The organism is Burkholderia sp. FL-7-2-10-S1-D7, from assembly GCF_001524185.1.
Taxonomy (GTDB): Bacteria; Pseudomonadota; Gammaproteobacteria; order Burkholderiales; family Burkholderiaceae; genus Burkholderia; species Burkholderia diffusa.
In genome coordinates, this window is record NZ_LOWY01000092.1 from 1 (window position 1) to 54416 (window position 54416).

49 protein-coding genes and 3 pseudogenes are annotated in these 54416 nt (G+C 68.4%); 31 read left to right on the top strand and 21 right to left on the bottom strand.

Going from position 1 to position 54416, the window contains the following annotated elements; translation table 11 throughout:
• Positions 1–135: 135 nt before the first annotated feature.
• Positions 136–861 (bottom strand): copper homeostasis protein CutC, encoded by a 726-nt coding sequence (locus WS75_RS27450; RefSeq protein WP_059685258.1) that lies wholly within the window; start codon positions 859–861, stop codon positions 136–138.
• 76 nt (positions 862–937) lie between these two features.
• Positions 938–2224, bottom strand: coding sequence for a sensor domain-containing phosphodiesterase (locus WS75_RS27455; RefSeq protein WP_059685259.1), 1287 nt, complete (start codon positions 2222–2224; stop codon positions 938–940).
• Between the two features lie 292 nt (positions 2225–2516).
• Here WS75_RS27455 and WS75_RS27460 point away from each other — a divergent pair, with 292 nt between their 5' ends.
• Positions 2517–4184, top strand: a complete 1668-nt coding sequence (locus WS75_RS27460; RefSeq protein ID WP_059685261.1) for a Na+/H+ antiporter — start codon at positions 2517–2519, stop codon at positions 4182–4184.
• A gap of 90 nt (positions 4185–4274) precedes the next feature.
• Here WS75_RS27460 and WS75_RS27465 read toward each other — a convergent pair whose 3' ends face one another.
• A complete protein-coding gene (locus tag WS75_RS27465) occupies positions 4275–7847 on the bottom strand; it encodes an indolepyruvate ferredoxin oxidoreductase family protein (protein WP_059685263.1) in 3573 nt (1190 codons plus the stop codon).
• Positions 7848–9809: 1962 nt separating this feature from the next.
• On the bottom strand, positions 9810–10367 hold the full coding sequence (locus WS75_RS27470) for a sugar O-acetyltransferase (protein ID WP_059685265.1): 558 nt from the start codon (positions 10365–10367) through the stop codon (positions 9810–9812).
• A 409-nt stretch (positions 10368–10776) separates the two neighbouring features.
• Here WS75_RS27470 and WS75_RS27475 point away from each other — a divergent pair, with 409 nt between their 5' ends.
• A complete protein-coding gene (locus WS75_RS27475; RefSeq protein ID WP_059685267.1) occupies positions 10777–11391 on the top strand; it encodes a glutathione S-transferase family protein in 615 nt (204 codons plus the stop codon).
• A 77-nt stretch (positions 11392–11468) separates the two neighbouring features.
• Here the strand turns inward: WS75_RS27475 and WS75_RS27480 are convergent, their stop codons facing one another.
• Together WS75_RS27480 and WS75_RS27485 are read right to left on the bottom strand one after the other, a co-directional pair.
• The gene (locus WS75_RS27480) at positions 11469–12437 is read right to left on the bottom strand and encodes an ion channel (RefSeq protein WP_059685269.1); all 969 of its coding nucleotides are present in this window, start codon (positions 12435–12437) and stop codon (positions 11469–11471) included.
• Positions 12438–12592: 155 nt separating this feature from the next.
• A complete protein-coding gene (locus WS75_RS27485) occupies positions 12593–13612 on the bottom strand; it encodes a sulfate ABC transporter substrate-binding protein (RefSeq protein WP_059685271.1) in 1020 nt (339 codons plus the stop codon).
• A 452-nt stretch (positions 13613–14064) separates the two neighbouring features.
• On the opposite strand from WS75_RS27485, the gene dapA reads away from it, so the two are divergent.
• Positions 14065–14958, top strand: a complete 894-nt coding sequence (dapA, locus tag WS75_RS27490; protein ID WP_059685273.1) for a 4-hydroxy-tetrahydrodipicolinate synthase — start codon at positions 14065–14067, stop codon at positions 14956–14958.
• Positions 14959–15021: 63 nt separating this feature from the next.
• Here the strand turns inward: dapA and WS75_RS35000 are convergent.
• Both WS75_RS35000 and WS75_RS27495 read right to left on the bottom strand, forming a co-directional pair.
• A pseudogene (locus WS75_RS35000) lies at positions 15022–15207 on the bottom strand (PIN domain nuclease); the annotation flags it as partial.
• Between the two features lie 3 nt (positions 15208–15210).
• A complete protein-coding gene (locus WS75_RS27495) occupies positions 15211–16257 on the bottom strand; it encodes a LysR substrate-binding domain-containing protein (protein WP_059685275.1) in 1047 nt (348 codons plus the stop codon).
• 108 nt (positions 16258–16365) lie between these two features.
• Here WS75_RS27495 and WS75_RS27500 point away from each other — a divergent pair, with 108 nt between their 5' ends.
• Positions 16366–17622, top strand: a complete 1257-nt coding sequence (locus WS75_RS27500; RefSeq protein ID WP_059685278.1) for an MFS transporter — start codon at positions 16366–16368, stop codon at positions 17620–17622.
• Between the two features lie 190 nt (positions 17623–17812).
• On the opposite strand, the pseudogene WS75_RS34795 reads toward WS75_RS27500, so the two are convergent.
• A pseudogene (locus WS75_RS34795) lies at positions 17813–18124 on the bottom strand ((2Fe-2S)-binding protein); the annotation flags it as partial.
• A 221-nt stretch (positions 18125–18345) separates the two neighbouring features.
• Between WS75_RS34795 and WS75_RS27510 the strand changes: the two are divergent.
• Positions 18346–18630 carry a hypothetical protein gene (locus WS75_RS27510; RefSeq protein WP_059685279.1) on the top strand — a complete coding sequence of 95 codons (285 nt, stop codon included), beginning with the start codon at positions 18346–18348 and terminating at the stop codon, positions 18628–18630.
• 57 nt (positions 18631–18687) lie between these two features.
• Entirely contained in the window at positions 18688–20808 is a 2121-nt protein-coding gene (locus tag WS75_RS27515) for a phosphocholine-specific phospholipase C (RefSeq protein WP_059685282.1), read from the top strand.
• Positions 20809–20876: 68 nt separating this feature from the next.
• On the opposite strand, the gene WS75_RS27520 is transcribed toward WS75_RS27515, so the two are convergent.
• Positions 20877–21500, bottom strand: coding sequence for an RBBP9/YdeN family alpha/beta hydrolase (locus WS75_RS27520; protein WP_059685284.1), 624 nt, complete (start codon positions 21498–21500; stop codon positions 20877–20879).
• 246 nt (positions 21501–21746) lie between these two features.
• On the opposite strand from WS75_RS27520, the gene WS75_RS27525 reads away from it, so the two are divergent.
• Genes WS75_RS27525 through WS75_RS27545 form a run of 5 tightly spaced genes read left to right on the top strand, consistent with a single transcriptional unit; the run spans position 21747 to position 24824 of the window.
• Entirely contained in the window at positions 21747–22184 is a 438-nt protein-coding gene (locus WS75_RS27525; RefSeq protein WP_059685286.1) for a VOC family protein, read from the top strand.
• 4 nt (positions 22185–22188) lie between these two features.
• A complete protein-coding gene (locus WS75_RS27530; protein WP_059685287.1) occupies positions 22189–23130 on the top strand; it encodes a 2-hydroxyacid dehydrogenase in 942 nt (313 codons plus the stop codon).
• Between the two features lie 29 nt (positions 23131–23159).
• Positions 23160–24092, top strand: a complete 933-nt coding sequence (locus WS75_RS27535) for a hydroxymethylglutaryl-CoA lyase (RefSeq protein ID WP_059685289.1) — start codon at positions 23160–23162, stop codon at positions 24090–24092.
• 22 nt (positions 24093–24114) lie between these two features.
• Entirely contained in the window at positions 24115–24621 is a 507-nt protein-coding gene (locus tag WS75_RS27540; protein WP_059685291.1) for a YbaK/EbsC family protein, read from the top strand.
• Positions 24618–24824: a DUF1289 domain-containing protein gene (locus tag WS75_RS27545; RefSeq protein WP_059685293.1), complete on the top strand. Its 207-nt coding sequence runs from the start codon at positions 24618–24620 to the stop codon at positions 24822–24824. The genes WS75_RS27540 and WS75_RS27545 overlap by 4 nt, the downstream gene beginning before the upstream one ends.
• A 220-nt stretch (positions 24825–25044) precedes the next feature.
• Here the strand turns inward: WS75_RS27545 and WS75_RS27550 are convergent, their stop codons facing one another.
• The gene (locus WS75_RS27550; RefSeq protein WP_059685295.1) at positions 25045–25947 is read right to left on the bottom strand and encodes a DMT family transporter; all 903 of its coding nucleotides are present in this window, start codon (positions 25945–25947) and stop codon (positions 25045–25047) included.
• A 113-nt stretch (positions 25948–26060) separates the two neighbouring features.
• Here WS75_RS27550 and WS75_RS27555 point away from each other — a divergent pair, with 113 nt between their 5' ends.
• Entirely contained in the window at positions 26061–26555 is a 495-nt protein-coding gene (locus WS75_RS27555; protein ID WP_059685296.1) for an Lrp/AsnC family transcriptional regulator, read from the top strand.
• A gap of 48 nt (positions 26556–26603) precedes the next feature.
• Here the strand turns inward: WS75_RS27555 and WS75_RS27560 are convergent, their stop codons facing one another.
• Entirely contained in the window at positions 26604–27500 is an 897-nt protein-coding gene (locus WS75_RS27560) for an alpha/beta fold hydrolase (RefSeq protein ID WP_059685299.1), read from the bottom strand.
• A gap of 280 nt (positions 27501–27780) precedes the next feature.
• Between WS75_RS27560 and WS75_RS27565 the strand changes: the two genes are divergently transcribed.
• Positions 27781–28740, top strand: coding sequence for an NAD(P)H-dependent flavin oxidoreductase (locus tag WS75_RS27565; RefSeq protein WP_059685301.1), 960 nt, complete (start codon positions 27781–27783; stop codon positions 28738–28740).
• A gap of 111 nt (positions 28741–28851) precedes the next feature.
• Here the strand turns inward: WS75_RS27565 and WS75_RS27570 are convergent, their stop codons facing one another.
• The 3 genes from WS75_RS27570 to WS75_RS27580 form a co-directional block, all read right to left on the bottom strand.
• Positions 28852–29814: a LysR family transcriptional regulator gene (locus WS75_RS27570; protein WP_059685303.1), complete on the bottom strand. Its 963-nt coding sequence runs from the start codon at positions 29812–29814 to the stop codon at positions 28852–28854.
• Between the two features lie 193 nt (positions 29815–30007).
• On the bottom strand, positions 30008–31084 hold the full coding sequence (locus tag WS75_RS27575; protein WP_059685305.1) for a porin: 1077 nt from the start codon (positions 31082–31084) through the stop codon (positions 30008–30010).
• Between the two features lie 342 nt (positions 31085–31426).
• Positions 31427–31924, bottom strand: a complete 498-nt coding sequence (locus WS75_RS27580; RefSeq protein WP_059685340.1) for a hypothetical protein — start codon at positions 31922–31924, stop codon at positions 31427–31429.
• A gap of 344 nt (positions 31925–32268) precedes the next feature.
• Between WS75_RS27580 and WS75_RS27585 the strand changes: the two genes are divergently transcribed.
• The 6 genes from WS75_RS27585 to WS75_RS27610 all read left to right on the top strand — a co-directional run bounded on the left by WS75_RS27585 (position 32269) and on the right by WS75_RS27610 (position 39263).
• Positions 32269–33306: a bile acid:sodium symporter family protein gene (locus WS75_RS27585; protein ID WP_059685306.1), complete on the top strand. Its 1038-nt coding sequence runs from the start codon at positions 32269–32271 to the stop codon at positions 33304–33306.
• Positions 33307–33553: 247 nt separating this feature from the next.
• Complete coding sequence (locus WS75_RS27590; RefSeq protein ID WP_059685309.1) at positions 33554–35392, top strand: EAL domain-containing protein; 1839 nt, start codon at positions 33554–33556, stop codon at positions 35390–35392.
• A 349-nt stretch (positions 35393–35741) separates the two neighbouring features.
• On the top strand, positions 35742–36761 hold the full coding sequence (locus WS75_RS27595) for a LacI family DNA-binding transcriptional regulator (protein WP_059685312.1): 1020 nt from the start codon (positions 35742–35744) through the stop codon (positions 36759–36761).
• Complete coding sequence (locus WS75_RS27600) at positions 36758–38038, top strand: AGE family epimerase/isomerase (RefSeq protein WP_059685315.1); 1281 nt, start codon at positions 36758–36760, stop codon at positions 38036–38038. Before WS75_RS27595 ends, WS75_RS27600 begins: the two co-directional genes overlap by 4 nt.
• A complete protein-coding gene (locus tag WS75_RS27605) occupies positions 38035–38943 on the top strand; it encodes a carbohydrate kinase family protein (RefSeq protein ID WP_059685317.1) in 909 nt (302 codons plus the stop codon). Before WS75_RS27600 ends, WS75_RS27605 begins: the two co-directional genes overlap by 4 nt.
• A 98-nt stretch (positions 38944–39041) precedes the next feature.
• Complete coding sequence (locus WS75_RS27610) at positions 39042–39263, top strand: hypothetical protein (RefSeq protein WP_059450680.1); 222 nt, start codon at positions 39042–39044, stop codon at positions 39261–39263.
• A 91-nt stretch (positions 39264–39354) separates the two neighbouring features.
• Here WS75_RS27610 and WS75_RS27615 read toward each other — a convergent pair whose 3' ends face one another.
• Both WS75_RS27615 and WS75_RS27620 read right to left on the bottom strand, forming a co-directional pair.
• Positions 39355–39549 carry a DUF2905 domain-containing protein gene (locus WS75_RS27615; protein WP_057928625.1) on the bottom strand — a complete coding sequence of 65 codons (195 nt, stop codon included), beginning with the start codon at positions 39547–39549 and terminating at the stop codon, positions 39355–39357.
• A gap of 13 nt (positions 39550–39562) precedes the next feature.
• Entirely contained in the window at positions 39563–40753 is a 1191-nt protein-coding gene (locus WS75_RS27620) for a class I SAM-dependent methyltransferase (RefSeq protein ID WP_059685319.1), read from the bottom strand.
• Positions 40754–40766: 13 nt separating this feature from the next.
• Here WS75_RS27620 and WS75_RS27625 point away from each other — a divergent pair, with 13 nt between their 5' ends.
• The 7 genes from WS75_RS27625 to WS75_RS27655 all read left to right on the top strand — a co-directional run bounded on the left by WS75_RS27625 (position 40767) and on the right by WS75_RS27655 (position 47092).
• A complete protein-coding gene (locus tag WS75_RS27625; RefSeq protein WP_059685321.1) occupies positions 40767–41510 on the top strand; it encodes an SDR family oxidoreductase in 744 nt (247 codons plus the stop codon).
• Between the two features lie 78 nt (positions 41511–41588).
• Positions 41589–41993, top strand: coding sequence for a dihydroneopterin aldolase (locus tag WS75_RS27630; protein ID WP_059450683.1), 405 nt, complete (start codon positions 41589–41591; stop codon positions 41991–41993).
• Positions 41990–42985 carry a tRNA 2-thiocytidine(32) synthetase TtcA gene (gene ttcA / locus WS75_RS27635; protein ID WP_059685324.1) on the top strand — a complete coding sequence of 332 codons (996 nt, stop codon included), beginning with the start codon at positions 41990–41992 and terminating at the stop codon, positions 42983–42985. Before WS75_RS27630 ends, ttcA begins: the two co-directional genes overlap by 4 nt.
• A 134-nt stretch (positions 42986–43119) precedes the next feature.
• Complete coding sequence (gene glmU / locus WS75_RS27640) at positions 43120–44481, top strand: bifunctional UDP-N-acetylglucosamine diphosphorylase/glucosamine-1-phosphate N-acetyltransferase GlmU (protein ID WP_059685326.1); 1362 nt, start codon at positions 43120–43122, stop codon at positions 44479–44481.
• Between the two features lie 54 nt (positions 44482–44535).
• Positions 44536–46353: a glutamine--fructose-6-phosphate transaminase (isomerizing) gene (gene glmS / locus WS75_RS27645; RefSeq protein ID WP_059685329.1), complete on the top strand. Its 1818-nt coding sequence runs from the start codon at positions 44536–44538 to the stop codon at positions 46351–46353.
• A 50-nt stretch (positions 46354–46403) separates the two neighbouring features.
• A complete protein-coding gene (locus tag WS75_RS27650) occupies positions 46404–46874 on the top strand; it encodes a hypothetical protein (RefSeq protein WP_059685331.1) in 471 nt (156 codons plus the stop codon).
• Positions 46874–47092 carry a hypothetical protein gene (locus WS75_RS27655; RefSeq protein ID WP_059450688.1) on the top strand — a complete coding sequence of 73 codons (219 nt, stop codon included), beginning with the start codon at positions 46874–46876 and terminating at the stop codon, positions 47090–47092. The genes WS75_RS27650 and WS75_RS27655 overlap by 1 nt, the downstream gene beginning before the upstream one ends.
• Before the next feature lie 86 nt (positions 47093–47178).
• Here the strand turns inward: WS75_RS27655 and WS75_RS27660 are convergent, their stop codons facing one another.
• Positions 47179–48015, bottom strand: a complete 837-nt coding sequence (locus tag WS75_RS27660; protein WP_059685332.1) for an FTR1 family iron permease — start codon at positions 48013–48015, stop codon at positions 47179–47181.
• A gap of 12 nt (positions 48016–48027) precedes the next feature.
• Positions 48028–48360: a cupredoxin domain-containing protein gene (locus WS75_RS27665; protein WP_059605730.1), complete on the bottom strand. Its 333-nt coding sequence runs from the start codon at positions 48358–48360 to the stop codon at positions 48028–48030.
• A gap of 332 nt (positions 48361–48692) precedes the next feature.
• On the opposite strand from WS75_RS27665, the gene WS75_RS27670 reads away from it, so the two are divergent.
• Positions 48693–48893: a heavy-metal-associated domain-containing protein gene (locus WS75_RS27670; protein ID WP_006754615.1), complete on the top strand. Its 201-nt coding sequence runs from the start codon at positions 48693–48695 to the stop codon at positions 48891–48893.
• A gap of 49 nt (positions 48894–48942) precedes the next feature.
• Here WS75_RS27670 and WS75_RS27675 read toward each other — a convergent pair whose 3' ends face one another.
• Both WS75_RS27675 and WS75_RS27680 read right to left on the bottom strand, forming a co-directional pair.
• Complete coding sequence (locus tag WS75_RS27675; RefSeq protein WP_059685334.1) at positions 48943–50433, bottom strand: aldehyde dehydrogenase; 1491 nt, start codon at positions 50431–50433, stop codon at positions 48943–48945.
• An 85-nt stretch (positions 50434–50518) separates the two neighbouring features.
• Positions 50519–51070, bottom strand: a complete 552-nt coding sequence (locus WS75_RS27680) for a cupin domain-containing protein (RefSeq protein ID WP_014895828.1) — start codon at positions 51068–51070, stop codon at positions 50519–50521.
• A 468-nt stretch (positions 51071–51538) separates the two neighbouring features.
• Here WS75_RS27680 and WS75_RS34800 point away from each other — a divergent pair, with 468 nt between their 5' ends.
• The 4 genes and pseudogenes from WS75_RS34800 to WS75_RS27695 all read left to right on the top strand — a co-directional run.
• Entirely contained in the window at positions 51539–51721 is a 183-nt protein-coding gene (locus WS75_RS34800; RefSeq protein ID WP_006402789.1) for a hypothetical protein, read from the top strand.
• Positions 51722–52006: 285 nt separating this feature from the next.
• The gene (locus WS75_RS27685) at positions 52007–52792 is read left to right on the top strand and encodes a gamma-glutamyl-gamma-aminobutyrate hydrolase family protein (protein ID WP_059685336.1); all 786 of its coding nucleotides are present in this window, start codon (positions 52007–52009) and stop codon (positions 52790–52792) included.
• Between the two features lie 28 nt (positions 52793–52820).
• Positions 52821–54158 (top strand): glutamine synthetase family protein, encoded by a 1338-nt coding sequence (locus tag WS75_RS27690; protein ID WP_059685338.1) that lies wholly within the window; start codon positions 52821–52823, stop codon positions 54156–54158.
• Between the two features lie 37 nt (positions 54159–54195).
• Positions 54196–54416: pseudogene (locus tag WS75_RS27695) on the top strand (aspartate aminotransferase family protein); the annotation flags it as partial.

The window sequence follows — 54416 nt, forward strand, 5'->3', positions numbered from 1 at the left end:
CGATCGGGCCGTCAAGTCCCGTCCCGCTCGTTACGCTGTCCGGTTCCTCAGAAAGAACCTTAACTGAACGGCATTAGGGGCATGCCCCGGCTTTTTTTCACCCGATCGTCAGCGCGCGGCGTTCAGCACCGCCCGTCACACATGCGCCGCCGCGCCGTCGAGCGCTGCGCGCACGCGCTCGACGCGCTGTTCGTCGACGGGCGCCAGCACCTCGCCGCGCGGCCGCACGCCCGAGCCGAAATGCACCGCGCGCACGCCGGTGGCGCGGACGAAATCACCCACCGCGTCGATCGTGAGCCCCGAGCCGGCCAGCACCGTGCAGGTCGAACCCGCCGCCTGCCGCACCAGCCGCGTGATCGTCGCGACCGCGTCCAGCACCGACGGATGGCCGCCCGAGGTCAGCACCGACGTGACGGCCGGCACGCGCAGCAGCGCGTCGAACGCGGCATTGAGGTCGCGCGACACGTCGAATGCACGATGAAACGTCAGGTCGCGTCCGTCCGCGGCTGCCGCGACGCGCGCGAGCGCATCGAGATCGACGTCGCCGCGCGCATCGAGCGCGCCGAACACGACGCCGTTCGCACCGGCCGCGACAGCCGCGCGCACGTCGCGCTCGATCGCGCGCAGGTCGTCGGTGTCGTAGACGAACGATCGGCTGTGCGGCCGCACGATCACGTTCACCGGAATCGCCACGGCGGCCACGACGGCCTCGATCAGGCCGATGCTCGGCGTCAGCCCGCCTTCGCTGATGGCGGTCACGAGTTCGAGGCGGTCGGCGCCCGCGCGGGCGGCGGCCTTCGCGTCACCGACGGTGGTGGCGATCACTTCGAGGAGGACGGAGGAAGCGGCGGTTCGGCTCATCGGCGGCTCGCGAATCGTCAGGACAATTCGCGCATCCTAGCCGAGCGGCGCGAACCGCGCCAGCGCGACGCCGTGGCTATGCGCCGTCCGCTTCCTCGTCGATCCAGTCGATATCGCCGCACAGCACGTGCTGCGCGTCGCCGATGCGCACGGCCACCGACAGCGTCACGCATGGCTGCGCCTCGTTGATCGACAGGTACGGGCGCGTGACCTGCACACGTCCGGGCTCGGCGATCGCCGTGCGGAAATACGGCCTGCGCAGCCAGTTCGCACCCTGCGCGTCGGACAGCGGCGAGAAGCGCGCCTCGGCGAGCGCGCGGTCCGCGCGCAGCACGACGTTGCGGCCCGCCTGGCGGCCCCGCGCGTCGAGCAGGAAGCAGCGCGCGGCGGCGTCGAGGGCGAGGAAGTTCCAGCACACCTCGTCGAGCGGCTCGCCGGCCGCCACCCGCTCGGCCGCACGCTCGAACGCACGCAGGTACGGCGCGAGCCGCTGCGCATCGCGCCGCTCGCGCGCTTCGGTTTGTTGCCGAAAGCGCTCGGTCAGCTCGCCGATGCAGCCGGTCGCCGTCGCGCTGTCGGGCAGCCCGGGCGCCGGGCGGCCGAAGTAATAGCCCTGCACGAAATCCGCCTCGCACGACAGCGCGATCTGTGCGTCGTGCTCGGTCTCGATCCCCTCGACGAGCACGAGCTTGCCGGCCTCGTGCAGCAGCGTGATGAGCCCGTGCAGGATCGCGGTGAGCCCCGTGCGGTGCGCGGCGTGCGACAGCATGATCCGGTCGAGTTTCACGATGTCCGGGTTCAACTGCCAGATCCGCTCGAGGTTCGAGTGGCCGGCGCCGAAATCGTCGAGCGCGATCAGGAAGCCCTGCGCGCGGAATTCGCGCACGGCTTCGGCGAGCCGCTCGATGTCGTCCGCGCGCTGCTCGAGCACTTCGAGCACGACGCGGCGCGGCGGCATGCCGATCCGCTTCAGGTTCGCGAGCAGCGCCGCGGCCTGGAACGGGTCGGTGAGCACGCCGGGATGCACGTTGAGGAACAGCCATTCGCGCTCGGCGCCGAGCAGCGCGAAGTTCTCGAGATGCAGCGCCTGCGCGAGCCGGTCGAGCTGCAGCAGTTCGCCCTGGCGCGCGGCCTCGCCGAACACGTCGAGCGGCGACACCGCGCGGTCGAGCGCGTCATGGGCGCGCAATAGCGCCTCGTAGCCCACGGCACGCTGGTGCGACAGGCTGAAGATCGGCTGAAACACGGTCGTGAGCGTCAAGTCGCGATGCTGCGTCGCAAGGCGTTCGAGGCCGGAGCTCATCTCCCGCTCGAAACGATACGGCGAAGCGGTGGCCGGACGCTCCTGTTGCACGATCGTCATGGCGCCCTCCTGGTGATGCAGCCGAACGCGGCGGGTGCTTGAAACGGCGCACGCAATGTCATGGTGGAATCCTCGGTTGTCCGGCCGGTGCCGGACGGTACACAAGCATCAAGCAAGCTCCGTGCAAGCCCTTGAACCACGCGCCACGCATACGTGCGGCGCCGCTGCACCAGCGTGGCGCCGGTGCGGATGCACCGTTTTCGTGCATGCGCACCGGGGCGCTCGAGCGCACCCGTCAGGCCATCACGCTAAACTTCGTACGGTCGTTTCATTCTCCACAACTGCCGTATCGATGGAAATCGTTTTCACAGTCCTGATCCTGCTGCTGACCGTGGCGCTGTCCGGCGCGGTCACGCGCATCCTGCCGCTGCGATTGCCGCTGCCGCTGATGCAGATCGCGTTCGGCGCGATGCTCGCGTGGCCGAAGCTGAACCTGCACGTCACGTTCGATCCCGAAATCTTCATGCTGCTGTTCATTCCGCCGCTGCTGTTCGCGGACGGCTGGCGGATTCCGAAACGCGAGCTGTACCTGCAGCGCCGCGCGATCCTGATGCTCGCGTTCGGGCTCGTGTTCATGACGGTACTCGCAGTCGGGTACTTCGCGCACTGGCTGATACCCGAGTTGCCGCTGCCGATCGCGTTCGCGCTCGCCGCCGTGCTGTCGCCCACCGACGCGGTCGCGCTGTCAGGCATCGCCGGCAAGGGGCGGATTCCGCCGCAACTGATGCACATCCTCGAAGGCGAGGCGCTGATGAACGACGCGTCGGGCCTGGTCGCGCTGAAGTTCGCGGTCGCGGCTGCGCTCACCGGCGTGTTCTCGCTGCGCGATGCGTCGATCACGTTCTTGATCGTCGCCGCCGGCGGGCTCGCGACGGGCGCGATCGTGTCGTGGGTGTTCAGCGCGCTGTCGACGCGCTTCCTGAACGCCGAGCAGGAAGGCGATCCGGCCCCCGGCATCGTGATGACGCTGCTCGTGCCGTTCGCCGCCTATCTGTTCGCCGAGCACCTCGAACTGTCGGGCGTGCTCGCAGCCGTGTCGGCCGGGATGATGATGAACTACACGAGCTTCTCCCGCAAAAGCACGGTCGCGTCGCGCGTGCGGGCCGAAAGCACGTGGGCGATGATCGAGTTCGTGTTCAACGGCATGGTGTTCATCATGCTCGGGCTGCAGCTGCCGCACATCATCGGCCGCGCGCTCGTCGACGCGCATCACACGAGCGACGCGCTCGTCGGCCGGATGATCTTCAACGTATGCGCGATGATGCTCGCGCTGTACGCGATCCGCTTCCTGTGGGTCTGGCTGCTGCGCTGGATCGCGAGCCGCCGCGCCGCGCGCCACGGCCTCGCGGGCACGATGGCCGGCGTGCGCACGATCGCGGTGATGACGGTCGGCGGCGTGCGCGGCGCGGTCACGCTCGCCGGCGTGCTGTCGATCCCCGTCGCGCTCGCCGACGGCGCGCCGCTGCCGGGGCGCGACACCGCGATCTTCGTCGCGTCGGCGGTGATCCTCGGTTCGCTGGTCGTGGCGGTGATCGGCCTGCCGTTGCTGCTGCGCGGCGTGCGCTCGACGCGCAACCCGCTCGCCGACGAGGAGCGCACCGCGCGCGCAACCGCCGCGCAGGCCGCGATTCGCGCGATCGACTCGTCGCACGACGCGATCTCGGCCGATCTCGACGAATCGGGCGCCGCGCGCTGCGCGGACATCTCCGCGCGCGTGATGGACCAGTATCGCCGCCGCCTCGCCGCGCTCGCCGAGGACGGCCCGACGCCGCGCGCGGAAGCCAAGCAGACCGAAACGATGGAACTGCAGATGCGGATCGCGGCGGTGCGCGCGGAACGTTCGGTGTTGTACCGGCTGCGCAGCGAAAGCAAGATTTCCGACGAGACGCTGACTAAGCTCATCCGCGAGATCGATCTGTCGGAAACGGCGCTGTCGACGCGCAAGAAAGGGATCATCTGAGCGGCTGCGCCGCGGCGCGATTGCGCGGCTTCCCGACAAGAAAACGGCGACGCGCAGGCGTCGCCGTTTTCACATCCGTCCGTGTTCGCGTTACTTCGCGACGACGACCGGAATCCCCTTCAGCATCCCCGCGCCCTTCATCTCGTCGAGCGCGTGCTGCACGGCCGCGCTCGTCGCCGCTTCGATGCCGAGCTGCAGCGCGAACTCGCGCTCCGCGCGCTTCACGCCCGCGAGGTTGCGCACCTTCACGTGACCGAAGCCGCGCACGCGGGCGTGAAGATCAGCAAGCTGCGTGACCTGCGCCGCATTGCCGGTGGTCATCGCGGCGAGCGCACGCGTGAGCGTCGTCTCGTAGTCGTCGGCGAGTGCGCGCTCCATCTTGCGCTCGACGGTGCGGCCGAACGGATCGAGCCACGTGCCGCGCAGGCTGCGCACGCGCGCCAGCATGCCGAACACCGGCCACATCCACTGGCCGAACACGCGCTTCTTCGGCACACTGCCGTCGCGCCCGGCCTTCGCGACCGTCGGCGGCGCCAGGTTGAACTTCACGCGATACGCCTGCCCCGGCACGCCTTCGAACTGCGCCTCGAGCGCCGTGCGGAACGCGTCGTCCGTGAAAAGCCGCGCGACCTCGTATTCGTCCTTCACCGCGAGCAGCCGGTAGAACGTCGTGGCGACCGCGCGTGTCAGCGCGTCGTCGCCCTTCGCGGCTGCCGCGTTCACGAGCGCACGGTAGCGCTCGACGTAGCGCGCGCCGCCGTATGCGTCGAGACGCGCTTCGCGATCGGCGATCAGTTCTGCAAGCGTTTCCGGCGCGGCGTGCGTGGCCACCGCGTGGCGCGCGTTCCACAACGCATCGAGGCCCGCCGCGTCGCCGGCCGCCATTCGGCCGATCGCGAACGCGAGCTTGTTCATCGGCACCGCGACGTTGTTCAGCTCGATCGCGCGCATCATCGCGGCGAGCGACACCGGCACGAGGCCGAGCTGCCATGCGTAGCCGAGCATCAGGATGTTCGCGCCGATCGAATCGCCGAGGAATTTCGCGGCGAGCGCCTGAGCGTCGCAGCTCGACAGGTAGCCTTCACCGGCCGCATGGTGCATTTTTTCGAGCAGCGCATCCGCGTGCAGGTTCGCGTCGGGGTTCTGCACGAACGACGCGTTCGGAATCCGGTGCGTGTTGACGACGATCCGCGTGCGCTCATGGCGCACCGTCTGCAGCGCCTCGGCGCTCGCGCCGACGACCATGTCGCACGCGAGCAGCACGTCGGCCTGCTGCGTGTCGATGCGCACCTGGTTGAGCCACCGGTCGCTCGACGCGATCCGCACGAACGACAGCACCGAACCGCCCTTCTGCGCGAAGCCCATGAAATCGAGCACCGACGCGCTCTTGCCTTCGAGGTGCGCGGCCATGCTGATCAGCGCGCCGACCGTCACGACGCCGGTGCCGCCCACGCCCGTGACGAGCATGTCGTACGGCGCCGCGTCGAGATGCGTCGCGGGCACCGGCAGCGCGTCGACGCGCACGGCGAGCGCCGCTTCGTCGAACGCCGCGCCCGCGGCCTTCTTCAGCGCCGCGCCTTCGACCGTCACGAAGCTCGGACAAAAACCGTTCACGCACGAGTAGTCCTTGTTGCACGACGACTGATCGATGCGGCGCTTGCGGCCGAGCGGCGTCTCGAGCGGCTCGACCGACAGGCAGTTCGACTGCACGCCGCAGTCGCCGCAGCCTTCGCACACCGCGTCGTTGATGAACAGGCGCTTGTCCGGGTCGGGGAACTCGCCCTTCTTGCGGCGGCGGCGCTTCTCGGCCGCGCAGGTCTGGTCGTAGATCAGCACGGTGACGCCCGGCGTCTCGCGCAGCTCGCGCTGCACCGCGTCGAGTTCGCTGCGGTGATGGAACGTCGTGCCCTTCGGGAACAGGCCGTGATGGCCGTCGTACTTCTCCGGTTCGTCGGACACCACGACGAAGCGCGACACGCCTTCCGCCTCGACCTGCCGTGCGATCTGCGGCACCGAGATGCTGCCGTCGACCGGCTGGCCGCCCGTCATCGCGACCGCATCGTTGTAGAGGATCTTGTACGTGATGTTCGCTTTCGCCGCGACGGCCTGGCGGATCGCGAGGATGCCCGAGTGGAAGTAGGTGCCGTCGCCGAGGTTCTGGAACACGTGCTTCGTGTTCGTGAACATCGCGTGCGCGGCCCAGTCGACGCCCTCGCCGCCCATCTGGATCAGCCCGGTCGTGTCGCGCTCCATCCACGACGCCATGAAGTGGCAGCCGATGCCGGCCTGCGCGATCGAGCCTTCGGGCACCTTCGTCGACGTGTTGTGCGGGCAGCCGGAGCAGAAGTACGGCGTGCGCTTCACCGCGTCCGCCTCGTTCGACAGGATCTGCGGCGCGACGAGATCGACGACGCGCTCGCGGCGATCGAGCGCCGGCTTGTGGCGCGCGAGCCAGGTGGCGAACACCGGCAGAATGCGCGACGGACGCAGCTCGCCGAGCTCGGACAGCAGGCACGCGCCTTCGGCATCGTGCTTGCCGAGCACGCGCGGGCGCGCACCGTCCGCGCGGTTGTACAGGTAGTCCTTGATCTGCTGCTCGATCACCGGGCCCTTCTCTTCGATGACGAGCACTTCCGACAGGCCGTCGACGAAGGTTTCGATCCGCGTCATCTCGAGCGGATACGACAGGCCGACCTTGTAGATCCGCACGCCGGCCGCTTCCAGGTCGGCGACGGTGAGGTCGAGCCGGCGCAGCGCTTCCATCAGGTCGAGGTGCGCCTTGCCGCACGTGACGATGCCGACGTTCGCGTGCGCGCTCGGCGCGATCCACTTGTCGATGCTGTTGGTGCGCGCGAAATGGCGCACCGCGTCGAGCTTCGCCGCGAGGCGCGCCTCGATCGTGAGGCTCGGCAGGTCGGGCCAGCGGTTGTGCAGACCGCCCGCCGGCGGCGTGAAGCCCGCCGGCGCCGGCCATTGCGTCTGCAGCGCGTCGAGATCGACGGTCGAGCCCGACTCGACGGTCTCCGAGATCGCCTTGAAGCCGACCCACGCGCCCGAGAAGCGCGACAGCGCCCAGCCGTACAGCCCGAACTCGAGCATGTCCGCGATGTTCGACGGGTTCACGACCGGCATGTGCCACGCGATCATCGCGAAGTCGCTCTGGTGCGGCATCGACGACGACACGCAGCCATGGTCATCGCCCGCCACCACCAGCACGCCGCCGTGCGGCGACGAGCCATAGGCGTTGCCGTGCTTCAGCGCGTCGCCGGCGCGGTCGACGCCGGGGCCCTTGCCGTACCACATCGCGTACACGCCATCGACGGTGCGCTCCGGGTCGGCTTCGACGCGCTGCGTTCCGAGCACCGCGGTACCGCCGAGTTCCTCGTTGATCGCGGGCAGGAAGCGCACCCCGCTGCCGTCGAGCAGTTTCTTCGCCTTCCATAGCTGCTGGTCGACCATGCCGAGCGGCGAGCCGCGATAGCCGCTGACGAAGCCGGCCGTGTTCAGGCCCTGCGCGGTGTCGGACGCGCGCTGCATCAGCATCAGGCGTACCAGCGCCTGCGTGCCGGTCAGGAAGATCCGGCCGCGCGTGGCGGTCAGGTTGTCGGTCAGGCGGTAGTCGGATAGCGCGGGCGTGCCGTCAACGGGCAGTCGGGCGGTCATGGGGGATGTCTCCTGATTGTGTGTTCTGGGCTGCGCATCGGGGGCGTCGAGCGACGCCGGCCGGGGCCAACTGGATGGCTCTATTTTTTCGCGGGGAGACGAGAAAGTTTTTCCTCATCTTGCTCGAACGGCACCGGAGTGAGAAAAACTGCGCAGGTTTTGGCCGGGAATTGAGAGAGTTTTCGCGCGGGGTGGCGGACGGCTTCTGCAGGCATCTCGGCGTGGGCGAAGCGGTTGCCTCGAAAACGCGGGGATCGGCCGGAGGCAGCCCGCGCGCGCGGCGGTGGGCGCTCGCGGGCCGTGCGGCAAGGGTTCGCGCGGCAGAACAGGCGCGTCCTCACCCATCGGATGCACAGCGTTCGGATTGGTCGCGGATGCGGGATGTCCACAACGCCGGGGACTGCGGGCGAAACGGGCGGGCGCGCTCACCGGTCGATTGCACAGGGTTTCGAGTCGCGTCGAAGGCCGGATGTCCACACCTCCTTCGGCCCGCGGTTCGAGCGGATGCCGGCGCTCACCGTTGAAATCCACAGCAAGACGAGTCGATGTCGGCGGGAGATATCCACACCGCCCGATCCCTATCCGGCCGCTGCGACGCTCGCTCTCACCTGTCGGATGCACAGATTTGCGAGTCGGTGCGGCGGTGCGATATCCACACCGCTTTCCGCCCTTGCGTTGCTCCGCAGCGCGGTCCTGTCGTCGCGGCAATGCAAGCGCGGGCCCGGCAAGCACGTGTCGGGTGCCGGCCGGCTTCGGCGCGGATGGGCGTCCGTGCGCGAGCACTGACAAGGCTTTGGGGTTCATCGGCGCATGCCGTCGCGCGGCGGAACGAGGCGCAGATCCGCGTGTGGACATCGCCACCACCAGACACTAAAAACCCTGTGAATTTCGATGGTGAGCACCGGCACGCAATCGAACGAGGATGTCGATTCAGGTGTGGACAACCCAACCCGCGACAACTCGAAACGCTGTGAAATTCGATGGTGAGCGGCAGCCGTCGATCAAATGAGGGCGCAGATTCCGGTGTGAACAACGCGATCCACGACGACTCGAAACGCTGTGAATTCCGACGGTGAGCAGTGGCACGGCGATCGAACGAGGACGCCGCCCCGCGTACGGACAGCCCAACTCACGACCACTCGAAACGCTGTGAAATTCAACGGTGAGCGTCGGCACGGTATCGCACGCAGTCGCCGATTCAGCCATGAACAGCAGCGCCCGCAACCCCGCCGAGGCCCGTAGATCCGGCCTCACACCGACGCGGCCGAGCAGCACACGCCCGCCCTCACCGCTGAAATACACAGCACGTAGACTGGTCTCGGCGACCGGATATCCACATCGCGGCACACACTCGAATGAAACGCGCGATCGCGAGTGCGGTTAGAATGCGCGACCCTCGAAGCCGCAATCGACGATCAGAAACCGGCGCACAAGCCAACGCTCACCATCGAAATACACAGCGATTCGAGTGAAGCCTGCGGCAGGATATCCACACCATGATACGGGTGCGGGCCTGTCGCCGATCCGCGCACGCCGTGAGAATGCGCGGCGTTCCGGATTTCGCGCGACGCCCTGAAAGTCCGCGCCAGGCAAGTCTCACGTGCAATCGGGCGACGGCGCTCACCGTTCAATCGCACAGCTTTTTTCGTCGTCGGGAACCTGGTTGTCCACACCCCGCATCGCGCATCCGGTCGCACGAGGTCGCACTCACCGGTGAAAAGCACAGCGTGCCGAGTGGTTCCGGGGCCGGGATATCCACAACCGACCCGGCGCGAAGATTTGCCGCCGGCGCATCGGCAACGTCGGCTCACGCCCCTGCCGGCGATCGGCACCAAATGCCGGAAAGCCGCGCAAATTCGGCCTCCGGCGGAACGCTCACCGTTCGAATCCACAGCATTTCGAGTGAACGGCGCGGCCGGTTGTCCACATTCGCTCCGCAGCGGACGGCGCCCGCAAGCGCCCTCACTCGGCAATCGAACGGATGATTCGCGCCGGGTTTCCGCCGACCAGCGTATTCGGCGGAACGTCGCGCGTTACGACGGAGCCTGCGCCGACAACCGAGTTCTCGCCAACCGTCACGCCGCCGATGATCGTCGCGCCCGCGCCGATCCACACGTTGCGCCCGATCCCGATCGGCCGGGCGACGACGGCGTCGCGTCGGCGGGATGGCTCGAGCGGATGGCCCGACGTGATGAGGCTGACGTTCGGGCCGATCATCACGTCGTCGCCGATGTCGAGGCCGCCGAGGTCGTAGAACGTGCAGTTCTGGTTGACGAATACATTGCGGCCGATCCGCGTATCGGCGCCGCCCGTCGCGTAGAACGGCGGGATCAGCAGGAAGCCGTCGTCCATCGGCTTGCCGATCAGTTTCCCGAACAATGCCCGGACTTCGTCCGCATCGTCGAACGTCAGACGGTTGAGCCGCGTCGTGATCGCCATCGTCCGCTTGAGCTCCGTGCGCATCGCGACCGATTGCGGCGTGCGCCGGGGAATGATCGTGGTGCGATCGTCGTTCGCCATTCGTTGATGTTCTCCGTATGCGATCGAACCGGCACGCGGCGCATCACGCCGCGCCTGACTCGCCGAATGCGATCGCCTGGCCTTCAATTCAATCACTCGTTCGCCGCACGGGTGGTCGGCGTGTCGTGTTTCGCGTCGCGTCGGCGACCATCGTCGGGGCTCACGCGACCAGCCGCCGACGCAGCCGTCGGACCAGCGCGGTCGCGGCCGCGTCGGCCGGTCATTCATCCGTCAGTTCACAACTAGTAAATCAATAACTAGTTATTTCATGAACTTCGACGACACCGGGCTTTGCGCGGCATGCGTTACCCGATCCCAGCTTGCACCTTCCGCCCCTGTCCGAACCTCTCTCGCTCGGGTACGCTTGAGCATCCACCGAACGACACGCACACCGATACGCGGAGGCGCGATGAAGCTCTACTACTGGCCGAAGACCCGGGCATTCCGGGCGCTGTGGATGCTGGAGGAAATCGGCGCCGTCTACGAGCTCGTGCCGATCGACCTGCGGTCGCACGAACAGGGCAGCGACGCGTTCGTCCAGGTCAATCCGATGGCCAAGCTGCCCGCGCTCGACGACGGCAGCGAACCGTTCGCCGAATCCGGTGCCGTGCTGCTCTATCTCGCCGATCGCTGCCCGGGCGCCGGGCTCGGCATCGCGCCGAACGATCCGCTGCGTGGCCGCTTCCTGCAGTGGATGTTCTTCACGCCCACCTGCCTCGAACCGGCGATGGCCGAGAAATTCACCGGCGCATCGGGCAATCCGGTCGCCTTCGGCTGGGGCAACATCACGCGCGTGCAGCGCGCCCTCGCGCAAACGCTCGCCCACAATCGCTGGCTCGTCGGCGATCATTTCACCGCGGCCGACCTGTTGCTCGCCAGCACGCTGAAGATCGCGTTCGACGCGCACCTGCTGCCGCACGAAGGCGTGCTCGGCGACTATGTCGCGCGCGCCGAGGATCGCGAAGGCCATCGCCGCGCGGTCGTGATCGAACAGCGGGAAGCGGCGCGTCTGCTGCATGCGTGACGCATGAACGGCACGGCATTCGGTGGTCGCGACAGCCGCGAACGCATGCCGGCGGCCGTTCGCGCCGGCCGCCGACGTCACGCAGCCGGCCCGGGCGCCTGCGTCGCCGCGTCGGCTCCGACCACCACGCCCGGCGAGCCGCGCTCGTCGGTATCGACGTCGACCGGCACGACTTCGTGAAAATGCGTGTAATCGATGTGCGTGATGCCACCTTCGTCGTGCATCAGGTCGACATAGCGATGACGCCAGCGGATCTCCGCATGCGCCCATGCGTAGCGCGCCTGCATGACTTGCGCGGTCGTCTCGTCGGAACCTTCGATCGTGATCAACAGCGACGCGTCGTGCGCGGCGAGCGACTCGGCGGTCTCGCCGAACAGCGGGCTCGTTTCGTCGATCACGTGCATCAGGTTCCAGCCGAGCAGGAAGATCGGATGCTCGCTGCGCACGAGCGGCAGGTCGTGGATCTTGCGCAGCGTATAACCCTCGTGCGTGCCTTCGACGCGCATCAGCCGCAGTTTCGCCTGCGCTTCGGCGATCACGTTCTGGCGCGCATTCGCGGCGCGCACCATCAGCGTCATCTTGCCGTTCAGCGGGCGCACGATCGCGTAACGCGCGAACAGGATCTTCGCCTGCGGCCGCGAGAACCGCGCGAACACGAGGCCGGTCGCCAGCGCGATGCCCGACATCCCGATGAAGATTTCGAAGGTTGAGACAAGATGCGCGTAGACGGTCTGCGGATGCATGTCGCCGTAGCCGACCGTCGCGAGCGTCTCGACGCTGAAGAAGAATGCGCCGGCGAACCCGGCCGGCGACTGGTTCGCGATCGGCGCGTCGCCGAGCAGGTAAAGCGTCGCGAAGCCGCCGTTGAGCAGCAGGAACAGCATCGCGAGCGACAGGAAGAATACGGGCCAACTCACCGTCAGCGCACGGTGATAGAGGTCGCGCCAGCCGAGCGGCGGCATCCCGTATGCAATCACGGGCCGGGTGCCCGACCAGAGCTTGCGGCCACGGCTGCGGGAAGCTGGAGAGGACGGATCGACGTTCATCGCGCAAGGCCTGAAGCAGGGAGGCGATGAGCGTAGCACGCGAAGGCGGCGGCCGGGAATGCGGAGCGGGCTTTCCGCGCGACGCGCAAAAAAACGGCCGCATGAGCGGCCGGTTTCGCGGTCATCTGACCGCACGCGCGCGGCGTGCGGCGTGCTTACTTGCGATCGACGATCACGCGGTCGAACGTGCCGCCGTCGGCGAAGTGGGTCTTCTGCGCGTTCGCCCAGCTGCCGAAAACCTGCTCGACGCTGAACGTCTTCAGCGGCTTGAACTCGGCCGCATGCTTCTTCAGCACGGTCGCGTCGCGCGGGCGCAGATGGTGCCGCGCGATGATCTCCTGCGCCTGCGGCGTGTACAGGTAGTCGAGATACGCCTGCGCGACCTTGCGCGTGCCCTTCTTGTCGACGACCTTGTCGACGACGGCGACGGGCGGCTCCGCGAGGATGCTCGCCGACGGGTACACGGCATCGAATTCCGCCCCCGACGCGCCCGAGTCCATCAGCGCGACCTCGTTCTCGAACGTGACGAGCACGTCTCCGATCCCGCGCTGCGTGAAGGTCGTCGTCGCGCCGCGGCCGCCCGAGTCCAGCACCGGCACGTTGCGGAACACCGCCTTCTCGAAGTCGAGCGCCTGCTGATCGGTCGCGCCCTTCTGCTTCTGGTAGCCCCATGCGGCGAGGTACGCGTAGCGGCCGTTGCCCGACGTCTTCGGGTTCGCGATGATCACCTGCACGCCCGGCTTCGCGAGATCGCTCCAGTCCTTGATCGCCTTCGGGTTGCCCTTGCGCACGAGGAACACCATCGTCGTCGAGTACGGCGAGCTGTTGTCCGGGAAGCGCGCGCGCCAGTCCTTCGGCAGCAGCTGGCCGCGCTCGGCGAGCAGGTCGATGTCGTTCGGCTGGTTCATCGTCACGACGTCGGCCTGCAGCCCCTGCAGCACCGACAGCGCCTGCGCGCTCGACGCGCCGTGCGACTGCTTGATCGTCACGGTTTCGCCTGTCTGCTGCTTGTACGCGGCCGCGAAGCTCGTGTTGATGTCCTTGTACAACTCGCGCGTCACATCGTACGACACGTTCAGGATCGACGTGTCCGCGTGCGCGGCCGTTGCCGCCACGACCAGCGCCGCCGCGGCGCCCGTGTGCAGCCAGCGGCCGATCCCGTTGATGCTTGCCATCGTGATATGCCCCGTTTCCAGTGGTGGTGAATGTGCGTGACGGCACGCGTACGCGCTGTCATCCAAACGTAAGCGGGCATTCTAGCGGCCGGACGCCGCGCGCTTTCCAATCTGTCGTGCAAAGCTAATCTCGAATCCTGCTAAACGGCGCGCGTCGCTCGCATACGCGCCGGATCCGATGTTAAGATCGCCGCTCAGCCCTTTTCACGGTTCATCCATGTCCGCTGTCCTGCGCTCGCCCTCGATCCTTGCCGCCATCGCGGCAGGCGCGCGCGCGGCCGGGCTGAAACTGAAAAAACGACTCCTCGACTGACGGGGACGTCGCGTCCCGTCAGGCGAATGCCGGACGGGATGCACGCAGGTCGTTTTCATCTTCTTGCTTGCACGCCTCGCTCCGGCACACCGCCGGCGGAACGGTTCCTTCCCACTCCGTTTCCACCCTGAGGTTTTTCATGCAAGCACGTTTCGAAGGTATCTGGCTGCCGCTCATCACGCCGTTCCACGACGGCGAGGTCGACCACGGCGCGCTCGCGCGGCTCGCGCGTCACTATGCGACGGCGGGCATCGCGGGTTTCGTCGCGGGCGCGACGACCGGTGAAGGCGTGCTGCTCGACGCGCGCGAACAGGACGCCGTGTTCGCGACGCTGCGCGACGCCGTCCCCCGCCTGCCGATCGTCGTCGGGCTCACCGCGAGCGCAACGCACTTCGCAGCCGCCCGCGCACGCGAACTCGCCGCGCTGCGCCCCGATGGGCTACTCGTCACGCCGCCCGTCTACGTGCGGCCGACGCAGGACGGAATCCGCCGCCACGTCGAAGCGATCGTCGATGCGGCCGACCTGCCGGTGCTCGTCTACAACATTCCGTACCGCACCGGCGTGAACGTCGAACTGGAAACGCTGCAGGCGCTCGCGCGCGATCCGCGCGTCGCGGGCATCAAGGAGTGCGGCGGGACGCTCGACCGGCTGAGCCGGCTCGTGCACGACACGCCGCTCGCGATCCTCTCCGGCGACGACAACCAGAACTTCGCCGCGCTGTGTGCCGGTGCGCACGGCGCGATCGCCAGCAGCGCGCATGTGTTGCCCGAATGGCATGTGCGCATTCATGCGCTGCTGCGCGACGGCCGGCTCGCCGACGCGCGGCGGCTGTCGGTCGCGCTGCAGCCGCTCGTCGCGGCACTGTTCGCGGAGCCGAATCCGGCACCGGTGAAGGCGGTGCTGGCCGCGCAAGGGTGGTGCGAAGACGGGTTGAGGTTGCCGTTCATGCCGGCGAGCGAGGGGTTGCGGGAGCGGCTGGCAGCGACGCTTGCGGCACTCGACGAGATCGCGCCGGACATTGCCGTTGCTTAGGCAGCGGCTCGCTGCTCGATTCGGCTCGGCTCGGCAACCAGCGCGTTCTGCACCCGGAGTGTTTCAAGCAGTCGGAACCAGAGACAGGCCGTAGCGTGCAAGCTGGGCGTCGGCCGTCACGCGTTTCAGCGGTTCATGCCGAGCTCGCGCGACGAGCAAGCGATCGAACGGGTCGCGATGATGGTGCCACACATCATGCACTGCAGCCCCGTGCACGGCGCGAACCGGCAGTTCGCCTTGCCGGACGCCGAGTCACGCCGCGAGCGCCGCCCCCTCCCCCGCCGTCGCGTCCCGCACCGCCTGCGTGACGATCCGCGCGAGCCGCTCGACGGTCGGCGTCGCCGACGACGTTCGCCGCAGCAGCATCAGCGGCAGGCTCGGGAGCGCCGGCAGCCCGGACGACGCCGCGTCGAGCACGCGCACCGACGCGGGCAGCCCGTAGTGCGAGCGCACCGTCAGCCCGAGGCCGGCCGCCGCCGCGGCCCACAGCCCGGCCAGGCTCGGCGTCGTGAACGCGACGCGCCACGGCACGTCCGCACGATCGAGCGCATCGGTCGCCGCGCCGAAGAAGCGGCACGGCCGGTCGAACACGACGAGCGGCAGCGGCTCGCCTGACGCGCGCATCGCACGAAGACGCGCGCCGCCGTCATCATCCGCCTCCGCCGGCCCGTCGCCGTCCGGCATGCCGAAGCCGCTCGCGCCGACCGCCGCGATCCACTGCATCGGCACCTGCGCGATCGTGTCGCTGTCGATGCCCGCGCGCGACACCAGCATCGCCGACGCCGGGTCGCCCCACACGAGCGCGAGATCGAGCTGGTTCGCATCCAGCCGCTCGAGCAACTCGGCATTGCGCGCGACGCGCGCCTCGATCCTCACCTTTGGATGCGCCCGCGCGAAACGCCCGAGCACGTCGGGCAGGATCGCTTCGCCGAAGTCCTCCTGCAGGCCGACGCGCACCCAGCCGTCGAGATTCACGCCGCGCACCGCCGCGGCCGCTTCATCGTTCAACTCGATCATCCGCCGCGCATAGCGCAGCATCGCGTCGCCGGCGTCGGTCAGCGCGAGCCCGCGCCCGGCCTTCACGAACAACGGCGTGCCGGCCTGTTCCTCGAGCTTGCGGATCTGCGCGCTCACCGCCGACGACGAACGCGCGACGCGATCGGCGGCCTTCGCGAAGCTGCCGAGATCCACGCCCGCCACCAGGCTGCGCAACGCCGCGACGTCGAAGTTCGGCCGGGCCAGCGCGGCGTCGGGTGCCGCGGGCGCGACCGCACCGCGGGCATTGTCTTGTCCGGACATCTTAACCATCCCGTTTTATCGAACGATTCATCAAAAACTTTCCGATTTTCGGGATGAATGTAGATCGCCACACTGACGATGTCAATTTCCAGAACGGGCCCTGTCGCCATGGATACTTCCTGCCTCGCTTCCCCGTCCTCGCCCGCGCACGCCGCGCGTGGCCCGGCCCACCGCTGGCGCGTGCTTGCGGCCGGCGTCGCCGCGAACATGAGCTTTTCCGCGGCCGCGGCCGGCATTCCGACCACCGCCGTGTGGATGCGCTCGGCCTATCACCTCGACAACGGCGCGCTCGGCCTCGTGCTCGGCGCGCTCGGCTTCGGCGTCGCGCTCTCGGAGTTGCCGTGGGGGATCGCCGCCGACCGTTTCGGCGATCGCCGCGTGCTGCTCACCGGCCTCGTCGCGACGGCCGCGATGCTTGCGCTGATGGTGGCCGCGATCGTCCCGACCGCGCACGCGGTGCCGCCGCTCATGCGCGTCGTCGCGGCAATGTGCTGCGTCGGCCTGCTCGGCGGCAGCGTGAACGGATCGAGCGGACGCGCGGTGATGCGCTGGTTCGGCGAGCGCGAACGCGGGCTCGCGATGAGCATCCGCCAAACGGCCGTGCCGCTCGGCGGCGGCGTCGGCGCGGCGCTGCTGCCGTCGCTCGCGTCGCATGCCGGCTTCGCCGCGGTGTACGGCGCGTTGATGCTGCTGTGCGCCGGATCGGCCGCGCTAACGTGGCGCTGGCTGCACGAACCGCCCGACGCGCCGGCCGGCACGCACCGCCCTGTCGCGCAACAGCAGCCGGCCGCGCCCGCGCGCAGTCCGCTTGCGAACGGCCGTGTGTGGCGCATCGTGCTCGGCATCGGCGCGCTGTGTGCGCCGCAGTTCGCGGTGCTCACGTTCGCGACCGTGTTCTTGCACGATTTCGGCCGGCTCGGCCTCGCCGGCATCAGCGCGGCGATGGTGGCGCTGCAGCTCGGCGCAATGGTGATGCGCGTGTGGAGCGGCCGCCATACCGACCGGCACGGCAACCGGCGTGCGTACCTGCGCGGGTCGGTCTGCGTCGCGGCCGGATCGTTCGCACTGCTCGCGGCCGCGACCGCCGGCAGCCCGCAGGTACCGCTCGCCGCGATCGTCGCGATCCTCGTGTTCGCCGGCATCTGCGTGTCGGCCTGGCACGGCGTCGCGTATACCGAACTCGCGACGCTCGCGGGCGCGAACCACGCAGGCACCGCGCTCGGGATGGCGAACACGATCGTCTATCTCGGGCTGTTCGCGACGCCGCTCGCGATTCCGCCGCTGCTCGCCGTCAGTTCGTGGAGCGTGGTCTGGCTCGCGGCCGCGCTGATCGCGGGTGCGACCTGGCCGCTGTTTGCCCGATAGCGAGCCATCGCGCGAAACACGCGGACGCCGCTGTCCATGCCGCGACGCAGGCCCGCCGTCGTCCCGTCTCGCGGGCCAGCGCGCGCCGAGCGGCCGCTGCGCCGCCCGCACGGCACCGTGCGACATCCGTTGCGCGTTCGCATGTGATCGCTTTGACCGCGTTGCCCTCCCGTGCAAACGTGGTGGTTACGTGCGCGGCGCGCACGGCGGCGACGATGTTCGGATACGCGCCGCCGCGACACAGGTTGCCGCTCATGCGCTCGCGAATCTCGGCGTCCGACAGTTGCACGGAACGCTGCCGCACGTCGCCGATGGCAGCGCTCGCGGCACCCGCCGCGAACGCGTCGCGCAGCGCGGTCGCGCAGCAGAGCCGACCGGACGTGCAGTAGCCGCACTGACATGCATCGTGTTAGATGAATGCGTGCTGCACCGGGCTCAACACGCCGCCGCGTGCGCGCCCCTCGACGGTCGTGATCCGCGCGCCTCCGTGCATCACCGCGAGCCCCCGTTCGTCGCGCCGCACGCGCATGCTAATGCGTGCAGCATCCGCATCCACTGGAAAATTCCGCCATCCGTGGATGCGACTTTCCGCGAAAGCGTTCGGTCAGGTTTGAGAAAGCATTTCGCGATCATGCTCCGGTCGCAAACGATTCACTGAATCGTCGCATCCCCCCGGCATACTCGAAATCGTTTCCCGATCCGCCTGCCAGGAGAGAAGTCATCATGCGTCGCGCTGCCCTCGTCGTCGTTCTATGTGCCGCCACAGTCGTCGCCGCCTGCAGCGACGACGCGCCGCACGACGCGCACGCGGCCGACGCCTCCCAGCAGGCCGGCGCATCGTCCGGCTCCGCGAGCGCGTTCAACAGCGCCGCGGGCGCGAGCGCCGCCGCGTCCGATGCCGCCCCGCTCGCGCCGCCCGTCGTCCACTACCCGCCCGACGATGACGACGACACGAAGCCCGCGATGAACCCGGGCGCGTCCGGCGTTGCCGCATCGTCGGCGCATTGATTCCGCCGTTCCTGTCCATGTCCCTGCCCCCCGATCGCAGAACCGAGGTGAAATAACATGACGTCATCGAGCCGCCGCCGTTTCCTGCATACCGTCGCACAATCCGCGGGCGCCGCCGTCGCGCTCAACGCGTTCCCCGAATCGATCCGCCGCGCGCTCGCGATTCCGGCCGCGCGCGGCGCCGGCACGATCCGCGATGTCCAGCACATCGTCGTGTTCATGCAGGAGAACCGCTCGTTCGATCATTACTTCGGACACCTGCGCGGTGTGCGCGGCTACAACGACCGTTTCCCGATTCCGCTGCCGAACGGCAAGCCGGTGTGGTACCAGCCGTCGAAGGAAGACCCGACGAAGCCCGTGCTGCCGTTCCGGCTCGACACGAAGACGACCAGCGCGCAGTGCCTCGGCGCGCTCGACCACTCGTGGGCGAAGACCCACGCGGCGATCGACGGCGGCCGCTACGACCAGTGGCCCGCGAACAAGACCGACATGACGATGGGCTATCACGTGCGCGAGGACATCCCGTTCCACTACGCGCTCGCCGATGCGTTCACCGTGTGCGACAACTACTTCTGCTCGCTGCCGGGGCCGACGCACCCGAACCGCTCGTACCTGATGACGGGCACGGTCGACCCGACCGGCAAGTTCGGCGGCCCGCTGCTCGACAACGCCGACTACGTCGACGGCGACCTGCCGCCCGCGTACCAGCTGCTGTCGTGGACGACCTTCCCCGAACGGCTCGAGGCGCACGGCGTGTCGTGGCAGATCTACCAGCAGGGGCTCACGTGGGCCGATCCGTACAACGGCAACTACGGCACGAACATCCTGCAGAACTTCACGAACTTCATCAACGCGAAGCCGGGCTCGTCGCTGTACCAGCGCGCGCAGACGGTGCGCACGCTCGACAACCTGAAGGACGACGTGATCAACGACCGGCTGCCGCAGGTGTCGTGGCTGCTGCCGCCCGCCGCGTTCTCCGAGCATCCGAAATACACGCCGGCTTATGGCGCGAACTACACGTCGCAGATCCTCGACGCGCTCACGGCGAATCCGGACGTATGGGCGAAGACCGTGCTGTTCATCATGTACGACGAGAACGACGGCTTCTTCGATCACATCGTGCCGCCGCAGCCGCCGACGTCGGCCGCGCAGGGCGCATCGACCGTGACCACCGACGGCGAACTGCACACGGTCGTGAATCCCGGCCGCGGTGGCAGCTACACGGCCGACGGCCTGCCGTACGGCCTCGGGCCGCGCGTGCCGATGACGGTCGTGTCGCCGTGGTCGAAAGGCGGCTTCGTGTGCTCGCAGGTGTTCGACCATACGTCGGTGATCCGCTTCATCGGCGAACGCTTCGGTGTCGACGAGCCGAACATCACGCCGTGGCGCCGGACCGTCTGCGGCGACCTCACCGCCGCGTTCGACTTCCGCTCGTCCGACGCGTCGTTTCCGACGCTGCCCGACACGAGCCAGTACCGCTCGATCGCCGACCAGCAATGCACGTCGCAACCCGCGCCGACCGTGCCCGCGATGCCGTCGCCGATCGATCCGCAGGAGCCCGGCGTGCGGCCGGCCCGCGCGCTGCCGTACGAACTGCACGTGAACGCGAGCATCTACGGCGGCAACACGCTGCGCATCGAGTTCGCGAACCGCGGCAACCAGGGCGCGCACTTCCAGGTGTACGCGACGAACCGCACCGACGGCCCGTGGCGCTACACGGTCGGCGCGCGCCGCGTGCTGCACGCGGACTTCGACCTGACGGAGACGAACGGCGCGTATGCGTTCTCGGTGTACGGGCCGAACGGCTTCGTGCGGATGTTCGCGGGCAACGTGTCGGCCGCGACGGCGCGCCGCCGCAACCATGCGCAGCCGGAAGTGAAGGCCGGCTACGACATCGCGAACGGCAACCTGTACCTGAAGCTGCGCAACCATGGCGCGGGCCACGTGACGCTCATGCTGGCCGACAACGCATACGGCACGCCCGCGCGCCAGGTGACGCTGCACGGCGGCGACGAACACGTCGAGCAGTGGGCGCTCGCGTCGAGCCATCACTGGTATGACGTGACGGTGAGCGACGGCGCGAACGGCACGTTCTCGCGCCGCTTCGCGGGCCACGTCGAGAACGGCCGGCCGAGCTACTCGGATCCGGCCGCGGTGCGGCCCGTTTCCGCGTCGTAAGCCCGGCGGCACGACGCCGGCGGCACGACGGTGCGCGGCCCGCGCCGCGCAGCGCGTGCGCGTGAGTGTCAGATCGCGTGCGTGAGCGCGCGGTCGACGCGCGCGGCGTCGAAGCCGTCGTCCGGGTCGCGAAAACGCAGCGGCGCCGCGCAGTGCACCAGCGTGTCGATGAAGGACTTCGCGCGCGGCCACGGCCCGAAGCCGGCCGCGGTGTTGATGTGTCCGGCGTCGCCGAGATTGACGAATGCGCTGCCGAGCCGCTGCGCGAGCGTGCGCGCATCGGCGAGCGGCATCCACGGATCGGTCTCGCTGCCGATCACGATCGACGGCACCGCGAGCCGGCGCGCGTCGAACGGCCCGGCGAACGTGAATTTCTTCGGGCTGGCCGGTGCGACAAGCAGCACGCCCGCGACGTCGGCCGCCAGCGGCCATTGCGCAAGCGCATGCGCGGCCGCGAGGCAGCCGAAGCTGTGCGCGGCCAGCACGAACGGGCCGCGCTCGCGCTCGAGCAGCCCGCGCACGGACTGCGCCCAGCGCGCGAGATCGGGGGCATCCCAGTCGGCCTGTTCGACCCGCAGCGAACGCGAGAACTGCCGCTCGAGCCAGGTCTGCCAGTGGGCGCCTTCGCTGCCGTGCAGGCCCGGAACGGTCACGAGCCGCGGCGGCCACGCCGATTTGCTGCATGCGCGCATGATTGCCCTCGCTTGCTTTGCTTGGAGACGAGATTCGATTGTGGCGTGCCGCGCGCGGCGGCCGAACCAATATTTTGTGCTTTGCTTTTGCGCGGGACAGCCGCCGGCACGGGCCGCGCGGTGCGGGCTGGCCGTCTCGCGGCGGCGCAACGCGCCGCGAAACCGTAGAATGTGGGCTTCCCGCTTGCCTTGCATCGGATCGAACCGGGCGCCGCCGCGCCGGTTCCGATCGACAGGAGACGCCCGATGTCCGCTACGCCCGCCGGCGCGCTGCGCCCGTTCCATCTCGCCTTTCCCGTGTCGAGCCTCGCCGACGCGCGCGCGTTCTACGGCGGCCTGCTCGGCTGCCCCGAGGGCCGCAGCTCGGAACACTGGGTCGACTTCGATTTCTTCGGGCACCAGCTCGTCGCGCACCTCGCGCCGGACGAAACCGGCAAGAGCGCGGTGAACCCGGTCGACGGCGACGACGTGCCCGTCCGCCATTTCGGCGTCGTGCTGTCGATGGATGAATGGCATGCGCTCGCCGACAAGCTCAAGGCCGCGCACACGCGCTTCGTGATCGAGCCGCACATCCGCTTCAAGGGCGAGGTCGGCGAGCAGGCGACGATGTTCTTCCTCGATCCATGCGGCAACGCGCTGGAATTCAAGGCGTTCGCCGACATCGGCCAGCTGTTCGCGAAGTAGGCGCATGAAGATCCTGTTCTACTCGCCGCATCAGGAAGCCGACGCGTGGCGCGGCGCGATCGCGCGGGCGCTGCCCGAGGCCGAGTTGCGCGCCTGGCAGCCGGGCGACACGGGCGCCGCCGACTACGCGCTCGTATGGCGCGCGCCGCGCGAGCTGTTCGCGCCGCGCGACGGCCTGCGCGCGATCTTCAATCTGGGCGCGGGCGTCGACGCGCTGCTCGCGCTCGACCGCGCGCACCCCGGCACGCTGCCGCGCGACGTGCCGCTGGTGCGCCTCGAGGATTCGGGCATGGCGCGGCAGATGATCGAATACGTGACGCACGCGGTGCTGCGCTACCTGCGCCGCTTCGACGAATACGACGCGCTGCAGCGCGAGCGCCGCTGGCAGCCGCTCGAACCGCATCCGCGCGCGAGTTTCACCGTCGCGGTACTCGGTCTCGGCGTGCTCGGCGCGCAGGTCGCGCAGGCGCTCGCGGCGCTCGGCCTGCCGGTGCGCGGCTACAGCCGCAGCCCGAAACGGCTCGACGGTGTCGAGACCTTCGCGGGCGACGACGCGCTCGACGCGTGCATCGACGGCGCGAAGGTGCTCGTGAACCTGCTGCCGAGCACGCGCGATACCGACGGGATCCTGTCGGCACGAACCTTCGCCAGGCTGGCGCCGGGCGCGTACCTGGTGAACGTCGCGCGCGGCGCGCATCTCGTCGAGGCCGACTTGCTCGACGCGCTCGCGAGCGGCCGGATCGCCGCCGCAACGCTCGACGTGTTCCAGCATGAGCCGCTGCCCGTCGACCACCCGTTCTGGCACGCGCCGCGCATCACGATCACGCCGCACAGCTCGGCCGAGACGCTGCGCGACGAAGCCGTCGAGCAGATCGCCGGCAAGATCCGCGCGCTCGAGCGCGGCGAGCGCGTCGGCGGCATCGTCGACTACGCGCGCGGCTACTGAATTCCGCTTATACAAAACTGGAGACAACCATGACGTTCCCCACCGCCGTCAAGATCGTCGAAGTCGGCCCGCGCGACGGGCTGCAGAACGAAAAGACCTTCGTGCCGACCGACGTGAAGATCGCGCTCGTCGACCGGCTGTCGCGCGCCGGCTTCCGCAATATCGAGGCCGCGTCGTTCGTGTCGCCGAAATGGGTGCCCCAGATGGCCGACGGCGCCGACGTGATGGCCGGCATCGAGCGTCGCGCGGGCACCGTGTATTCGGTGCTCACGCCGAACCTGAAAGGCTTCGAGAACGCGGTCGCCGCGCGCGCCGACGAAGTGGTGATCTTCGGCGCGGCGAGCGAGGCGTTCTCGCAGCGGAACATCAACTGCAGCATCGCCGAGAGCATCGCGCGCTTCGAGCCGGTCGCGAAGGCCGCGAAGGATGCCGGCCTGCGGCTGCGCGGCAGCGTGTCGTGCGCGCTCGGCTGCCCGTACCAGGGCGAGGTGCCGGTCGCCTCGGTCGTCGACGTCGTCGAACGCTTCGCCGCGCTCGGCTGCGACGAGATCGACATCGCCGACACGATCGGCGTCGGCACGCCGAAGCGCACGCGCGAAGTGCTCGAAGCGGTCACCCGCGTGTTCCCGCGCGAGCGGCTGTCGGGCCACTTCCACGACACCTACGGCCAGGCGCTCGCGAACATCTACGCGGCGCTGTTCGAAGGGATCGAGATCTTTCACGCGTCGGTCGCCGGCCTCGGCGGCTGCCCGTATGCGAAGGGCGCGACCGGCAACGTCGCGACCGAGGACGTGCTGTACCTGATGCAGGGCCTCGGCATCGACACCGGCATCGACCTCGCGCAGGTGGTCGCCGCCGGCGACTTCATCTCCAACGCGATCGGCCGCGCGAACGTGTCGCGCGCCGGTCGCGCGCTGCTCGCCAAGGCGCAGAGCGCGGCCGACACGCCGAGTTGCGTCTGACCCCAACACTGACGGATTCTCCATGACGACACCCGCTTCATTCGACTCTCTCCCCGACTCCGCGCGACGCGTCGCGCTGCTGCTGCGCGAACGCGGGCACGCGAAAGGGATCGTGATGCTCGCCGAAACCGGCAAGACCTCCGCCGAGGCTGCGGCCGGGCTCGGCTGCGAGGTCGCGCAGATCGCGAAGTCGATCCTGTTTCGCCGCGAATCGGACGGCGCGCCGGTGCTCGTCGTCGCGAGCGGCGTGAACCGCGTCGACGAGAAGAAGGTCGCCGCGCAAGTTGGCGCGGTCGGCCGCGCCGATGCGAAATTCGTGCGCGACAACACCGGCTACGCGATCGGCGGCGTCTGCCCGATCGGCCATCTCGTCGAACCGGTCACGCTGATCGACGCCGACCTGCTCGAACTGGACAGCCTGTGGGCGGCCGCCGGCCATCCGCACGCGGTGTTCAACCTGTCGCCGCAGGAACTCGTCTCGCTGACGGGTGCGCCGGTCGCCGACGTCGCGCTGCGCAACGACGCATGAGCGACACGCCGGTATCGGTCGGCACGGTCGCGTCGCCGTGCACCGACGTATGCAGGATCGATCCGCGCACCGACTGGTGCGCGGGCTGCCTGCGCACGCGCGACGAAATCAAGGGATGGCGCGCGTCCGACGACGACGCGAGGCGCGCGTTGCTCGCGCGGCTCGACGCGCGGCGGCGCCTGCTCGCGCGGAGCGGCGCATAAAAAAATGCCGTTCGGCCTGCTTGGCGAACGGCATGAGATCGGAATCCTGTGAACGTGATCAACGTCACAGCCCGCATCATACGAGCGACGCTGCGGCGTTGCATCGGGTGTTTCCCTACAACTTCTTACAGCGTTTTTCACACGCAACCTGCGTTCCCGGGCGCGGCGCCAGCGGGCGTCGGCAACCTGCCGTAGCGGCGATCCAAATCGCACGACCGTTTCAGTTGCCGACCGCCGCGCGACGCGCGGGCACGATGCGCCAGCCGAGATTCACGCCGGCCGCCGCGAGCAGGATCAGCAGCGCGCCGAGCACCTGCGTCCACGCGAGCGTCTGCCCGAACGCGATGCGATCGACGATGATCGCGACGACCGGATAGACGAACGACAGCGCGCCCGTCATCGCGACCGGCAGCTTCTGGATCGCACCGTACAGCAGCACATACATCACACCGGTGTTCACGACGCCGAGCACGACGAGATCGAGCCACTGCGCGGCCGTCGCGGGCAACGTGCCGAAGTGCGCGAACGGCGCGAGCAGCACGATGCCGAGGCCGGCCTGCAGCAGCGCGAGCAGGTGCGGCGGCGTGCCCTTCAGGTGCTTCGTGATGATCGACGACACCGCGTACAGGAACGCCGCGCCGAGCGACAGCGCGACGCCTTCGAGATATTCGCCGGGCACCGCGAGCACGGCCGGCTCGACGCGTACCACGCACACGAGCCCGATGAAGGCGAGCGCGAGCCACGCGATCGTCGACGCGCTGATCCGTTCGCGGAACACGATCGCGCCGAGCGCGACGAGCATGAACGGCTGCGTGTTGTAGACGGCGGTCGCCATCGAGATCGACGCGCGCGAATACGCGGCAAACAGCAGCAGCCAGTTTGCAACGATCGCGATGCTGCCGAGCGCCGCGAGCGCAAGCATGCGCGGCGAGAACAGCGCGCGACGCAGGAAGCCGAGCGCCGCGCAGACGATCGCGAGCGTCGCGGCGCCGAACAGGCAGCGGAAGAACACGACGTTGGTGAGCGGTTGCTGCGACGACATCACGAGCCAGCCGATCGTGCCGGACATCATCATCGCGACGACCATCTCGGCGGCACCGCGGCGGATTTCGTTCGAGGCCATCATGGACTCCGTTTGACGAGAGGGGATGGCTTCGATTCTAGGAACTTGCTTTCCGTGCATCCACGACTAAACTGAAGCGAAACCACCGATTCACCTTCGAAAGCAAAGCGATCATGGCGAAACGCCTTTCCCCGCCCGCCGTCGCGTCGCTGGACGCAACCGACCGCGCGATCCTCGCGGCCCTCGCCGAGGATGCGCGCATCGCCACCAGCGAGCTGGCGCGACAGATCGGGCTGTCGGCGCCCGCGACCGCCGACCGCGTGCGACGGCTCGAAGCGCAGGGCGTGATCGCGGGTTTCACCGTCGAACTCGACCCGCGCGCGCTCGGCTACACGCTGCAGGCGATCGTGCGCGTGAAGCCGCTGCCGGGGCAGCTGCATCTCGTCGAGGAAGTGTTGCGGCGGATTCCGGAATTCGTCGAATGCGACAAGGTGACCGGCGAGGACTGCTTCATCTGCCGGCTCTATCTACGCACGATCGAGCACCTTGACGACATCCTGTCGAAGGTGACGGAGCGCGCGGAAACGAGCACGGCGATCGTGAAATCGACGCCGGTGCCGCGCCGCCTGCCGCCGCTCGTCGACGACGACACCGCCACGCGCCGCTGATCGCCGGCGCGCGGCACGCCCCGCGCGGCCCGCGGCGGCCGGCGCCGCTCACGCGGCCGCGTCGCGTGCCTCGAAGAACGCGAGCATCTCGTCGAGCAGCGCGACGGGTGCCTCCTCCGCGATGTAGTGCCCGCAGTCGAGCGCGCGGCCGCCGACGTCGCGCGCGACGCGCCGCCATTCGCCGAGCGGATCGAAGCAGCGCCCGACGACCCCGTGCTCGCCCCACAACACACGCAGCGGGCACGCGACCTTGTTGCCGCGCTCGAGATCCGCGCGGTCGTGCTCGAGATCGATCGTCGCCGACGCGCGGTAGTCCTCGCACATCGCATGCACCGCGCCCGGCTGCGCGAGCGCGGCGCGATACGCGGCGAGCGCCTCCGGCGCGAACGGCGCGAGCCCGGCGGACCGGTTGCCCATCACGCGCTCGATGTATGCATCGGTGTGGCCTTCGATCAGCGTTTCGGGGAGCGGCGCCGGCTGGATCAGGAAGAACCAGTGAAAATACGCGGTCGCGAACGCGCGGTCCGTCTGCTCGTACATCGCGAGCGTCGGCGCGATGTCGAGCAGCATCATCCGCTCGACGGCCGCCGGATGATCGAGCGCGAGCCGGTGCGCGACGCGCGCGCCGCGATCGTGTGCGCAGACGTGGAATTGCTCGAAGCCGAAATGCCGCATCACGGCGACCTGGTCGGCCGCCATCGCGCGTTTCGAATACGGCGCGTGCCGCGCGTCGCTCGGCGGCTTGCCCGACGCGCCGTAGCCGCGCAGGTCGGTCGCGATCACCGTGAAGTGATCCGCCAGCGTCGCGGCGACGCGATGCCAGATCATGTGGGTCTGCGGATGGCCGTGCAGCAGCAGAAGCGGCGGCCCCGCGCCTCCTTTGACACCGAAGATGTCGGTGTCCTGCACCGTCACGCGAAACGATGCAAACGCCTCAAACGACATGGTTTGTTTCTCGTTGGTTTGTTATGGCGGCTATTGTAGGAGCGTGCGGCCGGCCGCTGCGCGCGGCAGATGCCCGAATGCGTAGAAAGAGAACACTCACTCGATTGTCGCCATGCCGCGCCGTTTGCTAAGCTCGCGTAGAATCGCACGACCGTTCGTATTAATATGGGCGACTCGCTGCACCGCTACACTCGAAGCACCGTTCGACCGCCAAGCATGGATGCCGGCATCGGCGCGACCGCGCCGCATCCGGCCGCCCCCTCGAGACTGGAGACATCACATGGCATTGCCCGCCGTCCTGCAGAACCTGACGCTGCCCGTCATCGCGTCGCCGATGTTCATCGTCAGCTACCCCGAACTCGTGCTCGCGCAGTGCAAGGCGGGTATCGTCGGATCATTTCCCGCGCTCAACGCCCGCCCCGCCGAACTGCTGGACGAGTGGCTCACGCAGATCCAGTCCGAGCTTGCCGACCACAAGGCGAAGCACCCGGATGCGGTGATCGGCCCGATCGCGGTCAACCAGATCGTCCATCAGTCGAACGTACGGCTCGAGCATGACGTGCGCGTATGCGTCGAGCACAAGGTGCCGATCTTCATCACGAGCCTGCGCGCGCCGGCGCGCGAGATCGTCGACGCCGTGCACAGCTACGGCGGCATCGTGCTGCACGACGTGATCAACCTGCGCCACGCGCAGAAGGCGCTCGAAGCCGGCGTCGACGGGCTGATCCTCGTCGCGGCCGGCGCGGGCGGCCACGCGGGCACGACGTCGCCGTTCGCGCTCGTCGGCGAAGTCCGCAAGATCTTCGACGGTCCGATCGTGCTGTCCGGCTCGATCGCGAACGGCGGCTCGATCCTCGCCGCGCAGGCGATGGGCGCCGACTTCGCGTACATGGGCACGCGCTTCATCGCGACGCAGGAAGCGCACGCGGTCGACGACTACAAGCGCGCGATCCTCAACGCGAAATCGTCCGACATCGTCTACACGAACCTCTTCACCGGCGTGCACGGCAACTACATCCGCGAGAGCATCGAGAAGGCCGGCCTCGATCCGGACGCGCTGCCGGAATCCGACAAGACGAAGATGAATTTCGGCGGCGACAAGACGAAGGCGTGGAAGGACATCTGGGGTGCCGGCCAGGGCGTCGGCCTGATGGACGACCTGCCGAGCGTCGGCACGCTCGTCGAGCGGCTCAAGCGCGAGTACGACGACGCGAAGGCACGGCTCGGCATCGCACGCTGACGCAGGCGGCGGGTTGCGTCACCGCCGCGCATGACGTCGGACAAAAACAAAAAGCGCGAACCGCAACGGCTCGCGCTTTTTTCATGTCCGCCCGCGGGCGGCCGACGCCGCTCAGCTCGCGCGCTTGATCCGCGTGATCGGCAGCACGCGCAGGCGCGACTCGATCGACGGGCACAGCGACTGTCCTTCGAAGCGTGCGGCAAGGAAGTCGACGAACGAGCGCACCTTCGCGGACACGTGGCGGCGGCTCGCATACACCGCGTAGATCGGCGCCTCGTGCGGCGGCACCGCGTCGAGCAGCACCGGCACGAGGCGGCCGGATTCGATGTCGTCGCCGATCACCTCGGTGCCGAGCAGCGCGATGCCCGCACCCGCGAGCACCGCCGCGCGCAGCCCCTCGAGATGGTTCACGATCAGGTTGCCGTTCAGGTTCACGCGTGACGCGGCGGCCGCGTCGATCATCAGCGAATCGAGCATCGTCGAATTCGAATCGCGGCGCAGGTAATTGTGATGCGCGAGATCGGCGATCGTCTGCGGCGTGCCGTGCTTCTCGAGATACTCGGGCGACGCGACCAGCAGGATGTGCGCGGTCGCGATCTGGCGCGCGACCAACGACGACGATTTCAGCCCGTTCGGCGCCGCGCGCACCGCGACGTCGTAGCCTTCCTCGATCAGGTCGACCACGCGATCGGACAGCGTCATGTCGACGGTCACGTCCGGGAACCGGCCCGCATAATCGGTGACGGCCTGCATCACGTGCCGCAATCCGAACGCGGACAGCGACGTCACGCGCAGGCGGCCCTGCGGCACGACGCTCGCGGCGCCGACCGCCTGTCCGGCTTCGTCGAGTTCCGACAGCGCCTGCACGAGGCGCTCATAGTATTCGCGTCCCGCCTCGGTCGGCGCGACACGTCGTGTCGTGCGATGCAGCAGCCGCGCGCCGAGCTGCTGCTCGAGATGCATCACGTGCTTGCTCGCCATCGCTGCCGACATCTGCATGCGCTCGGCCGCGCCGACGAAGCTGCCCACTTCGACGACGTAGCGAAACACATTCATGCTGACGAGGGTATCCATCGAACTAGCTCGTAATGACGGGGGAATGGTGCAATTACGAGATAGGGTAACAAAGGCGAGGAAACAGAAAGGTCAACAAAAGCAAAACGGCGCCGCGAGTGGCGGCGCCGTTCCGTTTCGTTTCGGGCGGGAAAACATGCAGCCGGCACGCGCGATTTTCGCGCGCGGCCGGCGCACCGATCGCACGTGCGCGTCAGAACTTCGCGCGGATGCCTGCGCCGAACGTGTTGCCGGTCGACAGGCTGCTGATGTGGTCGTTCATGTACGCGGCGTAGACGTCCGTGCGCTTGGACAGCGGATAGTCGTAGCCGACGGCCCAGGTCTGGCGCGTCTGGTCGAGGCCGCCGGCATCGCGCGAATACGCATACGACGCCATCGCGTTGCCGACGCCGAGCGGCACCGACACGCCGCCCTGCGCGGTGTTCACGTGCCAGCTGCCCGCAACCTGGTCATTCTTCGTATACATGTACTGGCCGAACAGCTTCACGAAATTCAGGTCGTAGGTCGCGCCGACCAGCGCGATGCCCTGGCTCTTCATGCCGGTCACGAGCGCGCTCAGGTCCTGCGGGCCGTTGTTGAAGTTCACGTACTGGTAGACGGCGGTCGCCGCGAACGGGCCGTTCGCGTAATTGAACTGCGCGCTCCATTTCTTCGAGCGGTTGTCGCCGGCCGTGTTGCCGAGCGCGTACATCGCCGCGAAATTAAGGCCGCCGAACGAAGGCGACGTGTACGACAGCGCGTTGTTCCAGCCCGAATCGCCGACCGCGCCCTGGTCGCTCGGATAGGTCGGGAACGTGCCGAGGCCGAGGAACACGTGGTACACCATCGGCGAGAAGGTGTACGAATCGTAGAACGGGTTAAACAGGATCGTCGACAGGAACAGGTGGGTCGTCAGGCGGCCGGCCGTCACCGTGCCGTACGGCGAGCTGACGCCGACGTATGCGTTGCGCGCGAAGAACGTGTCGCCCTGGAAGCGGCCGAACTGGCCGTTCTGCGCACGGAAGAAGCTTTCCAGCGTGAAGATTGCCTTGTAGCCGTTGCCCAGATCCTCTGCGCCGTGCAGGCCCCAGTACGACGTCGACATCCCGCCGCCCGACACGTTCCATGCGCGATCGCCGCCCGGGAACTTGGTTGCGCCGACCCATTCGTCAACCTGACCGTAGAGCGAGACGCTCGACTGCGCGTGGACGGGTACGGTTGCGGCCACGCAGGCGGCCGCGGCGATCAGCTTGACGGACGTGCGCGACGCACGGCGAGCGAATGCTTTCATGGGATCTCCAGGTTGTCGAATGTCGATAAGTGGCGCGAGCGTTGTTTTTGGAGCCGATTGCTTGCGTCGTATGGGGCGCAGCCATCTTTACGGATCGTGCGTCCGGTCAAAATTGCGCACACTTATTGCGGGTATAGCGGCGGCATTAACTTCGCGGAATCGGCACATGGCCAGGCACGCGGCAGCGGCTCCGCGCGGAGCGCGGCACGCGCCGGGACGCCCGCGGGGCGCGCGCGTGCCGGGCGCGAAAGATAGCGCAATGCGGCGGGAAAATCAGCGGAAATGTGTGTGCGACTGTGGCGAATTCGCATCACAGCCGGCGGGGGACGAACGCGCGAGCGCTCAGTTTCGGTAGAACGGGGAGAAAAACGGCGAGTGGGCAGGTCCTTCCTGCGCGCGGGGGGGCGGCATCGGACGGCCGCCGCGCTCCTCGTTGTAGCGCGCGACGTCGGCGCGGATCGAGCCGGCACGCAGCGGAACGTTGCCGCCGCCCGGCGGGCGCGGCATCTGGCGGGAGTCGGCGCTGATCGGACGATACGGGCTTTGCGCGGCGTAATGGCCATAGGACGGCGTCGGCCGCAGCCCCCAGCGGGAACCGTAGCTGCTCACGCCGCCGGCACGCGCGCCGCCCGGCGGCAGCGCCCGGCGCCACGCCGGCGCGTTGCCGGCCGGCTGGCCGTATGCGCGCATGTCGCCACCACCGAAACCGTGACCGAAACCGTGGCCGCCGCCAAGCGCCTGACCGCCGTGCGGCGGTTGCGCGAGCGCGAGCGGCATCAGCAGCGCGCTGAGCACGCCTGCCACCCATCGTCCGACCTTCAGTTTCACCCGTTCCGTCATCATTCAGTGCCTGTTGCAGCTCGCCGCCGGTTGTTTCCGGCCGACGCAAGCCTTTCAGCAGTAATTTATGAGCGGCCCGAAACGGTGTCGAGCCAAAAAGTGTTAGGTCGCCGGCATCGGTGTAACACCATGTTACTGCTAGGTTTTTTCACTTGATGGCGTACTCGCGGCAGAACATTCTTCTGCCGTTTTGCGCATCGGCCGCCTCCGCAGACGCCCGCCGTCACATGTAGCCGATTCATCAATCGATTCACACAATGAATTTGTGTATTGAATGACCAACCGGGACAATATCGGTTTCGCGCGCGACATGCGCGCCTGCCGCTTCCGAATCAAGATTCCCGATGGCCCGTCCCCGTTTTCTTCCCGACAACTTCACGCTCGCGCTCGTCGGCACCGTCGTGCTCGCGAGCCTGCTGCCGTGCCGCGGCCCGGCCGCCCATGCGTTCAACTGGGCGACCAACATCGCGGTCGGCCTGCTGTTCTTCCTGCACGGCGCGAAGCTGTCGCGCGAAGCTGTCGTCGCGGGCGCGACCCACTGGCGGCTGCATGCGGTCGTGCTGCTCAGCACGTTCGCGCTGTTCCCGCTGCTCGGCCTCGCGCTGAAGCCCGTGCTGCAGCCGCTCGTCACGCCCGCGCTCTACGCCGGCGTGCTGTTTCTGTGCACGCTGCCGTCGACAGTCCAGTCGTCGATCGCGTTCACGTCGATCGCGAAGGGCAACGTGCCGGCCGCCGTATGCGCGGCGTCCGCGTCCAGCCTGCTCGGCATCTTCGTGACGCCGGCGCTCGTCGGGCTGATGATCACGTCGCAGTCGGCCGCGGCCGCGTCGCCGTGGAGCACCGTCGGGAGCATCGTGATGCAGCTGCTCGTGCCGTTCGTCGCCGGCCAGCTGCTGCGGCCCGTGATCGGCGGCTGGATCGAACGCAACCGCGGCGTGCTGCGCTTCGTCGACCAGGGCTCGATCCTGCTCGTCGTCTACGTCGCGTTCAGCGAGGCCGTGAACCAGGGGCTGTGGCACCAGATGCCGGCGCGCGCGCTCGGTGGCCTGCTGGTCGTCAACGTCGTGCTGCTCGTGATCGCGCTGGTGCTGACCACGTTCGTCAGCAAGCGGCTCGGCTTCAACCGCGCCGACCAGATCACGATCATCTTCTGCGGCTCGAAGAAGAGCCTCGCGGCCGGCGTGCCGATGGCGAAGGTAATCTTCTCCGCGCAGGCGGTCGGCGCGATCGTGCTGCCGCTGATGCTGTTCCACCAGATCCAGTTGATGGCGTGCGCGGCGCTCGCGCAGCGCTGGGGGGCGCGCGACATGCGCGGCGAGCGCGACGGCGACGAGGGGGCGGCCGGTGCCGGACGCGGTGCGCTGAGCGCGGGCAAGCGCTGACGCGGGAGGCTGCGCGGCCGGCACGGCTGGCCGCGCGGGTGCATTCGCGTCTTTCTCGTTCCGTTTCCTCCGCCTCCTCCGCCTCCTCCGCTTCCTCCACTCCCTCCGTCGCACCGCCCCGCCGCCCACCCAACGCGACGCATGCACCATCAACGCGCATCGCGTCACGAAATCTTCATTCAACTCTTCGCGCGCGCTGCCGTTAAATTCGGGCGTCCCGTCGCCTCGGCCGCCCCGCCCCTCGCCCATGCCCGCGCCCCATCCCGACTCGTCCACCGCCGCCACCACGCGCCTGATCGTGGAGCGTGCGCTCGCGGCCGTGTTCCAGCCGATCGTAGACCTCGGGTCGGGGACGGTCGTCGGCTATGAAGGCCTGATCCGCGGCCCGCGCGGCACCGACCTCGAGGCGCCCGCCGCGCTGTTCGCGCAGGCCGCGCGCGAAGGCGCGACCATCGCGCTCGAACAGGCCGCCGCGCTCACCTGCCTCGACGCGTTCGCGGCGCTCGGCTGCGACGGCAAGCTGTTCCTCAATTTCAGCGCCGGCACGATCCTGCAGCTCGCCAGCGAACGCGAACGCGCGCGCCAGTTTCTCGGCCGCGCGCGGATCAGCGCCGAGCGCATCGTGATCGAGCTGACCGAGCAGAACGCGATACTGGACGTCGCGCACATCGGGCCGGCGGTCGCGTCGCTGCGCGACGCCGGCATCCAGTTCGCGCTCGACGACTACGGCACAGCCAACGCGAGCATGAACCTGTGGCTGCGCCTGCAGCCGGACGTCGTGAAGGTTGACCGCTTCTTCATCCACGACATCTCGCGCGACCCGCTCAAGTTCGAGGCCGTGAAGGCCATGCAGCACTTCGCGCAGGCGAGCGGCGCGCGACTGATCGCGGAGGGCATCGAGAACGAATGCGACCTGATCGTCGTGCGCGACATGGGCATCTGCTGCGTGCAGGGCTTCCTGCTCGGCCGGCCGGACGCGCAGCCGTCGCGGGTCGTCGCGCCGGCCGCGCGCGATGCGATCCGCGCGCCGCACATCGCGGTGTTTCCCGGCGCGACGCGCACCGTGCGGCCGGCCGGCACGATCGCCGCGAAAATGCTCGTCTCCGCGCCGCCGCTGCCGCGCGACGCGACCAGCAACGACGTGCTCGACCTGTTCAACCGGATGCCCGACCTGCATGCCGTCGCGCTCGTCGAACACGGGCGGCCGGTCGCGCTCGTGAATCGCCGCGGCTTCATCGACCGCTTCGCGCTGCCGTATCACCGCGAGGTGTTCGGAAAGAAACCCTGCCTGCAGTTCGCGAACGATGCGCCGCTGATGATCGACAACGCGACGACGTTCGAGCAACTCGCGACGCTGCTCGCGAGCCACGACCAGCGCTATCTCGCGGACGGCTTCGTGATCACCGAACACGGCCGCTACGTCGGGCTCGGCACCGGCGAGAGCCTCGTGCGTGCGGTGACCGAGATGCGCATCGAAGCCGCGCGCTACGCGAACCCACTGACCTTCCTGCCCGGCAACATCCCGATCAGCGCGCACATCGACCGCCTGCTCCAGCGCGACGCCGGCTTTCATGCGTGCTACGTCGACCTGAACCAGTTCAAGCCGTTCAACGACCAGTACGGCTACTGGCAAGGCGACGAGGTGCTGAAGTTCGCCGCGACGGTGCTGGCCGGCGTGTGCGACCCGCAGCGCGACTTTCTCGGGCACGTCGGCGGCGACGATTTCCTCGTGCTGTTCCAGCACGACGACTGGCACGTGCGCGCGACCGACGCGATCGCGCGCTTCAACGAAGGCGCGCAGCGCTTCTACACGCAGGCCGACCGGCAGGCAGGCGGGCTGCGCGGCGAGGACCGCTACGGCAACCCGGCGTTCTTCGGCTTCGTGACGATGGCGATCGGCGCGGTCGGCGTGCCGGCGGGTGCGCACGGCGCGATGCGCTATGGCAGCGACGAGATCGCGTCGGTCGCGGCGCTCGCGAAGCGGCGCGCGAAACAGCAGCCGGGCGGGCTCGCGGTCGTCGATCTCGATGCCGGCCGCGCGGCGCTGCGCGATCGCGGCGGGCCGCCGCACGCGGCGGTGGGCTGAACGGCGGGCGGTCGCCGGACGCAAGCGCGCTGCCGGCCGGTGCGGACGGCGGCGCCGGCGCCGCGCACCTGCGCCCACCCCCGATCGACTCCAGGCACCGGCCTGCCGCCCGTCCCTCGCGGACCGGGCATCCGAACGCGCGCGCCTCGTCCGCCGCACCGGCACCGCCCCGTTCCATACGATCACCTTGCCTTTTCCGCGTTTTGTTTAGTATTTTTAGTAACGTCGTTTTCGCAGATTAGCGCGTAAAAACCCGTTATTTCCGGGTATTCCCCGGTTATCCGGCCCGAATTTGGCGCTGTGTTTTACTATACAATCGCCAGCATCCTAAACAAACCGGACCCGAACGATGGGCACCACCATTCGCGACGTAGCGCGGGCGGCAGAGGTCTCGATCGGCACCGTCTCCCGCGCGCTGAAAAACCAGCCGGGCCTGTCGGAAGCCACGCGGGCGCGCATCGTCGAGATCGCGCAGCAGCTCGGCTACGACCCGGCGCAGTTGCGCCCGCGCATCCGCCGGCTCACCTTCCTGCTGCACCGCCAGCACAACCGCTTTCCCGCCAGCCCGTTCTTCTCGCACGTGCTGCACGGCGTCGAGGACGCGTGCCGCGAGCGCGGCATCGTGCCGACGCTGCTCACGGTCGGCCCGAACGACGACGTGCTGCGCCAGATGCGCCCGCACGCGCCCGACGCGATCGCGGTGGCCGGCTTCATCGAGCCCGAGACGATCGAGGCGCTCGCCGCGACCGGCCGGCCGCTCGTGCTGATCGACCTGTGGGCGCCCGGCCTGCGCTCGGTGAACATCGACAACGCAACGGGCGCGGCGCTCGCGATGCGCCACCTGCTCGCCATCGGCCGCACTCGGATCGCGTTCATCGGCGGCTCGGCCGCGCACTTCAGCATCGCGCAGCGCGCGATCGGCTACCGCCGTGCGTTCTTCGAGGCCGGAAGGCTGTTCGATCCCGCGTACGAAGTGACGATCGACGCCGGGCTCGACCCTGACACCGGCGCCGCGCGCGCGATGCAGCAGCTGCTCGACGCGCCCGGCCCGCGCCCGGACGCCGTGTTCGCGTACAACGACGCCGCCGCGCTGGCCGCGCAGCGCGTGTGCATCGCGCGCGGAGTGCGGATTCCGGAAGACATCGCGATCGTCGGCTTCGACGACATCCCGGCCGCCGCGCACGCGACCCCGCCGCTCACGACGCTCGCCGTCGACAAGGAAGCGCTCGGCCGCCGCGGCGTCGAACTGCTGCTCGCCGAATCGCCCGAGCACACCGAGATCTCCCTGCCCGTCGAACTGATCGTACGGGCCAGCAGCCAGCCCGCCGGCTCACCGGCACTCGATACCGCCACGGTCACCGAATCATGAACATGCCCCCGGTCCAATCCCGCACGGCCGCGCCGGCCGCCCACGCGCAAGCGACACCGTTCGTCGCGAGCTTCCGCGATCCGTCGTTCCTGCTGTCGCACATCGAGGACACGCTGCGCTTCTACGCGCAGAACGCGTTCGACCCGACGGGCGGCTTCTACCATTACTTCCGCGACGACGGCAGCATCTACAACCGCACGTCGCGGCACCTGGTCAGCAGCTGCCGGTTCGTCTTCAACTACGCGATGGCGTACCGGCATTTCGGCGATCCGCGCCACCTCGACTACGCACGCCACGGGCTGCGCTTCCTGCGCGACGCGCACTGGGATGAGGCGCTGCAGGGCTACGACTGGGAACTCGACTGGCGCGACGGCGCGAAGCGCGCGACGCTCGACGGCACGCGCCACTGCTACGGGCTCGCGTTCGTGCTGCTGGCGGCCGCGCACGCTGCGATGGCCGGCATCGATGAAGCGCGCGCGCTGATCGCGTCGACCTACGAGCTCGCCGAGCACCGCTTCTGGGACGCGGCCGCCGGCCTCTACGCGGACGACGCGACGCCGAACTGGAACGTGTCGTCGTACCGCGGCCAGAACGCGAACATGCACATGACGGAAGCGCTGCTCGCGGCGTACGAGGCGACCGGCCATCTCACCTATCTCGATCGCGCGGAAAAGCTCGCGACCCACATCACGCAGCGCCAGGCTTCGCTGTCGGGCGGCCTCGTGTGGGAGCACTACCATGCGGACTGGTCGGTCGACTGGGACTACAACAAGGAGGACAGCTCGAACATCTTCCGTCCGTGGGGCTTCCAGCCCGGGCACCAGACCGAATGGGCGAAGCTGCTGCTGATTCTGGAGCGGCACCGCCCGCTCGACTGGCTCGTGCCGCGCGCGGCCGAGCTGTTCGACGCGGCGCTCACGCATGCGTGGGACGCCGATCACGGCGGCCTCTGCTACGGCTTCGGCCCCGACTTCACGATCTGCGACCACAACAAGTATTTCTGGGTGCAGGCGGAAACCTTCGCGGCGGCCGCGATGCTCGGCGCGCGCACCGGCAGCGAGCGCTTCTGGGACTGGTACGACGAGATCTGGCGCTACAGCTGGGCGCATTTCGTCGATCACCGCTACGGCGCGTGGTACCGGATCCTCACCTGCGACAACCGCAAGTACAGCGACGAGAAGAGCCCGGCCGGCAAGACCGACTATCACACGATGGGCGCATGCTACGACGTGCTCGCGACCCTCGCGCGCGCGGCGCGCAGCGAGCCGACGCAATGAGCGGCGGCACCTTTCCGGCCTTCGTGTCGGCGGGCGACATCCTGACCGACATGGTGCGCGCGGGCGACGCGCAGTGGACCTCGGTGCCGGGCGGCGCCGGCTGGAACGTCGCGCGTGCGGTCGCGCGGCTCGGCGTGCCGAGCGCGCTCGCGGGGGCGATCGGCGAAGACTGCTTCTCCGACGTGCTGTGGCGTACCAGCGAGGCGGCCGGGCTCGACCTGCGCTTCCTGCAGCGGGTGCCGCGTGCGCCGCTGCTCGCGATCGTCCACGAGACACGGCCGCCCGCGTACTTCTTCATCGGCGAAGCGAGCGCGGATCTCGCGTTCGACCCGGCGCGGCTGCCGGCCGGCTGGGCCGGACACGTGAAGTGGGCGCACTTCGGCTGCATCAGCCTCGTGCGCGAACCGCTCGCGAGCACGCTCGTCGCGCTCGCGGCCGACCTGCACGCGCGCGGCGTGAAGATCAGCTTCGATCCGAACTACCGGAACCTGATGACGGCCGCGTACCGGCCGACGCTCGAGAAGATGGCCGCGCTCGCCGACCTGATCAAGGTGTCCGACGAGGACCTGCGCCACCTGTTCGGCGGCGACGGCCCCGATGCGGTCGCCGCGGTGCGCGCGCTGAATCCGCGCGCGGCCGTGCTCGTCACGCGCGGCGCGCAGGCGGCCACGCTTTACGCGGACGGCGACGTGCTCGAGGCCAGCCCGCCGCGCGTCGAGGTGGTCGACACCGTCGGCGCGGGCGACGCGTCGATCGGCGGCATGCTGTTCAGCCTGATGGCCGCGCCGCAGCGGTCGTGGCGCGAGCATCTCGCGTTCGCGCTCGCGGCGGGCGCCGCCGCGTGCCGGCATACGGGCGCGCATGCGCCGACGCTCGACGAGGTCGTCGCGCTGCTCGAACGGTGACGGGACGATGACGGCGCGCTGATCGGTCGCCGATTAGCGGCGCTGTACATGCTGCGCCGCAGTGCTACGATGAAGTGTCCTATTGCGGGAGAGGCACGATGGACACGAACACGTTCACGAAAGGCATCTACACGGCCAAGGCGCATACGCAGCACGCCGCCAACGGACAGTTCCAGGGTTACGTGATCCTCGCCCGGGACGACGGCGACGAGACGGAGAACATGCGCTACGACGTCCACACGACGAGTCCGAGCGAGGAAGAGGCGTTCGACGAAGCGAAGGCGCTCGCGCACCGGATCCTCGGCGAAATCGAGCTGTAACGCGCGAGCTGTAACGCGCGAACCGCGACGCGCCGAACCATCGCGCGCGCGCCGCGGCCCGGTCGCGGCGCGGTGCCGCATTCGGCGCTGCTCAGAGCAGCCGCGCCACCATCGACACCAGCATCGTCAGCACCAGCGTCGACATGAACGGGAACGGGTAGCGCCGACCGCCGAGCGTCAGCGTGACGTCGCCCGGCATCCGCCCGATGCCGAACTTGCCGAGCCACGGCCAGCAGCGCGTCAGGATCATCACCGCGACGAACGACGCCATCAGCCAGCGCAGCATCCCGGGCTCCCGGTCAGAGCGCGTGCGAGCGGTCGCCGCGCGCGAAGGCGTCGAGCGTGCCGTCGATCCCGCGCGAGAACGCGATCACCTTGAACAACTCGCCCATCTCCGCTTCCGAGATCAGCTTCTGCACCGCGTTCGCGGCCGGCAGGAACTGGTGGATGTCGGAAGGATCGATCGCGGCCAGCGCGTCGGTGATGCCCGCGTTCAACAGGAAGCGCGCCTGCGACGTGTAGCCGAGCAGGTCGGCGCCGGTCGCGACGCCCGCGTCGTAGATGCCGGTGAATTCGACGTGTGCGGTGATGTCCTGCAGCCCCGGGTACAGGAATGGGTCGTCATGCGCGTGATGGCGGTAGTGGCACATCAGCGTGCCGCGCTCGCGCTGCGGATGGTAGTACTCGTGCGCGGGGAACCCGTAGTCGACCAGCAGCACCGCGCCACGCCCGAGCATCGTACACACGGTACGCGTGAACGCCAGCGCGGCTTCGTGCGTCTCGGTCACGTAGCCGTCGTCGACGTCGAGCGTCGCGAGCACCGGCGGCAGGCCGGCCGCGCCGGCGGGCCGGTCGTCGAATACGAACGCGTGCCGCGCGTCGAGCGCGACGCCGCGCTCGAGCCACGCGCCGTCCGCCTTCGCGAAGAGGCGCACCGGCATCGCGTCGAGCACCTCGTTGCCGACCACGACGCCGTCGAAGCGCTCGGGCAGCGCGTCGAGCCAGCGCACCTTCGCGGCGAGCGCCGGCGCGGCCGCCGCAATCGTGTCGCGCTGCCGTTCGCGCAGTTCGCCGGACAGGTCGACGATCAGGTATTCGTCGAGCTCGACGCCGAGCGCATCGAGCGCCGCGAGCAGCCCGGCCGCGAGCTTGCCCGTGCCCGCGCCGAACTCCATCACGCGGCGCGTGCCGCTTGCCGCCAGCGCTTGCGCGACGGGATTCGCGAGCGTCTGCGCGAACAGCGGCGACAGCTCGGGGGCCGTCACGAAGTCGCTGCCGTCGTCGGCGCGGCGGCCGAACTTGCGCGCGCCGCCGCTGTAATAGCCGAGGCCGGGCGCATACAGCGCGCGCTCCATGAAGCGGTCGAACGGCAGCCAGCCGCCGGCCGCCGCGATCTCGTCGCGCAGTTGCGCGGCAAGGGTTTCGGACTGCGCGAGCGCGTCGGGGCCGGGAGCAGGTAAACTAGCGGGTTCGTGAGCTTTCGGGTTCATCCCGGCATTGTAAATGACCGTTTCAGCCGATACGTCGCCCCCGCGCATCGCGCTCGTCGCCGGCGCGCTGGGCAGCGCGGCCGACGCCGCGTCGCTCGGTCGTGCGCTCGCGACCGGATTCGCGCAGCACGGCTGGGACGTCGCGCTGCAGCGCAGCCCCGGCACGCCGCGCGCGGCCGCCGACGCGCTCGTCGCCGAGGTCGCCGCCCGCGGGCGCCGTGCAGCCGTGCTCGACGCCGATCTGGCCCTGGAAACCGACGCGGCCGCGCTCGTCGCCGCGTGTGCTGCGGCGCTCGGCCGGCCCGCCTGTGCGGTGTTCGTGAGTGCCTGCGCCGGTGCCGACGACGCGCACACCGTGGACGGCGCATCGCTCGCCGCTGCGCTCGCGCGCAACGTGACGGCGCCGCTCGCGCTGGCCCGGGCGCTCGCCGACGCGACGCCCGACGCCGCGCGTGACGACGAATCGCTGCGCGCCTGCGCGATCCACGTGCTGGATCAGGCCCTGTTTCACCCGGCGCCGGCGCAGTTGTCGCATGCGCTGATGCAGGCCGCGCTGCACCGCGCGACCTCCGCGCTGGCGCTGGCACTTGCGCCGAAGGTGCGCGTCGCGGCGCTCGTGCGCGGCCATGCGCCGCACGCGAACGACATCGCGGCGGCGGCCTGCTATCTCGCGAGCGCGCCCGGCGTCACGGGCGCGACGCTGACCGTCGACGGCGGCGAGCACCTGGTGCCGCCCGCCGCCGGCCCGAATGAATGAACTGCGCGGATCGCGCGGCGTGATCGCCGCCGCCCGCGCCGCTTTGCGTGCGCGCACGCCAATTTGACTGGGACGACCATGTTTTCCGCTCTCCTGCACCCCCGCCTCGCGGACTGCCGCAGGCTCTACCTGCGCGACTACGAGGTGCACATCAACATCGGGGCCTTCGAACACGAGAAGCGCGGCGAGCAGCGCGTCGTCATCAACGTCGACCTGTTCGTGCCGCTCGCGCTGTCCACCCCCGTCGACGACCGGCTGCATGAAGTCGTCGACTACGACCTGATGAAGCAGAGCGTCGCGCAGTGCGTGGCGCGCGGCCACATCCACCTGCAGGAAACGCTGTGCGACGCGATCGCCGCGAACCTGCTGGCGCACGACGCCGTGCGCGCGGTACGCGTCTGTACCGAGAAACCGGACGCCTATCCGGACTGCGACGCCGTCGGCGTCGAAGTCTTTCGCATCAAGGACGAGGAGCGCGCATGAACGCCCCCCACATGAACGACACGGCGGCCGATGGCGCCGCCATCGAAGCCACCGCCGCCGACACCGGCCGCCGCGCGCTGACGCGCCGCGAGCAGAAGGAAGCGTACGAGAACAACAAGCTGTTCAAGCGGATCGTGCGCCAGGTCGGCCAGGCGATCGGCGACTACAACATGATCGAGCAGGGCGACAAGGTGATGGTGTGCCTGTCGGGCGGCAAGGACAGCTACGCGATGCTCGACGTGCTGCTGCGCCTGCGCGAGCGCGCGCCGATCGACTTCGACATCGTCGCGGTCAACCTCGACCAGAAGCAGCCGGGCTTCCCTGAACACGTGCTGCCCGAGTACCTGACGCAGGTCGGCGTGCCGTTCCACATCGAGAACCAGGACACCTACAGCATCGTCAAGCGGCTCGTGCCCGAAGGCAAGACGACCTGCTCGCTGTGCTCGCGGCTGCGCCGCGGGATCCTGTACCGCGTGGCCGGCGAGCTCGGCGCGACCAAGATCGCGCTCGGCCACCACCGCGACGACATCCTGCAGACGCTGCTGCTCAACATGTTCTACGGCGGCAAGCTGAAGGGAATGCCGCCGAAGCTGCAGTCGGACGACGGCAGGAACGTCGTGATCCGCCCGCTCGCATACGTGAAGGAGACCGATCTCGAGAAATACGCGGAGCTGCGCGAATTCCCGATCATCCCGTGCAACCTGTGCGGCAGCCAGCCGAACCTGAAGCGCGCGGAAATGAAGGCGCTGATCCGCGAATGGGACAAGCGCTTCCCGGGCCGCGTCGACAACATGTTCAGCGCGCTCGCGAACGTCGTGCCGTCGCACCTGATGGATACGACCCAGTTCCCGTTCGCGTCGCTGCGCGCGACCGGCGTTGCCGATCCGCAGGGCGACATCGCGTTCGACGAGGAGCCGTGCGCGTCCGGCGAAGAGACCGCCGCGCCGGGCGCCGCGAAACCGATCTCGATCGTCCAGTTCGACGACCTGTAAGCAGGGCCCGAACGCCCGCCGGAACCGGGGCCGCAGCCTCGTTCCGGCGCTGTCGCCCCGCCGCGACAGGCCCGGAACGACGGGGGCCGCATGCTAAAATGGACGGCTTCGAACTCCTCTGACAAGCTGGCGCCATGAATATCGTGATTTTGGCGGCAGGCACCGGCAAGCGCATGCGTTCCGCGCTGCCGAAAGTGCTCCATCCCCTGGCCGGCAGGCCGCTCCTCTCCCACGTCATCGCCACCGCGCGCACGCTGCAGCCGTCGCGGCTCGTCGTCGTGGTCGGTCATGGCGCCGAGCAGGTCCAGGCCGCCGTCGCCGCGCCCGACGTCCAGTTCGCGGTGCAGGCCGAGCAGCTCGGCACCGGCCACGCGGTACGCCAGGCGCTGCCGCTGCTCGATCCCGCGCAACCGACGCTGGTGCTGTACGGCGACGTGCCGCTCACCCGCGCGTCGACGCTGCGGCGTCTCGTCGACGCCGCGCGCGAGGGCCGCTACGGGATTCTGACCGTCACGCTCGACGATCCGACCGGCTATGGCCGCATCGTGCGCGACGCGGCCGGCTTCGTCACGCGCATCGTCGAGCAGAAGGACGCGTCGCCGGAAGAGCTGAAGATCGCCGAGATCAACACCGGCATCATCGTCACGCCCACGGCCCAGCTGTCGATGTGGCTCGGCGCGCTGAAGAACGAAAACGCACAGGGCGAGTACTACCTGACCGACGTCGTCGAACTCGCGATCGAGGCCGGTTTCGAGGTCGTCACGGCGCAGCCCGACGACGAATGGGAAACGCTCGGCGTGAACAGCAAGGCGCAGCTCGCGGAGCTCGAGCGCATCCATCAGCGCAACGTCGCCGATGCGCTGCTCGTCGACGGCGTCACGCTCGCCGATCCGGCGCGGCTCGACGTGCGCGGCACGCTGCGCTGCGGCCGCGACGTGTCGATCGACGTGAACTGCGTGTTCGAAGGCAACGTGACGCTCGCCGACAACGTGACGATCGGCCCGAACTGCGTGATCCGCAACGCGTCGGTCGGCGCCGGCACGCGCGTCGACGCGTTCACGCACATCGACGGCGCCGAGCTCGGTGCGAACACCGTGATCGGCCCGTACGCGCGGCTGCGCCCCGGCGCGCAGCTCGCGGACGAAGCGCACGTCGGCAACTTCGTCGAGGTGAAGAACGCGGTGATCGGGCACGGCTCGAAGGCGAACCACCTCACCTACATCGGCGACGCCGACATCGGCGCGCGCGTGAACATCGGCGCGGGCACGATCACCTGCAACTACGACGGCGCGAACAAGTTCCGCACCGTGATCGAGGACGACGTGTTCGTCGGCTCCGACACGCAGCTCGTCGCGCCGGTGCGCATCGGCCGCGGCGTGACGATCGCTGCCGGCACGACGATCTGGAAGGACGTCGCCGAAGGCGTCCTCGCATTGAACGAGAAGACGCAGACCGCGAAGAGCGGCTACGTCCGCCCGGTCAAGAAGAAGAGCTGAACCTTTAGCGGGCGCCCGGACGGCGCCCGCGTCGACTTACAGGATGGACCATTCATGTGCGGCATTGTCGGCGCAGTTGCGCAGCGTAATATCGTTCCGGTGCTGATCGAAGGATTGCGGCGCCTCGAATACCGTGGCTACGATTCGTGCGGCGTCGCCGTGCTCGAGCCGGGCGCCCCCAAGCGCGCGCGCAGCGTCGCGCGCGTCGCCGATCTCGATGCGCAGGTGCAGGAATCGCATCTCGAAGGCACGACCGGCGTCGCGCACACGCGCTGGGCGACGCACGGCGCGCCCGTCACGCACAACGCGCACCCGATCTTCTCGTCGAACGCGCTCGCGCTCGTCCACAACGGCATCATCGAGAACTTCGAGCCGCTGCGCGAAGCGCTGCGCGCGAAGGGCTACGAGTTCGTGTCGCAGACCGACACCGAAGTCATCGCGCACCTCGTGCACAGCCTGTATCGCGGCGACCTGTTCGAGGCCGTGCGCGAAGCCGTGCAGCAGCTGCACGGCGCCTATGCGATCGCCGTGACGCACAAGGACCAGCCGCACACCGTCGTCGGCGCGCGCCAGGGTTCGCCGCTCGTCGTCGGCCACGGCGACGGCGAGAACTTCCTCGCGTCCGACGCACTCGCGCTGGCCGGCAGCACCGATCGCTTCACGTTCCTCGAGGAAGGTGACGTGTGCGAGCTGTCGATCGATGGCGTGAAGATCGTCGATCGTCACGGCGCGCTCGCGCAGCGCGAGATCCGCGTCGTCAGCGCATACGGCGGCGCGGTCGAGCTGGGCCCGTATCGCCACTTCATGCAGAAGGAAATCTTCGAGCAGCCGCGCGCGATCAGCGACACGGTGCCGCAAACCGAAGCGTTCGACGCGACGCTGTTCGGCGATGCGGCCCCCGCCGCGTTCGCGGAGATCGACAGCCTGCTGATCCTCGCGTGCGGTACGAGCTACTACTCGGGCCTCACCGCGAAGTACTGGCTCGAATCGATCGCGAAGATCCCGACTCAGGTCGAGATCGCGAGCGAATACCGCTACCGCGAGTCGGTGCCGAACCCGCGCCAGCTCGTGCTGGTGATCTCGCAATCGGGCGAGACGGCCGACACGCTCGCCGCGCTCAAGCACGCGCAGTCGCTCGGCCACACGCATACGCTCGCGGTGTGCAACGTCGCGACGAGCGCGATGGTGCGCCTCACCGAGATGCAGTTCCTGACGCACGCGGGCACCGAGATCGGCGTTGCGTCGACCAAGGCGTTCACGACGCAGCTCGTCGCGCTGTTCGTGCTGGCCGCGACGCTCGGCAAGCTGCGCGGGCACGTCGACGCCGCGCAAGAAGCGCAATTCCTGAAGGAACTGCGCCACCTGCCGGTCGCGCTGAACAGCGTGCTCGCGCTCGAGCCGCAGATCATCGCGTGGTCGGAGGAATTCGCGCGCAAGGAAAACGCGCTGTTCCTCGGCCGCGGGCTGCACTACCCGATCGCGCTCGAAGGCGCGCTGAAGCTGAAGGAAATCTCGTACATCCATGCCGAGGCGTATCCGGCCGGCGAACTGAAGCACGGGCCGCTCGCGCTCGTCACGGAAGCGATGCCGGTCGTCACGGTCGCGCCGAACGACACGCTGCTCGAGAAGCTGAAGTCGAACATGCAGGAAGTGCGCGCACGCGGCGGCGAGCTGTACGTGTTCGCGGATGCCGACACGCAGATCGTCAACGACGACGGCCTGCACGTGATCCGGATGCCGGAACACTACGGGCAGCTGTCGCCGATCCTGCACGTCGTGCCGCTGCAGCTGCTCGCGTATCACACCGCATGCGCGCGCGGCACCGACGTCGACAAACCGCGCAACCTCGCGAAGTCGGTGACGGTGGAGTAAGCAATCGGCGCAGCGCGGTCCGGCGCGCCGACGAGACTGACGGAGAGACCATGGTAAGACTGTTTGGATGCGGATTGCTGGCGCTGACCTTCGCGTCGACGGGCTGGGCGGCCGAGCGCTACGTCGAAGTCTGGAACCCGCCCGAGGCGCGGTTGCCGGCGGCCCGTACGCCGGATGCCCGCACGCCGGCAGCGCGCCCCGGTGGCGACGCGCATGCCGGCGGCAAGACCGTGGAAAAGCACGCGAGCGTGCAGCCGAAGGCTGCGGTCAAGCCGCACAAGCGCCGCGTCGCACAAGCCGTGAAAACCACGCCGCATCGACCGGCCGCCGCGACGGTCGACGCGCCGTCCGCACCGCGCCCGGTCGCGCAGCCCGCGCCGGGCCGGCTCACGGTGATGCAGCCGGCCATGCCCGACACGCCGCACGCACTCACGTTCTCGGACATCCCGCGGCAATACACACCGGACGGCAACGTGCTGCGCGTCGGCACGGGCAGCCGTTCCGCGGAGGTGACGCGATAATGGAAGCGCAGACCTATCACGGCTACCAGATCTGGGGCCATTCGATCCTGCAGCAGGATGAAATCCTGCAGCCCGAACGCTTCGCGGCGAGCGGCACGATCACGCAGAACAATCGGCTCGTCGAAGCGTCGGGCGTGCTCGGCGTGTTCGATACCGAGGACGAAGCGCGCGAAGCGGGGCTCGAATGGGCCCGCGCCTGGATCGACAACCATCGCTGAACGGGCCGCGCGGCTGCGCGCGAGCCGTCAACCCAAGAAAAAAGGGGCGTCCATGACGCCCCTTTCTGCATTCGGCGCCGGCCCGCTCAGGCAACGGGCCGCGGCGGCGGCACCACCGTCCGGGGCCGGCCGACGAGCCGCGCCAGCACGACAATCGAGACCAGCGTGACGACGTACGCCGCGATCTGGATCCCCGCCGGACGCGCGGTATAGCCGATCAGCGTATGCAGCGCCTTGCCGACGATGCTCGTTTCCTTGAGCAGCCACGAGGTATCCCAGACCGCATCGCCCCACGACGGCACGAGGCCGGCGGCAAGCAGGAAGCCGACGCACTGGCTCGCCATCCCCGCCGCGAGCAGCACGATCAGCGCGTTGGTGACGGAGAACAGGCGCTTGAGCGGAATCTGCAGCAGGCCCGCATACATCCCATAGCCGAGCCCGGCGCCGCCCAGCACACCGAGCAGCCCGCCGACGATCATCTGCGGCGTCTGTCCCGGATCGCCCGCCGCGATGCCGTACAGGAACAGCACGGCCTCGGAGCCCTCGCGCAGCACCGCGACACCGACGACGATCGCGAGCCCCGTCAGCGGCCGGCTGCCGGCTGCGACGGCCCGGCCGACCTCGCCCATGTGCAGCGCCATCTCGCGGCCGTGGCGGCTCATCCAGATGCAGTGCCACGCGAGCATCAGCGTCGCGACGAACATCACGCCGGCGTTGAAGACTTCCTGCCCCATGCCGGAGGCCCACTGCGAAATCACGTCGGCGAACGCGGCGATCAGGCCGGCGCCGATCACGCCGCCGACGAGCCCGCCGCCGACCCACCAGCCGCGGCTCGGCACGCCCTTCGTCGCGGCCATCACGATCGAAACCACCAGCGCGGCCTCGAGCACTTCACGAAAGACGATCAGAGCGGTAGACAGCATGGCGATATCCGCTTATTTGACGGTCAGGTGCGTCTTCGACTGCGCCTCATGATACTCGTCGTGGAACTCGTAGGTGCCGGCGTTCAGCGGCCCGACCAGGATCTCGACCGACTTGCCGGCCGGCACGACCTTCTCCGCCTTGAAATCGTCGCTTTCGAATTCTGCGGGCGTCGCATCGAGATTCTTCACGACGAACTTCACCTTCTTGCCGGCCGGAATCGTCACGCCGTCGGGCGAAAACTTGTGGTTCTTCAGGGTCAGGTTGACGACGTCGTCGGCAGCGAATGCGGACGTTGCCGATGCGCCCAGCAGGGCCAGTGCGAAACCGAAAGCGAAGCGATTCATACGGGTACCGAAATGAAATATCGAAGGGAACCGATAGTAAGATCGATTCGCATTTCCCTCTCTCAGTACCCTTACTCATGGCATGGACATCGGGCGTCATGGATGCGACGCGCACCTTGTCGCGCAAGGCGCCGCGCGATTTCGCCGACAATGCGCAGCCGTCAATCGGGAAAAATTCGGACTGACGTCCGTCAGCGGATGACGATTCGTCTGACCTCATCTTTACAAAAAGCTTGAGCTACGCGGAACGCGACGAATGGCTTGACCTTCCCACCATGGCAAGCTTCATGCTGGCGATGTTTGTGAAGCGCCAATCAACCCAGGAGAACACGATGGAATTCGAAGTCCAGGACATGACCTGCGGCGGCTGCGCCAACGCCATCACGCGCGCCGTGACGGCAGCGGACCCCGCCGCGAAGCTCGACATCGACGTGGCCGCGAAGACGGTCAAGGTCGAATCGGCGCAAGGCGCCGAACGCGTGCAGTCGATCATCGAAGCCGCGGGCTTCCACCCGGCATTGCGCTCGGCCTGACGCGCGCGGGCGCGGCGCCCATCGGCACCGCGCCCGGACACCGGCCGCGTCAGCGCAGCCGGATCAGCGTCGACTTCAGCTCGGTGTATTTCTCGAGCGCGTGCAGCGACTTGTCGCGGCCGTTGCCCGACTGCTTGTAGCCGCCGAACGGGAAGTTCATGTCGCCGCCTTCGTCGTAGCAGTTCACCCACACCGTGCCCGCCCGCAGCCGGCGCGACACGTCGTGCGCGGTCGTCAGGTTCGACGTCCAAACGGCCGCGGCCAGCCCGTATTCGGTGTCGTTCGCGATCCGCACCGCCTCGTCGACGTCGTCGAACACGATCACCGACAGCACGGGCCCGAAGATCTCCTCGCGCGCGATCTTCGCATCGGGCTTCACCTCGAACACCGTCGGTTCCACGTAGAAGCCGCCCGTCTCCTCCTTCACGCGCGCGCCGCCCGTGACGAGCGTGCCTTCCTTGCGCCCGGCATCGATGTAGCCGAGCACGCGCTCGAGCTGGATCCCGTCGACGATCGCGCCCATCGATACCGACGGATCGAGCGGGTTGCCCGGCACGTAAGCGCGCGCGGCCGCCACCAGCTTCTCGATGAACGCGTCCTTGATGTCGCGATGCACGAGCAGGCGCGAGCCGGCCGTGCACATCTCGCCCATGTTGTAGAAGATCGCCCCGGCTGCGGCCTGCGCGGCGCGGTCGAGGTCCGGACAATCCGGCAGAACGATGTTCGGCGACTTGCCACCGAGCTCGAGCCACGCGCGCTTCAGGTTCGACTGCGCGGCGTACTGCATGATCAGCTTGCCGACCGCGGTGGAGCCGGTGAACGCGATGCAGTCGACATCGCGATGCAGCGCGAGCAGCTTGCCCGGTTCGCCTGCGCCCGGCACGACGTTGAACACGCCGGCCGGGATGCCGGCCTCGTATGCGAGCTGCGCGACGCGGATCGCGGTCAGCGGCGATTTCTCCGACGGCTTCAGCACGACGCTGTTGCCGGCCGCGAGCGCCGGGCCGAACTTCCATGCGGCCATCAGGATCGGGAAGTTCCACGGCACGACGGCCGCCACCACGCCGACCGGCTCGCGTGTGACGAGACCGACGAGATGATGGTCGGCCGGCGCGACTTCGCCGCCGACCTTGTCGATCGCTTCGGCGAACCACTCGACGCAATAAGCGGCGCCCGGCACGTCAACCGTCGTGGTGTCGCCGATCGGCTTGCCCGCATCGAGCGTCTCGAGCAGCGAAAGTTCGTCGAGATGCTCGCGCATCAGCGCGGCCCAGCGCAGCAGCACGGCCTTGCGCGCGCGCGGGTTCAGTCCGGCCCACACGCCGGCGTCGAACGCGCGGCGCGCGGCCGCGACGGCGGCGTTCACGTCGGGCTCTCCGCAGTCGGCCACCTTCGCGAGCACGCGACCGTCGATCGGGCTCACGCAGTCGAACGTCCTGCCGCCGTGCGCGTCGCGCGACGTGCCGTCGATGAATGCGCGCCCTTCAATCGTGAGCGACGCCGCCTTGTCCTGCCAGTCAGCCAAAGTCAACTTGTTCATCAGGATGCCTCAATTGTCGTGGCATTCGCGCTGCGGCACGCCGCGCAACGGCAAGACTGCCGGCGACGAATGCAGTGATGCGGGCTCAGAAGGTGGCCGGCGAATTCGCCGACACGACCTCGCAGAGCTGTTCCGCGCTGGGATTGCGAAAACGGTGCGGCAAACGGCTTTCGAAGTAGTAGCCGTCTCCGGGGTCGAGCAGCCAGGTCGCGCCGTCGACGGTGAGCTCGAGTCGGCCCGACACGACCACGCCGCCCTCGTGCCCCGCGTGCACGAGCATCTCGGGCCCCGTATCGGCGAGCGGCTGGTAGATCTCGCGCATGATGCACATGTTGCGGTCCTTCACGCCCGCGCCGACGAGATGAAATGCGAGCGCGTCGTTGCCAAGGTTCGGCATCTCGTCGCGGCGCGATACGACCGAGCGCGATTCGACGAGTTCGAACGTGAAGAACTCCGCGAGACTCATCGGAATGCATTCGAGCAGTTTCTTCAGCGAGCCGACCGACGGGCTTACGCGCCCCTGTTCGATCAGCGAGATCGTGCCGTTGGTCACGCCGGCCCGCTTCGCGAGTTCACGCTGCGACAGGCCATGCTTGTTGCGCACGAAACGCAGGCGCTCGGCGACTTCGGTGGACATCGATTCGGTTTCGGACACGATAGAAGTGCGGTGAAAAAGTGAAACGACGCGTGGAGCGGCGTTGCGCAGCCGTTGAATATTCTAATCACTTTATGCCGCACATCAGCGGGGAAAACCCTGAAAGGCGTTCGAAATAATGAACACCCCGCGAGTCATTCCGTTTACGAATATTTTGTTCGGAGTGCCTCGGGAAAGCCCTGACACGAGACCGTCAAAAAACATTTGACGCCGTTTTTGGCTCGTATATGCTGGCTCTCAGGTCAGCGTCATTGGCCATTCATTGGCACCGAAAAGCGTTATTGCAACGCAAGAATTGATGCCCATCGATGTAAATGACGCAGGACCGGCACCTCGATTATTTTAAACGCCTCGCGCGCTGAAACGGTCAGGTGTTCAATACTTTCAACAAACCAGTCGAGTGTAATCGTGAGAGTCCGTGGCCCTCTGGTGAGGTGGGATCGAGGCGATGTGCGAAGTTTGCGCAGCGCTGCTCCCGCTTCCGATGGCAGTTGCGGCTGGCATAGTCCTCGCCTGCTGCATCTGTCGATCTACACCATCCTGTCTCGTCGTTCCGTTCGCCGTCACAACGCCGTTTCCGCACGCGCGTTCGTGGCCGTGGATACCGACGAAGTCGCGTCGCTGCTGCCATAGCGCCTCTCCTCCTTTTCTCGTCGTTCGTTTCAACTGCCTGTTCGTCAGCCGCGTCGTCTGCGCGGTGACGGAACGCGTTCGCGCATCCATTGCCGCGTCGCGCAGCGCAACGAAACGAACGACAGCCTGATCGTCGCGCGCAGCGCGGATCGCCATGCGAACCCGTTGCGCCCATTCACCAGCGGCCTTGCGCTTTTCGCCAGGCTGCGGGGCCGTGTCGCGCCTGCATTTCGCGATTTTCCTGCGCAACGCACGCCATGGCCCTACGGATAACTGATTGACGTCATGGAAAGGAAACCCCTCGTCGGCATCACCGCCGACTTCACGCAAATCGGCGCACATGCGTCGCACACGGTCGGCGACAAGTACGTCGCGGCGATCGTCGACGGCGCACATGCGCTCGCGATGGTGCTGCCCGCGCTCGGCGATCGCCAGTCGACCGACGACGTGCTCGCCACGGTCGACGGCCTGTTGTTTACCGGCAGCTATTCGAACGTCGAGCCGCACCTGTATGGCGGCGAGCCGAGCGCGCCCGGCACGAAGCACGATCCCGCGCGTGATGCGACGACGCTGCCGCTGCTGCGCGCGGCGATCACCGCTGGCGTGCCCGTTCTGGCCGTGTGCCGCGGCTTCCAGGAGCTGAACGTCGTCTGCGGCGGCACGCTGCATCAGCGCGTGCACGAAGTGCCCGGCCTCGCCGATCACCGCGAGGACGACGACGCGCCGATGGACACGCAATACGGCCCCGCGCACGTCGTGCGCCTGACGCCCGGCGGCGTGCTGCACACGCTCGCCGGCGGCCGCGACGACGTGCACGTGAACTCGCTGCACAAACAGGGCATCGCGCAGCTCGGCTCCGGCCTCGCCGTCGAAGCCGTCGCGTCGGATGGCCTGATCGAGGCCGTCAGCGTCGTCGACGCACCGGCCTTCGCCCTCGCCGTGCAATGGCACCCGGAATGGCGGCATGCGCATGACCCGCTGTCGAGCGCGATCTTCCGCGCCTTCGGCGACGCATGCCGCGCCCACCGGAACGCCCGCGAACGCACCAGGGCCGCCGCCGCGCTCGCATGAGCGCGTCGAACAACCAACGAGAACGAACATGCAAGACATCGACGACTTTCTGAAGCAGCACCGGATCACCGAGATCGAAGCGATCATTCCCGACATGGCCGGCATCGCGCGCGGCAAGATCACGCCGCGCAACAAGTTCACGTCCGGCGAATCGATGCGCCTGCCGCAGGCCGTGATGGTGCAGACCGTCACGGGCGACTATCCGGAAGACGGCTCGCTCACTGGCGTGACCGACCCCGACATGGTGTGCGTGCCCGACACGTCGACCATTCGCCTGATCCCGTGGGCGGTCGACCCGACCGCGCAAGTGATCCACGACTGCGTGCACTTCGACGGCTCGCCGGTCGAGATCTCGCCGCGCTACGTGCTGCGCCGCGTGCTCGACCTGTACAAGGCGAAGGGCTGGAAGCCCGTCGTCGCGCCGGAGCTCGAGTTCTACCTGGTCGACATGAACAAGGACCCGGACCTGCCGCTGCGTCCGCCGGTCGGCCGCACGGGCCGCCCCGAGACGGGCCGCCAGTCGTATTCGATCGAGGCGGTCAACGAGTTCGACCCGCTGTTCGAGGACATCTACGAGTACTGCGAAGCGCAGAACCTCGACATCGACACGCTGATCCACGAAGTCGGCGCCGCGCAGATGGAGATCAACTTCATGCACGGCGACGCGCTGTCGCTCGCCGACCAGGTGTTCCTGTTCAAGCGCACGGTGCGCGAGGCCGCGCTGCGTCACAACATGTACGCGACGTTCATGGCCAAGCCGATGGAAAACGAGCCGGGTTCGGCGATGCACGTGCACCAGAGCATCGTCGACGAGGAGACGGGCCAGAACCTGTTCACGTCGCGGGAAACCGGCGGCGCGACGTCGATGTTCTACAACTACCTCGCGGGGCTGCAGAAATACACGCCCGCGTTGATGCCGATCTTCGCGCCGTACATCAATTCGTACCGCCGGCTGTCGCGCTTCATGGCCGCGCCGATCAACGTGCAGTGGGGCTACGACAACCGCACGGTCGGCTTCCGCATCCCGCACTCGGGCCCGGCCGCGCGCCGCATCGAGAACCGGATCCCGGGCGTCGACTGCAACCCGTACCTCGCGCTCGCGGCGACGCTCGCCGCCGGCTATCTCGGCATGACGCAGCGTCTCGAACCGACCGAACCGCTCGTCAGCGACGGCTACGAACTGCCGTACCAGCTGCCGCGCAACCTCGAGGAAGGGCTCACGCTGATGGCCGCATGCGAGCCGCTCGGCGAGATTCTCGGCCACAAGTTCCTGAAGGCGTATTTCGCGCTGAAGGAAACCGAATACGAAGCGTTCTTCCGCGTGATCAGCTCGTGGGAACGCCGCCATCTGCTGCTGCACGTCTGAGCGTGCGCACGACCGAATACGGAATCACGGAGGAAACATGACTTACCGCAACGAATCTGCATGGATCCAGCCGGCCGCGCCGGCCGCCGCACCGCGCACGACGCAGGCACGCTCGACCGCCGAATACCGCGCGCTCGACGCCGCGCACCACATCCACCCGTTCTCCGACATGGGTGCGCTCAACCGCGCGGGCAGCCGCGTGATCGTGAAGGCCGACGGCGTCTATCTGTGGGACTCGGACGGCAACAAGGTCATCGA

Bases quoted from the DNA above. Each gene is read 5' to 3' on its own strand.
- WS75_RS27610 (WP_059450680.1), top strand. From the start codon at position 39,042: ATGGACACGAACACGTTCACGAAAGGCATCTACACGGCCAAGGCGCAT.
- WS75_RS27565 (WP_059685301.1), top strand. From the start codon at position 27,781: ATGGCATTGCCCGCCGTCCTGCAGAACCTGACGCTGCCCGTCATCGCG.
- WS75_RS27530 (WP_059685287.1), top strand. From the start codon at position 22,189: ATGAAGATCCTGTTCTACTCGCCGCATCAGGAAGCCGACGCGTGGCGC.
- ttcA (WP_059685324.1), top strand. From the start codon at position 41,990: ATGAACGCCCCCCACATGAACGACACGGCGGCCGATGGCGCCGCCATC.
- WS75_RS27520 (WP_059685284.1), bottom strand. From the start codon at position 21,500: ATGCGCGCATGCAGCAAATCGGCGTGGCCGCCGCGGCTCGTGACCGTT.
- WS75_RS27650 (WP_059685331.1), top strand. From the start codon at position 46,404: ATGGTAAGACTGTTTGGATGCGGATTGCTGGCGCTGACCTTCGCGTCG.
- WS75_RS27580 (WP_059685340.1), bottom strand. From the start codon at position 31,924: ATGACGGAACGGGTGAAACTGAAGGTCGGACGATGGGTGGCAGGCGTG.
- WS75_RS27620 (WP_059685319.1), bottom strand. From the start codon at position 40,753: ATGAACCCGAAAGCTCACGAACCCGCTAGTTTACCTGCTCCCGGCCCC.
- WS75_RS27470 (WP_059685265.1), bottom strand. From the start codon at position 10,367: ATGGCGAACGACGATCGCACCACGATCATTCCCCGGCGCACGCCGCAA.
- WS75_RS27665 (WP_059605730.1), bottom strand. From the start codon at position 48,360: ATGAATCGCTTCGCTTTCGGTTTCGCACTGGCCCTGCTGGGCGCATCG.
- WS75_RS27465 (WP_059685263.1), bottom strand. From the start codon at position 7,847: ATGACCGCCCGACTGCCCGTTGACGGCACGCCCGCGCTATCCGACTAC.
- WS75_RS27455 (WP_059685259.1), bottom strand. From the start codon at position 2,224: ATGACGATCGTGCAACAGGAGCGTCCGGCCACCGCTTCGCCGTATCGT.
- WS75_RS27480 (WP_059685269.1), bottom strand. From the start codon at position 12,437: ATGAACGTCGATCCGTCCTCTCCAGCTTCCCGCAGCCGTGGCCGCAAG.
- glmU (WP_059685326.1), top strand. From the start codon at position 43,120: ATGAATATCGTGATTTTGGCGGCAGGCACCGGCAAGCGCATGCGTTCC.
- WS75_RS27655 (WP_059450688.1), top strand. From the start codon at position 46,874: ATGGAAGCGCAGACCTATCACGGCTACCAGATCTGGGGCCATTCGATC.
- WS75_RS27570 (WP_059685303.1), bottom strand. From the start codon at position 29,814: ATGGATACCCTCGTCAGCATGAATGTGTTTCGCTACGTCGTCGAAGTG.
- WS75_RS27600 (WP_059685315.1), top strand. From the start codon at position 36,758: ATGAACATGCCCCCGGTCCAATCCCGCACGGCCGCGCCGGCCGCCCAC.
- WS75_RS27475 (WP_059685267.1), top strand. From the start codon at position 10,777: ATGAAGCTCTACTACTGGCCGAAGACCCGGGCATTCCGGGCGCTGTGG.
- WS75_RS27585 (WP_059685306.1), top strand. From the start codon at position 32,269: ATGGCCCGTCCCCGTTTTCTTCCCGACAACTTCACGCTCGCGCTCGTC.
- WS75_RS27675 (WP_059685334.1), bottom strand. From the start codon at position 50,433: ATGAACAAGTTGACTTTGGCTGACTGGCAGGACAAGGCGGCGTCGCTC.
- WS75_RS27595 (WP_059685312.1), top strand. From the start codon at position 35,742: ATGGGCACCACCATTCGCGACGTAGCGCGGGCGGCAGAGGTCTCGATC.
- WS75_RS27555 (WP_059685296.1), top strand. From the start codon at position 26,061: ATGGCGAAACGCCTTTCCCCGCCCGCCGTCGCGTCGCTGGACGCAACC.
- WS75_RS27535 (WP_059685289.1), top strand. From the start codon at position 23,160: ATGACGTTCCCCACCGCCGTCAAGATCGTCGAAGTCGGCCCGCGCGAC.
- WS75_RS27545 (WP_059685293.1), top strand. From the start codon at position 24,618: ATGAGCGACACGCCGGTATCGGTCGGCACGGTCGCGTCGCCGTGCACC.
- WS75_RS27615 (WP_057928625.1), bottom strand. From the start codon at position 39,549: ATGCTGCGCTGGCTGATGGCGTCGTTCGTCGCGGTGATGATCCTGACG.
- WS75_RS27525 (WP_059685286.1), top strand. From the start codon at position 21,747: ATGTCCGCTACGCCCGCCGGCGCGCTGCGCCCGTTCCATCTCGCCTTT.
- dapA (WP_059685273.1), top strand. From the start codon at position 14,065: ATGCAAGCACGTTTCGAAGGTATCTGGCTGCCGCTCATCACGCCGTTC.
- WS75_RS27575 (WP_059685305.1), bottom strand. From the start codon at position 31,084: ATGAAAGCATTCGCTCGCCGTGCGTCGCGCACGTCCGTCAAGCTGATC.
- WS75_RS27495 (WP_059685275.1), bottom strand. From the start codon at position 16,257: ATGTCCGGACAAGACAATGCCCGCGGTGCGGTCGCGCCCGCGGCACCC.
- WS75_RS27670 (WP_006754615.1), top strand. From the start codon at position 48,693: ATGGAATTCGAAGTCCAGGACATGACCTGCGGCGGCTGCGCCAACGCC.
- WS75_RS27515 (WP_059685282.1), top strand. From the start codon at position 18,688: ATGACGTCATCGAGCCGCCGCCGTTTCCTGCATACCGTCGCACAATCC.
- WS75_RS27690 (WP_059685338.1), top strand. From the start codon at position 52,821: ATGCAAGACATCGACGACTTTCTGAAGCAGCACCGGATCACCGAGATC.
- WS75_RS27560 (WP_059685299.1), bottom strand. From the start codon at position 27,500: ATGTCGTTTGAGGCGTTTGCATCGTTTCGCGTGACGGTGCAGGACACC.
- WS75_RS27660 (WP_059685332.1), bottom strand. From the start codon at position 48,015: ATGCTGTCTACCGCTCTGATCGTCTTTCGTGAAGTGCTCGAGGCCGCG.
- WS75_RS27590 (WP_059685309.1), top strand. From the start codon at position 33,554: ATGCCCGCGCCCCATCCCGACTCGTCCACCGCCGCCACCACGCGCCTG.
- WS75_RS27605 (WP_059685317.1), top strand. From the start codon at position 38,035: ATGAGCGGCGGCACCTTTCCGGCCTTCGTGTCGGCGGGCGACATCCTG.
- WS75_RS27460 (WP_059685261.1), top strand. From the start codon at position 2,517: ATGGAAATCGTTTTCACAGTCCTGATCCTGCTGCTGACCGTGGCGCTG.
- WS75_RS27630 (WP_059450683.1), top strand. From the start codon at position 41,589: ATGTTTTCCGCTCTCCTGCACCCCCGCCTCGCGGACTGCCGCAGGCTC.
- WS75_RS27685 (WP_059685336.1), top strand. From the start codon at position 52,007: ATGGAAAGGAAACCCCTCGTCGGCATCACCGCCGACTTCACGCAAATC.
- WS75_RS27625 (WP_059685321.1), top strand. From the start codon at position 40,767: ATGACCGTTTCAGCCGATACGTCGCCCCCGCGCATCGCGCTCGTCGCC.
- WS75_RS27540 (WP_059685291.1), top strand. From the start codon at position 24,115: ATGACGACACCCGCTTCATTCGACTCTCTCCCCGACTCCGCGCGACGC.
- WS75_RS27500 (WP_059685278.1), top strand. From the start codon at position 16,366: ATGGATACTTCCTGCCTCGCTTCCCCGTCCTCGCCCGCGCACGCCGCG.
- WS75_RS27485 (WP_059685271.1), bottom strand. From the start codon at position 13,612: ATGGCAAGCATCAACGGGATCGGCCGCTGGCTGCACACGGGCGCCGCG.
- WS75_RS27680 (WP_014895828.1), bottom strand. From the start codon at position 51,070: ATGTCCACCGAAGTCGCCGAGCGCCTGCGTTTCGTGCGCAACAAGCAT.
- WS75_RS27510 (WP_059685279.1), top strand. From the start codon at position 18,346: ATGCGTCGCGCTGCCCTCGTCGTCGTTCTATGTGCCGCCACAGTCGTC.
- WS75_RS27550 (WP_059685295.1), bottom strand. From the start codon at position 25,947: ATGGCCTCGAACGAAATCCGCCGCGGTGCCGCCGAGATGGTCGTCGCG.
- glmS (WP_059685329.1), top strand. From the start codon at position 44,536: ATGTGCGGCATTGTCGGCGCAGTTGCGCAGCGTAATATCGTTCCGGTG.
- WS75_RS27450 (WP_059685258.1), bottom strand. From the start codon at position 861: ATGAGCCGAACCGCCGCTTCCTCCGTCCTCCTCGAAGTGATCGCCACC.